55 protein-coding genes (2 of these 55 only partly in view) are annotated in these 55,294 nt (G+C 70.9%); 22 read left to right on the forward strand and 33 right to left on the reverse strand.

Going from position 1 to position 55,294, the window contains the following annotated elements; translation table 11 throughout:
• Positions 1-497 carry the 5' portion of an alpha/beta fold hydrolase gene (locus ACFY1E_RS41520; RefSeq protein WP_389086059.1) on the reverse strand. 370 nt of this gene lie to the left of the window's left edge, so 497 of the gene's 867 nt are visible here — the first part of the coding sequence; it begins with the start codon at positions 495-497; its stop codon lies beyond the left edge, outside the window.
• Positions 498-554: 57 nt separating this feature from the next.
• On the opposite strand from ACFY1E_RS41520, the gene ACFY1E_RS41525 reads away from it, so the two are divergent.
• On the forward strand, positions 555-1,028 hold the full coding sequence (locus ACFY1E_RS41525; RefSeq protein ID WP_389086061.1) for a MarR family winged helix-turn-helix transcriptional regulator: 474 nt from the start codon (positions 555-557) through the stop codon (positions 1,026-1,028).
• Between the two features lies 1 nt (position 1,029).
• On the opposite strand, the gene ACFY1E_RS41530 is transcribed toward ACFY1E_RS41525, so the two are convergent.
• Complete coding sequence (locus tag ACFY1E_RS41530; protein WP_389086063.1) at positions 1,030-2,184, reverse strand: CapA family protein; 1,155 nt, start codon at positions 2,182-2,184, stop codon at positions 1,030-1,032.
• A 212-nt stretch (positions 2,185-2,396) separates the two neighbouring features.
• Here ACFY1E_RS41530 and ACFY1E_RS41535 point away from each other — a divergent pair, with 212 nt between their 5' ends.
• From ACFY1E_RS41535 to ACFY1E_RS41550, 4 genes are all read left to right on the forward strand, one after another.
• Entirely contained in the window at positions 2,397-2,942 is a 546-nt protein-coding gene (locus tag ACFY1E_RS41535) for a sigma-70 family RNA polymerase sigma factor (protein WP_389086066.1), read from the forward strand.
• A 157-nt stretch (positions 2,943-3,099) separates the two neighbouring features.
• On the forward strand, positions 3,100-3,615 hold the full coding sequence (locus ACFY1E_RS41540) for a hypothetical protein (protein WP_389086068.1): 516 nt from the start codon (positions 3,100-3,102) through the stop codon (positions 3,613-3,615).
• Between the two features lie 151 nt (positions 3,616-3,766).
• Positions 3,767-4,423 carry a zf-HC2 domain-containing protein gene (locus ACFY1E_RS41545; RefSeq protein ID WP_389086070.1) on the forward strand — a complete coding sequence of 219 codons (657 nt, stop codon included), beginning with the start codon at positions 3,767-3,769 and terminating at the stop codon, positions 4,421-4,423.
• Positions 4,424-4,493: 70 nt separating this feature from the next.
• Positions 4,494-5,795, forward strand: a complete 1,302-nt coding sequence (locus ACFY1E_RS41550; RefSeq protein ID WP_389086073.1) for a protein kinase — start codon at positions 4,494-4,496, stop codon at positions 5,793-5,795.
• 9 nt (positions 5,796-5,804) lie between these two features.
• Here the strand turns inward: ACFY1E_RS41550 and ACFY1E_RS41555 are convergent, their stop codons facing one another.
• Together ACFY1E_RS41555 and ACFY1E_RS41560 are read right to left on the reverse strand one after the other, a co-directional pair.
• Positions 5,805-6,668: an Fpg/Nei family DNA glycosylase gene (locus tag ACFY1E_RS41555; protein ID WP_389086076.1), complete on the reverse strand. Its 864-nt coding sequence runs from the start codon at positions 6,666-6,668 to the stop codon at positions 5,805-5,807.
• A 56-nt stretch (positions 6,669-6,724) separates the two neighbouring features.
• A complete protein-coding gene (locus tag ACFY1E_RS41560) occupies positions 6,725-8,827 on the reverse strand; it encodes a SpoIIE family protein phosphatase (RefSeq protein ID WP_389086078.1) in 2,103 nt (700 codons plus the stop codon).
• Positions 8,828-9,055: 228 nt separating this feature from the next.
• Between ACFY1E_RS41560 and ACFY1E_RS41565 the strand changes: the two genes are divergently transcribed.
• Positions 9,056-10,480, forward strand: coding sequence for a lipase maturation factor family protein (locus tag ACFY1E_RS41565; RefSeq protein ID WP_389086080.1), 1,425 nt, complete (start codon positions 9,056-9,058; stop codon positions 10,478-10,480).
• Between the two features lie 125 nt (positions 10,481-10,605).
• Here the strand turns inward: ACFY1E_RS41565 and ACFY1E_RS41570 are convergent, their stop codons facing one another.
• Genes ACFY1E_RS41570 through ACFY1E_RS41605 form a run of 8 tightly spaced genes read right to left on the reverse strand, consistent with a single transcriptional unit; the run spans position 10,606 to position 18,468 of the window.
• Positions 10,606-11,439: an amidohydrolase family protein gene (locus ACFY1E_RS41570; RefSeq protein WP_389086083.1), complete on the reverse strand. Its 834-nt coding sequence runs from the start codon at positions 11,437-11,439 to the stop codon at positions 10,606-10,608.
• Positions 11,436-11,750 carry an L-rhamnose mutarotase gene (locus ACFY1E_RS41575; protein WP_389086085.1) on the reverse strand — a complete coding sequence of 105 codons (315 nt, stop codon included), beginning with the start codon at positions 11,748-11,750 and terminating at the stop codon, positions 11,436-11,438. The genes ACFY1E_RS41570 and ACFY1E_RS41575 overlap by 4 nt, the downstream gene beginning before the upstream one ends.
• Complete coding sequence (locus tag ACFY1E_RS41580; protein WP_389086088.1) at positions 11,747-12,733, reverse strand: aldo/keto reductase; 987 nt, start codon at positions 12,731-12,733, stop codon at positions 11,747-11,749. Before ACFY1E_RS41580 ends, ACFY1E_RS41575 begins: the two co-directional genes overlap by 4 nt.
• Positions 12,730-13,485, reverse strand: coding sequence for an SDR family NAD(P)-dependent oxidoreductase (locus ACFY1E_RS41585; protein ID WP_389086090.1), 756 nt, complete (start codon positions 13,483-13,485; stop codon positions 12,730-12,732). The genes ACFY1E_RS41580 and ACFY1E_RS41585 overlap by 4 nt, the downstream gene beginning before the upstream one ends.
• Entirely contained in the window at positions 13,482-14,834 is a 1,353-nt protein-coding gene (locus ACFY1E_RS41590; RefSeq protein WP_389086092.1) for an L-fuconate dehydratase, read from the reverse strand. The genes ACFY1E_RS41585 and ACFY1E_RS41590 overlap by 4 nt, the downstream gene beginning before the upstream one ends.
• A 34-nt stretch (positions 14,835-14,868) precedes the next feature.
• Complete coding sequence (locus ACFY1E_RS41595; protein WP_389086094.1) at positions 14,869-15,894, reverse strand: ABC transporter permease; 1,026 nt, start codon at positions 15,892-15,894, stop codon at positions 14,869-14,871.
• Complete coding sequence (locus ACFY1E_RS41600) at positions 15,887-17,398, reverse strand: sugar ABC transporter ATP-binding protein (RefSeq protein ID WP_389086096.1); 1,512 nt, start codon at positions 17,396-17,398, stop codon at positions 15,887-15,889. Before ACFY1E_RS41600 ends, ACFY1E_RS41595 begins: the two co-directional genes overlap by 8 nt.
• Positions 17,395-18,468: a sugar ABC transporter substrate-binding protein gene (locus ACFY1E_RS41605; RefSeq protein ID WP_389086099.1), complete on the reverse strand. Its 1,074-nt coding sequence runs from the start codon at positions 18,466-18,468 to the stop codon at positions 17,395-17,397. The genes ACFY1E_RS41600 and ACFY1E_RS41605 overlap by 4 nt, the downstream gene beginning before the upstream one ends.
• Positions 18,469-18,632: 164 nt before the next feature.
• On the opposite strand from ACFY1E_RS41605, the gene ACFY1E_RS41610 reads away from it, so the two are divergent.
• Both ACFY1E_RS41610 and ACFY1E_RS41615 read left to right on the forward strand, forming a co-directional pair.
• On the forward strand, positions 18,633-19,361 hold the full coding sequence (locus ACFY1E_RS41610) for a FadR/GntR family transcriptional regulator (RefSeq protein WP_389086101.1): 729 nt from the start codon (positions 18,633-18,635) through the stop codon (positions 19,359-19,361).
• A gap of 54 nt (positions 19,362-19,415) precedes the next feature.
• Positions 19,416-20,330: an LLM class flavin-dependent oxidoreductase gene (locus ACFY1E_RS41615; protein ID WP_389086103.1), complete on the forward strand. Its 915-nt coding sequence runs from the start codon at positions 19,416-19,418 to the stop codon at positions 20,328-20,330.
• 13 nt (positions 20,331-20,343) lie between these two features.
• Here ACFY1E_RS41615 and ACFY1E_RS41620 read toward each other — a convergent pair whose 3' ends face one another.
• Together ACFY1E_RS41620 and ACFY1E_RS41625 are read right to left on the reverse strand one after the other, a co-directional pair.
• Positions 20,344-20,811 carry a DUF4231 domain-containing protein gene (locus tag ACFY1E_RS41620; protein WP_389086105.1) on the reverse strand — a complete coding sequence of 156 codons (468 nt, stop codon included), beginning with the start codon at positions 20,809-20,811 and terminating at the stop codon, positions 20,344-20,346.
• 242 nt (positions 20,812-21,053) lie between these two features.
• Positions 21,054-21,521, reverse strand: a complete 468-nt coding sequence (locus ACFY1E_RS41625; RefSeq protein WP_389086107.1) for an SRPBCC family protein — start codon at positions 21,519-21,521, stop codon at positions 21,054-21,056.
• A 456-nt stretch (positions 21,522-21,977) separates the two neighbouring features.
• Between ACFY1E_RS41625 and ACFY1E_RS41630 the strand changes: the two genes are divergently transcribed.
• Complete coding sequence (locus ACFY1E_RS41630; RefSeq protein ID WP_389086110.1) at positions 21,978-23,087, forward strand: C1 family peptidase; 1,110 nt, start codon at positions 21,978-21,980, stop codon at positions 23,085-23,087.
• A 31-nt stretch (positions 23,088-23,118) separates the two neighbouring features.
• Positions 23,119-23,634: a hypothetical protein gene (locus tag ACFY1E_RS41635; RefSeq protein WP_389086112.1), complete on the forward strand. Its 516-nt coding sequence runs from the start codon at positions 23,119-23,121 to the stop codon at positions 23,632-23,634.
• A gap of 52 nt (positions 23,635-23,686) precedes the next feature.
• Here the strand turns inward: ACFY1E_RS41635 and ACFY1E_RS41640 are convergent, their stop codons facing one another.
• Complete coding sequence (locus ACFY1E_RS41640) at positions 23,687-23,995, reverse strand: protease inhibitor I42 family protein (RefSeq protein ID WP_389086113.1); 309 nt, start codon at positions 23,993-23,995, stop codon at positions 23,687-23,689.
• A 90-nt stretch (positions 23,996-24,085) separates the two neighbouring features.
• Positions 24,086-24,634, reverse strand: coding sequence for an ATP-binding protein (locus ACFY1E_RS41645; RefSeq protein WP_389086115.1), 549 nt, complete (start codon positions 24,632-24,634; stop codon positions 24,086-24,088).
• A 242-nt stretch (positions 24,635-24,876) separates the two neighbouring features.
• Here ACFY1E_RS41645 and ACFY1E_RS41650 point away from each other — a divergent pair, with 242 nt between their 5' ends.
• The 6 genes from ACFY1E_RS41650 (at position 24,877) to ACFY1E_RS41675 (ending at position 30,512) form a co-directional block, all read left to right on the forward strand.
• Positions 24,877-25,119, forward strand: coding sequence for a DUF397 domain-containing protein (locus tag ACFY1E_RS41650; protein WP_266951850.1), 243 nt, complete (start codon positions 24,877-24,879; stop codon positions 25,117-25,119).
• 156 nt (positions 25,120-25,275) lie between these two features.
• Complete coding sequence (locus ACFY1E_RS41655) at positions 25,276-26,181, forward strand: helix-turn-helix domain-containing protein (protein ID WP_389086118.1); 906 nt, start codon at positions 25,276-25,278, stop codon at positions 26,179-26,181.
• 202 nt (positions 26,182-26,383) lie between these two features.
• Entirely contained in the window at positions 26,384-26,992 is a 609-nt protein-coding gene (locus tag ACFY1E_RS41660) for a DedA family protein (RefSeq protein WP_389086120.1), read from the forward strand.
• A 93-nt stretch (positions 26,993-27,085) separates the two neighbouring features.
• Positions 27,086-27,724, forward strand: a complete 639-nt coding sequence (locus tag ACFY1E_RS41665) for a hypothetical protein (RefSeq protein WP_389086123.1) — start codon at positions 27,086-27,088, stop codon at positions 27,722-27,724.
• A 599-nt stretch (positions 27,725-28,323) separates the two neighbouring features.
• Positions 28,324-29,667: an amidase gene (locus ACFY1E_RS41670; RefSeq protein WP_389086126.1), complete on the forward strand. Its 1,344-nt coding sequence runs from the start codon at positions 28,324-28,326 to the stop codon at positions 29,665-29,667.
• Between the two features lie 203 nt (positions 29,668-29,870).
• The gene (locus ACFY1E_RS41675; protein ID WP_389086222.1) at positions 29,871-30,512 is read left to right on the forward strand and encodes a LysE family translocator; all 642 of its coding nucleotides are present in this window, start codon (positions 29,871-29,873) and stop codon (positions 30,510-30,512) included.
• 7 nt (positions 30,513-30,519) lie between these two features.
• On the opposite strand, the gene ACFY1E_RS41680 is transcribed toward ACFY1E_RS41675, so the two are convergent.
• Both ACFY1E_RS41680 and ACFY1E_RS41685 read right to left on the reverse strand, forming a co-directional pair.
• A complete protein-coding gene (locus ACFY1E_RS41680) occupies positions 30,520-31,002 on the reverse strand; it encodes a GNAT family N-acetyltransferase (protein WP_389086128.1) in 483 nt (160 codons plus the stop codon).
• A gap of 54 nt (positions 31,003-31,056) precedes the next feature.
• Entirely contained in the window at positions 31,057-31,230 is a 174-nt protein-coding gene (locus ACFY1E_RS41685; RefSeq protein WP_180292383.1) for a hypothetical protein, read from the reverse strand.
• Between the two features lie 377 nt (positions 31,231-31,607).
• Between ACFY1E_RS41685 and ACFY1E_RS41690 the strand changes: the two genes are divergently transcribed.
• The 3 genes from ACFY1E_RS41690 (at position 31,608) to ACFY1E_RS41700 (ending at position 34,161) form a co-directional block, all read left to right on the forward strand.
• Positions 31,608-32,753, forward strand: a complete 1,146-nt coding sequence (locus tag ACFY1E_RS41690) for an ABC transporter ATP-binding protein (protein WP_389086132.1) — start codon at positions 31,608-31,610, stop codon at positions 32,751-32,753.
• A 96-nt stretch (positions 32,754-32,849) separates the two neighbouring features.
• Positions 32,850-33,299 carry a hypothetical protein gene (locus tag ACFY1E_RS41695; RefSeq protein ID WP_389086134.1) on the forward strand — a complete coding sequence of 150 codons (450 nt, stop codon included), beginning with the start codon at positions 32,850-32,852 and terminating at the stop codon, positions 33,297-33,299.
• A 25-nt stretch (positions 33,300-33,324) separates the two neighbouring features.
• Complete coding sequence (locus tag ACFY1E_RS41700; RefSeq protein ID WP_389086136.1) at positions 33,325-34,161, forward strand: SDR family oxidoreductase; 837 nt, start codon at positions 33,325-33,327, stop codon at positions 34,159-34,161.
• Between the two features lie 23 nt (positions 34,162-34,184).
• On the opposite strand, the gene ACFY1E_RS41705 is transcribed toward ACFY1E_RS41700, so the two are convergent.
• The 5 genes from ACFY1E_RS41705 to ACFY1E_RS41725 form a co-directional block, all read right to left on the reverse strand.
• Positions 34,185-34,418 carry a hypothetical protein gene (locus tag ACFY1E_RS41705; protein ID WP_389086138.1) on the reverse strand — a complete coding sequence of 78 codons (234 nt, stop codon included), beginning with the start codon at positions 34,416-34,418 and terminating at the stop codon, positions 34,185-34,187.
• A 76-nt stretch (positions 34,419-34,494) separates the two neighbouring features.
• Positions 34,495-36,012 carry an SDR family NAD(P)-dependent oxidoreductase gene (locus tag ACFY1E_RS41710; RefSeq protein ID WP_389086140.1) on the reverse strand — a complete coding sequence of 506 codons (1,518 nt, stop codon included), beginning with the start codon at positions 36,010-36,012 and terminating at the stop codon, positions 34,495-34,497.
• A gap of 103 nt (positions 36,013-36,115) precedes the next feature.
• On the reverse strand, positions 36,116-37,450 hold the full coding sequence (locus tag ACFY1E_RS41715; protein ID WP_389086141.1) for a wax ester/triacylglycerol synthase family O-acyltransferase: 1,335 nt from the start codon (positions 37,448-37,450) through the stop codon (positions 36,116-36,118).
• A gap of 144 nt (positions 37,451-37,594) precedes the next feature.
• Positions 37,595-39,922 (reverse strand): GH92 family glycosyl hydrolase, encoded by a 2,328-nt coding sequence (locus ACFY1E_RS41720; protein ID WP_389086144.1) that lies wholly within the window; start codon positions 39,920-39,922, stop codon positions 37,595-37,597.
• An 18-nt stretch (positions 39,923-39,940) separates the two neighbouring features.
• Positions 39,941-42,550 carry a PA14 domain-containing protein gene (locus tag ACFY1E_RS41725; RefSeq protein WP_389086146.1) on the reverse strand — a complete coding sequence of 870 codons (2,610 nt, stop codon included), beginning with the start codon at positions 42,548-42,550 and terminating at the stop codon, positions 39,941-39,943.
• Positions 42,551-42,709: 159 nt separating this feature from the next.
• On the opposite strand from ACFY1E_RS41725, the gene ACFY1E_RS41730 reads away from it, so the two are divergent.
• A complete protein-coding gene (locus ACFY1E_RS41730) occupies positions 42,710-43,096 on the forward strand; it encodes a hypothetical protein (RefSeq protein WP_389086148.1) in 387 nt (128 codons plus the stop codon).
• Between the two features lie 12 nt (positions 43,097-43,108).
• Here the strand turns inward: ACFY1E_RS41730 and glgC are convergent, their stop codons facing one another.
• From glgC to ACFY1E_RS41745, 3 genes are all read right to left on the reverse strand, one after another.
• Positions 43,109-44,329, reverse strand: a complete 1,221-nt coding sequence (glgC, locus tag ACFY1E_RS41735) for a glucose-1-phosphate adenylyltransferase (RefSeq protein WP_389086149.1) — start codon at positions 44,327-44,329, stop codon at positions 43,109-43,111.
• Between the two features lie 79 nt (positions 44,330-44,408).
• Entirely contained in the window at positions 44,409-45,560 is a 1,152-nt protein-coding gene (gene glgA, locus ACFY1E_RS41740) for a glycogen synthase (protein ID WP_389086224.1), read from the reverse strand.
• A 38-nt stretch (positions 45,561-45,598) separates the two neighbouring features.
• On the reverse strand, positions 45,599-46,336 hold the full coding sequence (locus tag ACFY1E_RS41745) for a (2Fe-2S)-binding protein (RefSeq protein WP_389086152.1): 738 nt from the start codon (positions 46,334-46,336) through the stop codon (positions 45,599-45,601).
• 228 nt (positions 46,337-46,564) lie between these two features.
• Here ACFY1E_RS41745 and ACFY1E_RS41750 point away from each other — a divergent pair, with 228 nt between their 5' ends.
• Positions 46,565-47,686 carry a DMT family transporter gene (locus tag ACFY1E_RS41750; RefSeq protein ID WP_389086154.1) on the forward strand — a complete coding sequence of 374 codons (1,122 nt, stop codon included), beginning with the start codon at positions 46,565-46,567 and terminating at the stop codon, positions 47,684-47,686.
• On the opposite strand, the gene ACFY1E_RS41755 is transcribed toward ACFY1E_RS41750, so the two are convergent.
• Positions 47,676-48,821, reverse strand: coding sequence for a transglycosylase family protein (locus ACFY1E_RS41755; protein WP_389086157.1), 1,146 nt, complete (start codon positions 48,819-48,821; stop codon positions 47,676-47,678). The genes ACFY1E_RS41750 and ACFY1E_RS41755 overlap by 11 nt on opposite strands.
• A gap of 278 nt (positions 48,822-49,099) precedes the next feature.
• Here ACFY1E_RS41755 and gndA point away from each other — a divergent pair, with 278 nt between their 5' ends.
• Positions 49,100-50,539, forward strand: coding sequence for an NADP-dependent phosphogluconate dehydrogenase (gene gndA / locus ACFY1E_RS41760; RefSeq protein ID WP_099932995.1), 1,440 nt, complete (start codon positions 49,100-49,102; stop codon positions 50,537-50,539).
• Positions 50,540-51,038: 499 nt separating this feature from the next.
• Here the strand turns inward: gndA and ACFY1E_RS41765 are convergent, their stop codons facing one another.
• From ACFY1E_RS41765 to ACFY1E_RS41790, 6 genes are all read right to left on the reverse strand, one after another.
• Positions 51,039-51,671, reverse strand: a complete 633-nt coding sequence (locus ACFY1E_RS41765; protein WP_389086159.1) for an aspartate/glutamate racemase family protein — start codon at positions 51,669-51,671, stop codon at positions 51,039-51,041.
• 37 nt (positions 51,672-51,708) lie between these two features.
• Positions 51,709-52,062, reverse strand: coding sequence for a GNAT family N-acetyltransferase (locus ACFY1E_RS41770; protein WP_389086161.1), 354 nt, complete (start codon positions 52,060-52,062; stop codon positions 51,709-51,711).
• Positions 52,063-52,097: 35 nt separating this feature from the next.
• On the reverse strand, positions 52,098-52,517 hold the full coding sequence (panD, locus tag ACFY1E_RS41775; protein ID WP_099932992.1) for an aspartate 1-decarboxylase: 420 nt from the start codon (positions 52,515-52,517) through the stop codon (positions 52,098-52,100).
• A 258-nt stretch (positions 52,518-52,775) separates the two neighbouring features.
• A complete protein-coding gene (locus ACFY1E_RS41780) occupies positions 52,776-53,435 on the reverse strand; it encodes a nucleotidyl transferase AbiEii/AbiGii toxin family protein (protein WP_389086163.1) in 660 nt (219 codons plus the stop codon).
• Complete coding sequence (locus tag ACFY1E_RS41785) at positions 53,432-53,794, reverse strand: hypothetical protein (protein ID WP_389086166.1); 363 nt, start codon at positions 53,792-53,794, stop codon at positions 53,432-53,434. The genes ACFY1E_RS41780 and ACFY1E_RS41785 overlap by 4 nt, the downstream gene beginning before the upstream one ends.
• Before the next feature lie 1,275 nt (positions 53,795-55,069).
• Positions 55,070-55,294, reverse strand: the 3' portion of a protein-coding gene (locus tag ACFY1E_RS41790; protein ID WP_389086168.1) for an aldehyde dehydrogenase family protein. The gene runs 1,530 nt beyond the window's last position; the window shows 225 of its 1,755 coding nt (coding positions 1,531-1,755); the start codon falls outside the window, past its right edge; the stop codon is at positions 55,070-55,072.

Consider the following 55,294-nt stretch of genomic DNA (forward strand, 5'->3'; position numbering starts at 1 on the left):
CTGCGGTAGGGGCCTGGCACCACCCGTACGAACGCCTCGAGCCAGCCCTCGACGTCGCCGGCGCCCAGGGTGCGGGCGTACTCGGCCTGGATCTGACGGGTCCAGTCGTCCGTGTACTGGAAGTCGCCGGTCGCCGCGCCGCAGGTGACCACCGCGCGCACGAGCTCGGGGTACTCCAGCACGGTGTCGGTGGCGATCACACCGCCCATCGACAGGCCTACGAGGACCGCGGGGCCCGCGTCGAGGTGGCGGAGCAGGGCGGCGAGGTCGTCCGCCCAGCGGAACGGCTTCGTGGCGTTGGCGGAGGATCCGTGTCCGCGTACGTCCGGGGCGATCACCCGGTACTCGGCGGCGAGGGCCGGTATCTGGTCGTCCCAGACGCGGTGGTCGACATACCCCGCGTGAAGGAGGACGACGAGATCACCGGAGCCGGTGTCGAGGTAGGCGAGGTCACCGTCGGAGGACGGGAAGAGGCGAACGTCCGAAGCACCATTCATGACAACCAAGGTGTCATCTCCGGAGGGATTTGACAACCTGGATGTCATGATGGACGGGTGAACGACATCGACAAGCCCCTCACCCCCGACGAGCTGGGCCACCGTCTGACCGAGGTGTTCGACCTGGTCGGCCCGCTGTACCGGCGCGCCGTGCGCAAGGTCGAGCAGGGCGAGGCGGTCGAAGGCGTCTCCGTCGGCGTACGCGCCGTACTGGATCTGCTGCGGCAGAGCGACCCCATGACGGTGCCTCAGATGGGGCGGATCCTGGCCCTGAGCCGGCAGTTCGTGCAGCGCATGGTCAACGACGCGGCGGCGCAGGGATGGGTCGAGGCCATCCCCAACCCCGCGCACCAACGGTCGTCCCTGATCCGGATCACAGACGAGGGCCGGGCGACCATGACCGCGATCCTGGGCCGGGAGCACCATCTCAACCGGCAGGTCGGCGGCGATCTGACGGATGCCGAACTGCGGGCAACCGTGCGGGTCCTGAGGGAGATGCTGAAGGCCTTGGACCACGTGGACGTCGACTGACCTACTGCCCCATGGTCAGCCCGTCCTTCGCAGCGCCCCTGCTGAGCACCACGTTGCGGATCGCGTCACGCACGGCCTTCACCTCGGCGCCCTGGGCGATGGCCTGGTTGAGGTTCACCGACCGCCCCGCGTCGACGTCGAACATCAGCGGGACGAACTCCGCCTTGGTGACCTCCCAGCGGCCACCCGCCCGGGCGGTGAAGGTGAAGCGGCCCAGGGTGGACTCGTTGCCGCGCGGGTCCTGGGCGCCGGATCCGTTGGACATCTCGCCGGCGATCTGATCACCCAGGCCGTAGACGACCCAGGTGCCGTTGACCTTCTCGTACGCCTGCGGGACATGGGCGCGGGTGCCGAGGACGAGGTCGACGTCGGGGCGGTCGCCGGTGCGGGAGGCCGTGAGCTGCCGGGCCAGGGCGAGTTGCTGCCGGTCGGGCGTGTCCTGCCATTCGGTGCCCCAGTGCACGGAGACGACGACCACGTCGGCGCCCGCCCGCCGGGCCGCCCGGGCGTCCTCGATGATCGTGTTCCCGTTCAGGAGGCTGACGGCCCACGGCGCGCCCTGCGGCCGCGGGATGCCGTTGGTGTCGAAGGTGTAGGCGAGGTGGGCGACCTTGGCCGGGCCCGCCCGCAGGATCGTGACGGTGTGCGCCTCGGCCTCGGTACGGGCCGAACCGGCATGCCGTACGCCCGCGCCGTCCAGGGCGTCGAGGGTGCGGCGGACGCCGTCGGTGCCGTCGTCGAGGCTGTGGCCGGAGGCGGTGGAGCAGCCGTCGTAGCCGGTGGCGGCCAGGCCCTGGGCGATCTCGGGCGGGGACTTGAACGGGGAGCGGCCCGTGTAGTGGCCGTTCGCCCCGTAGACCGTGTCCATGTGACACAGCGCCAGATCGGCGCGGGAGACGACGGGTCTGATGCCGGAGAACATCGGCCGGAAGTCGTAGCCGGCGCCGCCTCCGTCGAAGCGGGCGCGGTCGATGATCGAGCCGTGCGGGATGATGTCGCCGGAGGCCACCAGCGTGAAGGTACGGGCCGCGGTCGCCGCCGGGGCCCCCGGGTCTCCGGCACGGGTGTACGCCTGCCGATGCTGGGCCTGGCAGGCCGCGCCCGCGGTCAGAACGGCCATCAGGGCCAGGGCAACCTGTCGTCTCCGTGCAATCATCAGCTCACCCCACTGTTGTCAGATTTACGCATAAATAGGTACGAACCTGAATGCGCGGCCAAACGACCGCCCCACCCCGATTAACCCGTCCGGTGCCCGCGAACGGGCGCGCGGGACCGTTCGTCGTACCGTTCGTCGACGCGATCGACCGTCCGCCGCAGATCCCGGCACGGCCCCTGTCCCGGGGCGGCACCCTGCGGTGCCATACGGCCATGACGGCCGGAACCACCCTCCCGAACGCGACGACCGCCGAGCACGAGCTCGCCGCGCTGCAGCGCGAGCACGGCCGCCCCCTCTTCGCGCTGCTGCTGCGACTCTGCGACGGCGACCGGCAGCGCGCCGAGGACCTGGTGCAGGAGACCCTGGTGCGCGCCTGGCAGCATCCAGAGGCGCTGCGCGCCGATGACTTCGACTCCGTACGGCCCTGGCTGATGACCGTGGGACGGCGGCTCGCCATCGATGCGCGACGGGCCCGGCAGGCGCGGCCGCCCGAGGTCGGGGACGCGGTCCTGGAGAACGCCCGGGTGATCGGCGACCACGCCGAGCGGGCCGCCGCCGCCCTCGATGTCCGCGAGGCTGTGAAGACACTCACTCCGGAGCACCGTGAAGTCCTGGTGCTCGTGTATTTCCAGGGGGCGAGTGTTGCGGAAGCCGCGCAGACCCTCGGAATTCCTCCCGGTACGGTGAAGTCCCGCGCGTACTACGCGCTGCGCGCCCTCCGCCGGGTGCTTCCCGGATATGCGGCCGACCTGCGGTGAAACCGACGGCTGAGTCAAACCTCCGTAAAGCGCCTTGCTGAGGACCCCGGTTGAGCAATCAGCTGTCCTCATCCGTGTTCCGGACTGGGGGCTCGGGGCCCCGCGACCGGGGCCCGGAGTCGGGCGACGCGCACGCACCGGAGGAAGGCAGGAAGGGATGCTGCACAGAGGTCAAGAGAGCACGGACGGCACCGGCGGCGGTGAGCTGGTCGTCCCGATGGCCTGGCTGTACGCCGAGTACATCGCCGACGAGCTGCTGCGGACGGGCGATCTGATGCCGCCGACGTCCTTCGAGTTCCGCGCCGGGCGCGACGCCCTGGCGCTGACCGTCTTCCTCTCGGACACGGACGGCGAACTCCCGGGGATCCGGGTGGTCTCCCAGCTGGAGACCTGGCTGTCGCTGACGGCGTACGACCAGCCGTGGCAGGACTGGGTGCGCGAGCGGATGGCGAAGCTGGTCGCCCAGGCGGGCGAATCCGGCGGCCCCGCACCCGACGTGGAACTGGCCCGGTCGGCCTGGCGCTGGCTGGAGGAGACCGAGCTGCTCGCGCCCGACCTGAACGCGGTGCCGGGCGGCGCGGCGGTGGTCGGCGAGGACGAGGGTCCGAAGGTGTGGACGAAGGCGTGGCAACTGGGCCTGCCGCTCGGCCACCTCGCCATCCACCTTTTTTAGCCTCGTTTTGATTTGGACCAATCCGCGGGCCGGACGGCTCCGAATCCCTTGGTTGCGATTCTCCACATGCCCTGAGTGATTCGACTGTCTGGTGCGTACCTGTGGGAGCAAGGAGTAACCCCACCCGCACCCAACGGCACGAGGATTCGGCATGAGGTCCCAGGAGAGGCATCGCGACGTCGCCGCGTACGCGCTCGGCGTGCTGGACGAGGCGGACGCCTTCCGCTTCGAGGACCACCTCATGGAGTGCGCGCGCTGCGCCGCTCACGTGACCGAATTCGGGCCCATCACCCGGCAGATGATGCTGTACCGCCGGGCGACGCCACGGTTCGTGAGCCCCATGACCAGGCCCGGCCCGCAGCTGCTCGACCGGCTGCTCGGCACGGTGGCCGCCCGGCACCGGGCGGGCCGACGGCGCTTCCTGTACGCCGTGGCAGCGTCCCTGGCGATCGGGGTGGCCGGGCCGGGCATCGCGATGACGATGGCCGGCGGCGGCACCACCGACACGGTGCGGATCGCGGCCACCGACGCGAAGTCGGGCGTATGGGCCCAGGTGACCACCGAGGACGCGTACTCGGGCAGCCAGATCAAGCTCGAGGTGAAGGACGGCGCGGGCCCGCGCCCCTGTCGTCTGGTCGCCATCGGCCGCGACGGCTCCGAGCAGATCCTGACCAGCTGGACCGTCCCCAACCACGACGCCCGCCCGATCACCATGCAGGGCAGCTCCTCCATGCACACCGGCGAGATCGCCCGCTACGAGCTGCGCACCGCGGACGGGGAGCATCTCGTCACACTCCAGTCCCACTAGCGCCACCGCAGCAAATGCCGCACCGCCCGGTGTGACACCCCCGTCCGGCGCTGCGCTGTAGCCAGTGGCTATGTCGGAATTCGGGATGGGTGTGCACGTGCTGCTGGCGAACCGCTATCAGCTGGAGGAACTGCTGGGCAGCGGTGCGATGGGCGAGGTGTGGCGCGCGGCCGACCGGGTCCTGGACCGTCCGGTGGCGATCAAGCTGCTGAAGGCGGCGGACACCACCGACATCGAGCGGTTCCGCCTGGAGGCGCAGACCACGGCCCGCTTCAACCATCCGCATGTGGTGGGCGTGTACGACTTCGGCTCCGATCACGGCCGGTTCCATCTGGTGATGGAACTCGTGGACGGCTGGACCCTCGCGCAGGAGAGGTCCCAGCGCGGCAGCCTGGCAGCGCGGGAAGCGGCCGCCGTCGCCGCGCAGGTGGCGCAGGGGCTGTCCGCCGCGCACCGCCAGGGAGTGATCCACCGGGACATCAAGCCCGCCAACGTCATGCTCACCGCCGACCGCACCGTGAAGATCACGGATTTCGGCATCGCCCGCTTCACCGACGACAGCGCCGGCACCGCGACCGCCACCGGAAAGATCCTCGGCACCGCCGACTACCTGGCCCCCGAGCGGGCCCTGGGGCGACCCGCGCAGCCCGCCTCCGACGTGTACTCGCTCGGCTGCGTGCTGTACGAGCTGCTCACCGGCCGCCCGCCGTTCAGCGGCACGACCTCGCTCGCCGTGGTGCAGCAGCACGTCGACACCGCCCCGCCGCCACCCCACCGGTTGAGCACCGCCGTACCCCGGCCGCTGTCTGACTATGTGCTGCGCCTGCTGGCCAAGGATCCCGCGCAGCGACCGAGCGCGGAGGAGGCCGCCGAGTGGCTGGGTGCGCAGGAGTGGGAAGCAGACCCGGCCGAATCGGCGGAACCGACGGAGCCGCTGGACCCTGTGGCCCCGGACAGGACCTCCAGCCCGTCGGCCGGCACGTCTCCACCACCGCCTCGAACCGGCGCCCCCGCAGCGCATTCCCGCCCCCGCAACCGCCGACGGCAGGCGTCCAAAGCCCTGCTGGGTGGCGCGGCGGTCGCTCTGTTCGCCGCGGCCACGGCCCTCGGGGCCGCGCTGAACTCCGACGGCGACAGCACCGCCCCGACCGTCTCGCCCAGGCCGGCGCCGACTCGGACACCTTCCTCGCACCCGACGGCCGTGACCTCACCGCCCGCGGGCGAGTCCGCCACCGCCCCCGCCGCCGCGCCACCGTCTGCCGCCCCGCCCACCAGGCCGACTCCGCCGAAGAACCACAAGGACGGGCAGCACGGCGGGAAGGACAAGCACGGCAAGGACAGGACGAAGGACCGCAAGGGGTCGGGCGGCTGACCCGCGCGGCTACTTCAGCAGCCGCGACATCCTCCGGTCCGCGAGCGGTTTGCCGCCGGTCTGGCAGGTCGGGCAGTACTGGAGCGAGGAGTCACTGAAGGAGACCTCACGGATGGTGTCGCCGCACACCGGGCAGGGCTCCCCGGTACGGCCGTGGACGCGCAGGCCGCTCTTCTTCTCCGCCTTCAGACGGCCCGCCGCCACGCCCCGGGAACGCTCGACCGCCTCGGCGAGCGTGCTGCGCAGGGCCTCGTAGAGGCGGGCGGTCTCCTCGGGAGTGAGGGTCGCGGCCAGTTTGAAGGGGGACATCTTCGCCGCGTGCAGGATCTCGTCGCTGTACGCGTTGCCCACGCCGGCGATCAGGCTCTGGTCGCGCAGGGCGCCCTTGAGCCGGCGGCGCTCAGGTCTGAGGAGTTCCGCGAGGCGGCTTTCGTCGAAGTCGTCGGCGAGCGGGTCGGGGCCCAGGCGCGCGACGCCCGGGATCTCCTGGGGGTCGTGGACGACGTAGACAGCGAGGCGTTTCTGGGTGCCGGCCTCGGTGAGGTCGAAACCCTCGCCGGTCTCCAGGGCCACACGCAGGGCCAGGGGGCCCTTGCCGGGGCGGGGCGGCCCGTCCGGGAGCCGGTCCTTCCAGTGCAGCCAGCCCGCGCGGGCCAGGTGCGTGACGAAGTGCGGGCCGCCGTCCGTCTCCAGGTCGAGGAACTTGCCGTGCCGGTGCACGGCGGTGACCTCGCGGCCCTCGACGGCGGTGAGAGGAGGGTCGTACGTCTTCAGGACACTGATCGCGACGGGCAGCACCCGCACGATCTCGTGACCGACCAGGTGCTCGGTGAGGAAGTCCTTGAGTGCTTCGACCTCGGGGAGTTCCGGCATACGTCCAGAGTGCCACCCGGCACCGACAGCGGCGGGCGGGAGCGGTCGTGGCCCGTTCAGTCCCCTTCGGCCCAGTCGCCTTCGGGGACCATGAACTCGCACCACACGCACTTGCCGCCGCCGCGCGCCTCCACCCCCCACACGTCCGTGAGCAGGTCGACCAGGAGCAGGCCGCGCCCGGACACCCCCGACTCCCCCGCCTCGCGGCGGCGCGGCAGGGCGCTGGAGGAGTCCTCGACCTCGACGCGCAGCCGCCGCTCACTGCCGCCGAGGACCCGGAGGGTGACGATCGCGGATCCTTCGGTGTGCATCAGCGCGTTGGTGATCATTTCGTCGGCGACCAGCTCGATCTCGTCGGCGCGTTCCTTGGCGCCCCAGGCGCGGACCGCGGCCCTGATCATGTGCCGGGCCTCGGTGAGGGCCTCGGGATCGCCGGGGGCCACGTGCTGCTGGAGCCGGCCGCCGGAGCGCTGGGCCTCCAGGCCGCGGCGGCGCAGCAGGAGCAGGGCCACGTCGTCGTCGCCGCCGCGTTCCTCGGCCACGGAGATGAGGCAGTCCGCGAGATCCCGGACGTCGTCCGGTCCGCTGGTGATGAGGGCGGTCAGGGTGCGCATGCCGTCGTCCAGGTCGGCTCCGGGCTGTTCGACCAGGCCGTCGGTGCACAGCAGGAGGGTGTGGCCCGGGTCGAGTTCGAGGGTGCCGACGGGGTACTCGAGGCGCCCGAACTCGGCGGACAGACCGAGCGGCAGTCCGCCCGGAACGGAGACGCGGCGGCAGCTGCCGTCGGCGTCACGGACCAGGGGGTCGATATGGCCGGCGCGGACCACCTGGACCACTCCGGTGGCCAGGTCGGCCTCCGCGTACAGGCAGGTCGCGAAGCGGTCGGTGTCGAGTTCGTGGAGGAAGACGGAGGCGCGGGCCATCACGGTGGCGGGCGTGTGGCCCTCGGCGGCGTAGGCGCGCAGCACGATGCGCAGCTGGCCCATGACGGCGGCCGCGTGCGTGTCATGGCCCTGGACGTCGCCGATGACGGCGCCGACCCGGCCGCCGGGCAGCGGGATCAGGTCGTACCAGTCGCCGCCGATGTCCCGGCCCAGGGAGCCCGCGGTGGAACCGGAGCGGTAGCGGACGGCGACGTCGGCGCCGCGGACGCTGGGGATGGTCCGCGGCAGCATCGCCTGCTGGAGGCCGGTGGCGAGGTCCTTCTCCTGCTCGTAGAACATGGCGCGCTGCATGCTCTGCGCGATGCTGCTGCCGAGGGCGAGCAGGACGTTGCGCTCCTCGGGCGAGAAGCCGCGCCGGTCGCTGTAGAGCAGGCCCATCGCACCGATCGGCCGGGCCTGGACGATCAGCGGCAGATAGGCGGCCGCCGTGATGTCCAGGCCCGTGAGGTGCGGCCACAGCAGGGGGTAGCGCTCGGCGAACTCCTGCGGCGACTCGATGAAGCGGGGCGTGAGGGTCCGTACGACCTCGCTCATCGGGTACGGCTCGTCGATGCGGGTGACGTCGGTGCCGGGGACGAAGCTGCCTGCGGGGCCCTCGGCTACCAGCCGGATGCGGCCGGCCTCGACCAGGCCCACGACCAGGCTGGTGGCGCCGAGGTGGGTGAGACCGTGGGTGTCCTTGAGGACGTCGATGACGTCCTGGACGGTGCGGGCGTGGGCGAGGGCGGCCGTGGTGAGCTGGACGACGTTGGTCTGCTCGCGCCGCGCCGCGTCCTCGGCGGCCTCCTCGCGGCGGTCCTGGCTCTCGCTCAGCTCCTGGGTCGCGTCCCGGACGATGCCGATGATCCGGCGCGGGCGGCCGGTTTCGTCGCGCCGTATGTAGCCCTGGGTGTGGGTCCAGCGCAGCGTGCCGTCGCGGCGGCGGATGCGGAAGTAGGCGCCGTAGTTCTCGCTGCCGTCCTTCAGTGCCTGGGCGACCAGGCCGTCGAGCCGGTAGGCCTCGGCCCTGGGGACCCGGATGGCGAGCGTTTCGGGGTGGTCGTCGTATTCGTCGGGGCGCACGTCGAAGACCTCGTGGGCCTGGGCGTCCATGTGGAACAGACCGGTGTCCAGGTCCCAGTCGAAGCTGCCCATGCGGTTGAGCGCCAGGACCTTGTCCGGGTGGGCGGGCCAGTCGTCCGGGAGAGACAGGGCGCTCACGCCCCGATCAACCATGGGCCCACCTTGCCAGGGTTCCTCCGATTCTTCGACCGGGAAGCAGCGACGAATTCCCGGCACTCCGGTAGCCATCGCTGCTCTGCCGTCGAATCCTTTCCTCCCGCCTCGCTTCACGCAACGCGTCACTGGTGTCTGCGTCACTCACTTGGGTTACGCAAGCGGAAGGTGGACACACGGAGGGTGACATAGGGTTCGGCGCGACAATGGAGTGAGGAGCGCACGGCCGTGGAGTGGTTCATCGCACCCGAGTACTGGTGGAGCCGGCTGGTCTTCCAGCGGGCTCTGGCCGGGCTGTACCTGGTGGCGTTCCTGACGGCGGCCCTGCAGTTCCGTGCGCTGATCGGCGAGCGGGGCATGCTGCCGGTCCCCCGCTTCGTGGGCCGGGTGCGCTTCCGGCAGGCCCCCAGTCTGTTCCAACTCCACTACTCGGACCGCTTCTTCGCCGCCTGCGCCTGGACGGGCTGTGCGGTCTCGGCGGCGCTGATCGCCGGACTGGACTCCCGACTCCCGCTCTGGGCGGCGATGTCGCTGTGGCTGGTTCCCTGGGTGCTGTACCTCTCGATCGTCAACGTCGGCCAGACCTGGTACGCCTTCGGCTGGGAGTCGCTGCTGCTGGAGGTCGGCTTCCTGGCGGTCTTCCTCGGCAACGACGAGGTGGCGCCGCCGGTCGTGGTCCTCTTCCTGCTGCGCTGGATCCTGTTCCGGGTGGAGTTCGGCGCGGGCCTGATCAAGATGCGCGGCGACGCGTGCTGGCGGAAGCTGACCTGCCTCTACTACCACCACGAGACCCAGCCGATGCCGGGTCCCCTGAGCTGGTTCTTCCACCACCTCCCCCGGCCCCTGCACCGCATCGAGGTGGCCGCCAACCACGTCACCCAACTCGTCGTCCCCGTGCTGCTGTTCACCCCTCAGCCGGTCGCCACGGCCGCCGCCTCGCTGATGATCGTCACCCAGCTGTGGCTGGTCCTGTCGGGCAACTTCGCCTGGCTGAACTGGATCACCATCGTCCTCGCCGTCTCCGCCCTGAAGCTCCCGGGCGGTCCGCCGTCCGCCGTGCCCGACGCCCCGCTCTGGTACGAGGTCGTGGTCCTGGCGGTCGCCGCGCTGCTCCTCGGGCTCAGCTACCACCCGGTCACGAACATGATCTCCCGCCGCCAGATCATGAACCGCTCCTTCGACCCCCTTCACCTGGTCAACACCTACGGCGCGTTCGGCAGCGTCAGCCGCATCCGCTACGAGGTGGTCGTCGAGGGCACGGACGATGCCGTACCGCACGAGGACTCGGACTGGCGGGAGTACGAGTTCAAGGGCAAGCCGGGCGATCCACGGCACTGGCCGCGCCAGTTCGCGCCCTACCATCTGCGCCTGGACTGGCTGATGTGGTTCGCCGCGCTGTCGCCCTCGTACGCCGGTGCATGGTTCGGCGCCCTGGTGGAACGCCTCCTGGAGAACGACCGCGACACGCTGCGCCTGCTGCGCCGCTCCCCGTTCCCGCCGGACGCCCCGCCCCGCTACATCCGGGCCCGCCTCTTCCGCTACGAGTACACGAGCTGGCGGGAGCTGCGGGAGACGGGGGCGTGCTGGGAGCGGACGTATGTGCGGGAGTATCTGCCGCCTACGCGGCTGGCGGGGGTCGCTCAGCGGAGCTGACCTCGCCGGCCCACACGCAGGACCCACGGACTCCGACGCCGCGCGGCGAGTTCCCCTGAACGCCGGTAACGCCGTGCAACCGGAAAAGCGTGGGTCTCCGTGCCGCGCTGCCGGGTCCAGGCAGGTCAAAGGCCGTAGACGCAGGTGGCCGTGCCGTGGAAGACATCCGCTTGCTCGGCTGCGTCGAGGACTGCGGTCAGCTCCTGCGCGGCGGACAGCACTTCGCCGTACGTCGCCCTTTCCGTGCACACCGGCCAGTCCGAGCCGAACATCAGGCGGGTGGGTCCGAAGGCCTCCAGGGCCGTGTCGGTGTACGGGCGGAGGTCGTCGACGGTCCAGGAGTCGGGGGCCGCCTCGGTGACCAGGCCGGAGAGTTTGGCGGTCGTGTTGGGCAGGGCGGCGAGGGCGTGGAGGTCGGTCGCCCAGGGTTTCAGGGCTCCGGAGGCGATGGGCGGCTTGCCCAAGTGGTCGAGGACGAAGGTGAGTTGAGGGAGGGCCTCGGCCGTCTTGGCGCAGGCCGGGAGTTGGTGCGGGAGGACGACGAGGTCGTAGACCAGGCCCGCTTCGGCCACGGCCGCCAGGCCTCTGCGTACGTCCGGGCGCAGCAGCCACTCGGGGTCGGGTTCGCCCTGGACCTGGTGGCGGATGCCCTTGAGGCAGTGGCCACCGGGGAGTTCGCGCAGGCGGGCGAGTTCGTCGGTGATGTCCGGGCGGGTGAGGTCGGTCCAGCCGACCACGCCCGCGACCAGGTCGTGGGCGGCGGCCAGGGCCAGGAACTCGGGGGTCTCCTCCGGCACCGTGATCGTCTGGACGAGGACCGTGCGGTCGACTCCGGCCGCGCGCGCCTCCGGAGCGAGGTCGTCGATCGTGAAGTTCCGGCGGAGCGGGCTGCGTTCGGGGATCCAGTCCTGGTCGCGGACGGCGAGGTCCCACACGTGGTGGTGGGCGTCCACCGTCATGGCAGCTCCCACACCACGGGCAGGCCCGCGGCCGCGCCCGCGTCGGAGTAGTCGTGCACGACGTCCAGCAGCTGCGCCATACGGGCCTGCCAGGCCATGTTGACCGGGAGTTTCTCCAGTTCAGCAAGGAGGCGGGCGTAGTCCTCGCACTCCAGGACATGGAAGAGGTCGGTACCGCTGCGCCAGATCGTCCAGGAGGTGGCTCCGGCCGCGCGGATCGCGTCCGTCAGTTCCTTCGGGACCTCGCGGTGGGCGGCCTCGTACTCGGCGATGCGGTCCGCGCGGACCTTGGTGTGCAGGGCGACTCTCATGAGGCTTCCTCGGCGGGTACGGGAGCTTCGGGCGGCAGGAGCCGTTCGGCGCGCAGCTGCTGCCAGAAGGCGGCGGGAGGGGGCGCCGCGAACTGCTCGGCGCAGTCGCGGACCTCCGCCGCCGAGCGGGCGCCCACGAGGACGCTCGCGACCGCCGGATGGGCGGCGCAGAAGGCGAGGGCGGCGGCGCGCAGCGTGGTGCCGTGCCGGTCAGCGACGGCCTTCAGGTGCAGGGCGCGATCCAGCAGCTCCGCCGGCGCGGCCGCGTAGTTGTACGTCGCTCCCGGCTTCGGGTCGGCGAGCAGACCGGAGTTGAAGGCGCCGCCGATGACCACGGACGTGCCGCGTTCCTGCGCCGCGGGCAGGAGTTCGGTGAGCGCCGGCTGCTCCAGGAGGGTGTAGCGGCCGGCGCACAGGACCACGTCGACGTCGGTGTCGCGGACGAAACGGGTGAGCATCCCGGCCTGGTTCATGCCCGCGCCGATGGCGCCCACGACGCCTTCCGAGCGCAGCTTCTCCAGCGCCGGGTAGCCCTCGTGGAAGGCCTGTTCGGCGTGGTCGTCGGGGTCGTGGAGGTAGACGACGTCGACGCGGTCGAGGCCGAGCCGTTCCAGGCTGGCCTCAAGGCTGCGGCGTACGCCGTCGGCGCTGAAGTCCCACACGCGCCGGTGGGTGGCGGGCACCGCGAAGCCGTTCGCGAGGTCGTCGCCGCCCTCGCCGGAGGGCTCCAGTCGGCGGCCGACTTTGGTGGAGATCGTGTAGGCGGTACGGGGGTGTGCGCGCAGGGCGGCGCCGAGGCGGCGTTCGGACAGGCCCAGGCCGTAGTGCGGGGCGGTGTCGAAGTAGCGGATGCCCTGCTGCCAGGCCGCGGCCACCGCCTCGCGGGCCTGTTCCTCGCTCACCTCGGTGTAGAGGTTGCCGATGACGGCACCGCCGAAGGCCAGGGCGCTGACCTCGACCTCGCTGCTGCCGAGCCGGTTCACTGACCCACCGGCCTCAGCCGCAGGCCCTGCATCCCGCCGTCCACCGCGAGCGAGGTGCCGGTGGTGGCGCCGGACAGCGGGCTCGCCAGGTAGGCGATGGCGCCCGCGACTTCGGCCGCGGAGACGAGGCGGCCGGTGGGCTGGCGGGCCTCCAGCGCGGCACGCTCGGCGACGGGGTCCTCGGCCGCGTCCAGCAGGCGGCCGACCCATGGGGTGTCGGCCGTGCCGGGGTTGACGCAGTTGACGCGAATGCCCTCGCGGACGTGGTCGGCGGCCATGGCGAGCGTCAGCGAGTACACCGCGCCCTTGCTGGCGCAGTACAGGGCGCGCTGCGGCAGGCCCGCGGTGGCACCGATGGAGCAGGTGTTGACGATCGCCGCGTGCTGCGAGCGGCGCAGGTGGGGCAGGGCGGCGCGGGAGACCCGGACCATGCCGACCACGTTGATGTCGAGGACGCGGTGCCATTCGGCGTCGTCGTTGTCCTCGACGGTGCCCAGCGCGCCCACGCCCGCATTGTTGATCACGATGTCGAGGCCGCCGAGCTCGGTGACTGCGGCGGCCACCGCCTCGCGTACGGACGCGTCGTCGCTGACGTCGGCGCGAAAGCCGAGCAGGGGCTTGTCGACCGACGTCGGGTCGAGGTCGAGTACGGCGACCTGGGCGCCGCGGGCGGCGAGGAGTTCCGCCGTCGCCCGGCCGATGCCCGAAGCCCCGCCCGTGACCAGGGCCTTCAGCCCCTCGAACTCGCTCATGCCGCCCGTCCTTCTTTCTTCTCGTCGAGGTCCGCGGCCCAGAAGGTACCGCCGGGAAAGGTGTACCGCGCGATGGACTCCGGGCGCATGGCCGCCGAGAAACCGGGCGCAGAAGGTGCCGTGTAGTGACCCTCGCGGATCACCACCGGATCGAGGAAGTGGTCGTGCAGATGGTCGACGTACTCGATGACCCGGTCCTCGGTGGTGCCGGAGACCGCCACGTAGTCGAACATCGACAGGTGCTGGACGAGTTCGCACAGGCCGACGCCGCCCGCGTGCGGGCAGACCGGCACCCCGAACTTGGCGGCGAGCAGCAGGATCGCGAGGTTCTCGTTGACGCCGCCGACCCGGGCCGCGTCGAGCTGGAGGACGTCGAGGGCGCCGGCCTGCAGCAGCTGTTTGAAGACGATCCGGTTCTGGACGTGCTCGCCGGTCGCCACCTTGACGGGCGCCACCGCGGTGCGGATGGCCGCGTGGCCGAGGACGTCGTCGGGGCTGGTGGGCTCCTCGATCCAGTACGGGTCGAACTCGGCGAGGGCCCGGGTCCAGCGGATCGCCTCGTCGACGCCCCAGCGCTGGTTGGCGTCGATGGCCATGCGGATACCGGGGCCGATCACCGAGCGGGCGACCCGGCAGCGGCGTACGTCGTCGTCGAGGTCCGCTCCCACCTTCAGCTTGATCTGGGTGAATCCGTCGGCGACCGCCTGGGCGGCGAGCCGGGTGAGCTTCTCGTCGCTGTAGCCGAGCCAGCCCGCGGAGGTGGTGTAGCCGGGGTAGCCGCGCTCCAGCAGCCGGGCCGTGCGCTCTTCGGAGCCCGCGCGGCCCCGACGCAGGATCTCCAGCGCCTCCTCGGGGGTGAGCGCGTCCGTGAGGTACCGGAAGTCGATCTGGGCGACCAGCCACTCGGGATCGGCCTCGGCGAGCAGCCGCCACAGCGGCTTGCGGGCACGCTTGGCCGCCAGGTCCCACACGGCGTTGACGACCGCGCCGATCGCCATGTGCATCACGCCCTTCTCGGGCCCCAGCCAGCGCAGCTGGCTGTCGCCGATCAGGTCGCGGTAGACGGCTCCCGGGTCGGCGCACACCTCGTCGACGGACCGTCCCACCACGTGGTGGCGCAGCGCGTGGATCGCGGCGACCTGGACATCGTTGCCACGCCCGATGGTGAAGGTGAAGCCGTGCCCCTCCGGCTCGTCCTCGCCGTCGGTGCGCAGCACGACGTACGCGGCCGAGTAGTCGGGGTCCGGGTTCATCGCGTCGGAGCCGTCGAGCTCGCGCGAGGTCGGGAACCTGATGTCGTAGGTGTCGACCGCGGTGATGCGGCAGGAGGGGCCGGGCGTCGGGGACACGGAGGGCCTTTCGGTCGGGGGCAGGCGGCGGGGGTCAGTCCTGGGCGCGGCCGGTGGTGAGGCGGGCGAGGATGAGCGCGAGCAGGATGATTCCGCCGTAGATGGCGTCGATCCAGAACGACGGCACCTGGGCCATGGTCAGCATCGTCTTGACCACGCCCAGCAGGAGTACGCCGGTCAGGGCGCCGAACATGGTGCCCTTGCCGCCGTCGAGACTGATCCCGCCGATCACGGCGGCGGCGAACACGGTGAAGATCATGTTCTGGCCCTGGTTGGCGCCGATGGCGCCCACGTAGCCGGTGTACATCAGACCGCCGACCGAGGCGAGGACACCGGCGACGACATAGACGCCGAGCCGGACGCGGTCGACGCGGATGCCGGCGGCGCGGGCCGCCTCCAGGTTGCCGCCGATCGCGTACAGCGAACGGCCCACCCGGTGGTATTTGAGCACCAGCCCGGCGATCGCGAAGGCAGCGGCGGCCACCCACACGGAGACCGGTATGCGCAGGAACGTGGTGGTGGCCAGCGAGAAGAACGCGTCGGGCATCCCGAACAGCGTCTTGCCCTTGGTGGCACCGACCAGCAGCCCGCGCAGGATGATCAGCATGGCGAGGGTGACGATGAACGCGTTGAGCTTCACCTTCACGACGAGGATGCCGTTGAAGGCACCGATGGCCCCGCCCACCAGGGGGATGGCCAGCAGGGCCAGTCCGGCGGGGAGTTCCGTGCCCCAGCCGGCCTGCGCGGCCGGCAGCACCAGCAGCGCCGCCACCGCGGGCGCGATGCCGACCACCGACTCCAGCGACAGGTCGAACTTGCCGGTGATGAGGACCAGCGACTCGGCCAGCACCACCATCGCCAGCGACGCCGACGAGGCCAGGATGGAGATCAGGGTCGCCTCGGTGAAGAAGGAGTCGTTCAGGACGGCACCGAGCAGGAGCAGCAGCAACAGCGCCGGTACCAGGGCGAGTTCGCGGGCGCGGCGCAGCAGGACCGCCCTCGCTGCCCGGGCGTCGGGCATGCTCACCGGCTTCACCGGCGGGGCCTTGGTGTCAGCCATGGTCCACTCCTTCGATGGAGGCGATCAGCTCATGGTCGCGCCAGCCCGCCGGATGCTCGGCGACGACGCGGCCGTGGAAGAGGACGAGGACGCGGTCGCAGCGCCGCAGGTCGTCGAGTTCGTCGGAGACGACCAGCACCGCGGTGCCGTCCTCACGGGCGCTGTCCACGCGGGCCAGCAGTGACTCCTTGGACTTCACGTCGACGCCCGCGGTCGGGTTGATCAGGACGAGCAGCCGCGGGTCGGAGGCGAGGGCGCGGGCCATGACGACCTTCTGTGCGTTGCCGCCGGACAGGTCGGAGACGGGCTGCTCGGGGCCCTCGGTGTGGATGTCGAGGCGGTCGATCAGCTCGGCGGCGAAGCCGCGTCGGCGGTCGGTGCCGATGAAGCCGAAACGCCCGAGCCGGTCCAGGACGCTCATGGTCGCGTTGTCGCCGATGGTCATGCCGGCGACCAGGCCCTGGTCGTGCCGGTCGCGCGGGACACAGCCGACGCCGGCCTTGAGGGCGGCCTGCACCGAGCCGAACTGCAGTCGCTCACCGTCCAGTTGGGCGCCTCCGCCGGTGGGTGTGCGCAGGCCCGCGATGGCCTCCGCCAGCTCGATCTTTCCGCTGGCGCTGGATCCGGCGAGCCCGACGACCTCGCCGCGCCGCACGGTCAGGTCGACGTCCTCGTACGCGTCCGAGGTGAGCCCGCGGGCCTCCAGCAGAACGGGCGCCTGATCGTCTACGAGCCTTTCCTGTACGGCCTGTTCGGCGATCACCTCGATGGACTCCCCCGCCATGGCCTCGATCAGCGCCGCCCTCGGCAGGTCGGCGACGGGGGCCGTGGTGATCCAGCGGGCGTCGCGCAGCACGGTGACGGTCTGGCAGACCTCGTACACCTCCTGGAGGTGGTGCGAGATGAACAGGAAGGTGACTCCGGAGTCCTGGAGCGCGCGCATGCGGCTGAAGAGCCGCTCGATCTCACGCTTGTCCAGCTGGGCGGTCGGCTCGTCGAGGACGATGAAGCGGGCGCCGAAGCTGAGCGCCCGGGCGATCTCCACCATCTGGCGGTCCTCGACCTTGAGGTCGGCCGTGCGGGCGTCCGGGTCGACGTGCACGTCCCAGGTGTCGAGGAGGGCGGCCGCCTCGCTCTTCAGCCGACGCCAGCTGATGAAGCCGCGGTGCACTGGCTGGCGATTGATGAAGAGGTTCTCGGCGACCGTCAACTCCGGTACGACCGTGGGGTGTTGATAGACGCAGGCCACCTTGCGGCGCCAGGCGTCCCGGTCGGCGAGCGGGGGTGCGGGTTCGCCGTCGAAGCGGACCGTGCCCTCGTCGGGCGCCTGGAGTCCGGTGAGGACGTTGACCAGGGTCGACTTTCCGGCGCCGTTGCGGCCGACGAGGGCATGGGACTCGCCGGACAGCACGGTGAGCCGGCCGTCCGCGAGGGCGGTGGTGGGGCCGTAGCGCTTGACGATGCCCGAGGCCTCCACCAAGGGCGTGATCACGGCCGTGCTCATTTGACCGTGTTCCCCCAGAGCTTGGGGTCGTCGACGTTGTCCTTGGTGACCAGCGGCGCGGGCAGCTGGTCCTCGAGGATGCCGCTGGGCAGCTTGACGATGGTCGAGTCGTGGTCGGTGGGGCCGGGCTTGAAGGTCTTCCCCTCCATCGCCGCCTTGATGTAGTACATGCCGTACTTGGCGTAGGCGTCGGCGGGCTGGGAGACGGTCGCGTCGATCTCGCCCTTGCGGATGGCGTCGAACTCCTGCGGGATGCCGTCGTTGGAGACGATGGTGATGTGGCCCGCGGTGCCGGCCTTCTTCAGCAGGCCCTTGGACTTCAGGGTCTGCAGGGTGGGCGCCAGGTAGACGCCTCCCGCCTGCATGTAGATGCCCTTGATGTCGGGGTTGGCGTTCAGGAGGGTGTCGAGTTTGGAAGCCGCGGCGTCGGACTCCCACTTGGCGGGGATCTCCAGCACCTTGAGCTTGGGGTACTTCTTCTTCACGCAGTCGCGGAAGGCCTCGGAGCGGTCACGTCCGTTGACCGAGGCGAGGTCGCCCATGATCTGCACGACCTTGCCGCTGGTGATGTGCTGCCCCAGGTAGTCGCAGGCCTTGGTGCCGTAGGCGACGTTGTCGGCGCGTACGACCATGGCGACCTTGCCCTTGTCGGGCGCGACGTCGACCGCGACGACCGGCACGCCCTTGCGGTCGGCCTGGTCGAGACCCGCCTCGATGGCGGCGCTGTCCAGCGGAGCGACGACCAGGCCCTTCACGCCCTGGTTGAGCTGGTTGTTGATGTCGGTGATCTGCTGCGAGGGGTCGCTGTTGGAGTTGACCGTCTTGAGCGCGTCGACGCCTTCGGACTTCGCCATCTTCGGCACGTAGTCGTTGTACGACTGCCAGAACGGCGAGGTCAGCAGGGGCAGGATCACCCCGACCTTGCCGGTGCCGCCGCCTCCGGCGCTGCCGGAGCCCCCGGTGTCCTTGGTGCTGCCGCACGCGGCGAGCGCGAGCGAGGCGCCCGCGGCCACGGCCATCACACCGACCATTCGAATCCTGTTCCGCTTCCCCACTGTCCTGCCGGGCATCTGGCGGCTCCTCGTTGAGCGTGTTCGAGCAGATGCCCGCATATTTATCAGACCACTTCCCGGAAACAACACCCTCGGACGCCAGATTTTCGCGAGTTCTGGCGCTATTGGTCGGACCACCTTCGCGGTTAGACTGCGGCGCACCGGGTGACAGGAGGAACGGCGTGGACGAGACCGCCCCGCAGAAGGGCACGGTGACGCAGCGCGCCATCGAGCGGATCAAGGCGATGATCGGCGAGGGCCGTCTGGAGCCCGGCCAGCGGCTGCCCACCGAACGTGATCTCGCCGCCCAGCTGGGCATCTCCCGCAGCTCGATGCGTGAGGCGATCCGTGCGCTCACGGTGCTCGGCGTGCTGGAGGCCCGGCACGGCTCCGGTATCTACGTCACCCAGCTGGAGGCCGGCGACCTGCTGGAGACGTTCGGGGTGGTCGCCGACCTGTCCCGGGGCCCGCGCCTGGTGGAGCTCCTGGAGGTGCGCCGCATCCTGGAGTCGACGGCGACCGCGCTGGCAGCCGCCCGCATCACGCCCGACCAGCTGGCCGAGGTGGAGAAGCACCTGACGGCGATGAACGCCACCGACGACCCGGAGGTGATCCTCGCCCACGACCTCGCCTTCCACCGCGAGATCGCGGCCGCCGCGGGCAACGACACCATGGCGGCCATCCTGGAGGGCCTGTCCTCGCGCACCTTCCGCGCCCGTGTGTGGCGCGGCTACCAGGAGGAAGGCGCCTTCGCCCGCACCCGCCGTGAGCACGCGGCGATCCACCGCGCCCTGGTGGCCCGTGATCCGGAGGCGGCACGGGCGGCGGCGGCCGCGCACGTGGGCGAGGTGGAGGAGTGGCTGCGGGCGCAGTTGCGAGGTCCGTCGCAACCCCCGGCCTCGCCGCCGTGACGCCGTACTGCCGGACGGGCCGCCCTCGGCTCCGGCCGTCGATACGTTGTAGTCATGCGATTTGCCATCTCCATCCCTCAGTTCTATCGAGACGGCCAGTTCGATCCGGGAGCCTTCCGCGAGTACTTCGCGAAGGCCGAGGACCTCGGATACCACAGTGCGTGGGCGCAGGACTCGCCGTTGGGGGCCGGGGCGGTGCTGTCGCCCATGGAGGCCATGACGTACGCCGCCGCGTGCACCACCCGGCTGCGGCTGGGCACCACCGTGTTCGTCAGCACACTGCACCAGCCCGTGCACTTCGCCAAGGCGCTGGCGACCATCGACCAGATGAGCGGCGGCCGACTGGAAGTGGGGGTCGGCTCCGGCGGCCCCGACCGGCCGTTCGCCGCGTTCGGCATGGACAAGGCCCGGTACTTGGCCCGGTTCACCGAGGGCATCGCCCTCACCAAGGCCCTGTGGACGCAGCCGAGCGTCACCTTCGACGGCGAGTTCTGGCAGCTCGAGAACGCCGTGTTGGAGCCGAAGCCGCTTCAGAAGCCGCATCCTCCGCTGTGGTTCGGCGGATCAAGCGAGTCGGCGCTTCGGCGTGCGGTGCGGCTGGGCAACGGGTTCTTCGGCGCGGGTGCCTCGACCACGGCCGCGTTCAGGGAGCAGGTCGCGTTCGTCACCGAGGCGGCGGCCAAGGCGGGCAGGACGGACTTCCCGATCGCGAAACGTGTCTACATCGACATCGATGCGGACGCCGGGCTCGCGCGCGAGCGGGTCAACGCCGGTCTGGCCCGCATCTACGGCCGGCGCATTCCCGGCATCGAGGCCGCCGCGATCGCCGGCACGCCGGACGAGTGCGTGACCGCCGTCAGCGAGGTGATCGACGCCGGCGCGGGCCTCGTCCTGTTCACACCGATCGGCGACCCCACCGCCCTCGCGGAGCGCATTGCCACCGAGGTGATCCCGGCACTGTCGGTCTGACCTCGTACAGGCATCAGTTGCTCGCCGCGGGCAGCGAGGCGTTGGCGCGCTGCCGCTGCGTATCGGCCCACTCCCGCAGCTCGTTGTTGCCCACCTCCTCGATCACTGTCTGCAGCGTGGCCCGCGCCGCCGCATCGCGTTCCGCGGGCGGCAGCAGCAGATAGCGGTCGACGGCTCGTCGCAGGGTCTCGTGGGACTGACCGCCGGCGATCCAGCGTGCGCCGGGGTTGAACAGCTGCCGTACGCCGGTGAAGAAGACGGCGCCGCCCGCGATCAGCGCGGTCAGCCAGGCCGGGGCGTGCAGTCCTGCCGCCACGACCGTCGCCGACGTGGAGGCGAGGGCGCCCAGTTCCGTGGCGTGGTGCACCCGCCTGGCCCGATCGCGGGTGCGCTCGTAGAACGCCAGGTCCAGCCGCGCGAGCGCGAGTACCGGGTCCGGCTCCGCGGACCAGTCCGTGACGGTGACCGTGCTTCGTCTCATCGGCACATCATCGGTGGCGCACACGCGTTGAGGAAAGGCCGGCCGGGCGGCAAACCGGCCGGCAGCACGCCGATCCCGCCGCCGGGCACCGTGCGTTCCAGCAGTGGGCCTCGTGGAAGCGGACCACGACATCGCCGCTGCGCCCCGAAGCACACGCAGCCTGAACAGCCTCACCAGTTGTGTCGCCCTCGGCAACTGCTCAGCCGTGATCTGGCGGGATGCGCGTGCTGACGCCGCCCGAGTCAGTCCGCCGCTTCGACGTACGACGCCAGGTTGTGCAGCGAGGAGGCGATCCCAGCCTCGTGGACCGCTTGGTCGATGCCGGGCGGCACGTCCGTGGCGGTAACGGTCACCTCGGTCCCCTCACCGGTGGCAGCGAGATGCCACGTCATCGTCATGGTGCCCGCGTACGACGGATCGTCAGCCTCGAACAAGGCCCGCTGCACCACGCGCTCCGGTGGCACCAGGGCGGCGAAGCTGACGTCGACGACATCCGTCGCAGCTGACGTCTTGCCGGGGCTGTCGGCAGGGTCGAGGTAGGTGAGGACCATCCGGAACCCGCCACCGGGCCGGGGATCCCACCGCTCGACCCGCCCCCGCATGCCCTCCGGCGGCAGCCAGACCTCGAGGGACTCCCGGTCGAGGAGGGCGCCGTAGACGGTCTCCGGTGGTGCCGCGATCATCCGGCTGGCGCGGTCGGTCCTTCCCATGACCAGATTCTAGGACCGAGGTCCGCCCCGTCCCGCGCGGACGGCACCGGTGCCGGTGCCCCGGCCGCACCCGTGCCGCAAGAGGAGCGGTGTCTCTCCCTTGCGGTACCCGCATTCCGGCGTATTCCCGACCCCCCGGTTCTCTGCTTAGCTGCCTCTCGACAGCGCGGAGCACCGGGGATTGCCGCTGTCGCTCAACTACGGGGGTACGGCTGTGAAAGCCTCTCAGAGAATGTGATCTCTCCCAGGCGGGAGTCGGCAAGCAGCGCCGTCCGCCCCGCCGTTGCGTAGTTGCCACCGTTTCCAGCGTTTCCCGCCGTGCGGCGACGTGTGCCCGCACGGCGTGACGGACGCGCCCCGCCCCGTCCGGGCCCGGTCGCGCTCCGCCCTGCCCTGCCCGCCGTGCGGCGGCCGGCAGGGGCCCCGACACGCCCCGAGCACGAAGGAGTGTTCCTCATGCCTGTCAACGACCCGTTGGACCTCGACCACCTCAGGTCGGTACTCGACCAGGCCGGCAATCCGTGGCACATGACCACGACCAGCATGACGGCGCTCACCGAGGAGCAGCGCGTGGTGCGCCTCGGTGTCCCTGTCGATTCCGGCGACCGCTCCGCGATCGAGAGCGCCAAGCAGAGCAACATCGCGGCGGCCGTGTCAGCCACCGCCGACTCGGTGGGCGCACCCGCCGCGTTCGACCTGCGCAACATCGGCGGCGTCAACTACACGACGCCCGTCAAGAACCAGGGCTCCTGCGGTTCGTGCGTGGCCTTCGGCACCGTGGGCATGATGGAGCACGTCACGCGCTTCAGCTACGGCGCGCCCTATCTGCCGGTCGACCTGTCCGAGGCGCAGGCGTTCTACTACTACGGCCGCCAGGCCGGCCGTACCTGTTCCACCGGCTGGTTCCCGGAGCCGCTGGCCGACCAGGCGCGCGACAACGGCATCACCATCGAGGAGTACTTCCCGTACACGGCGGGCGACCAGGACGCCTCCAAGCTCAACGCGGACTGGCCCAACCGCCTGGTGAAGATCCGCTCCTGGCAGTCCGTCACCAACAACCCGGCGGCGATGAAGGAGAACATCGCCCGCTACGGCTCCATCACCGCCTGCTTCCTGGTCTACCAGGACTTCTTCAGCTACTCGAGCGGCGTCTACCGGCACCGCACCGGTGACCTCGCGGGCGGGCACTGCGTCACGCTCGTCGGCTACGACGACGCTCAGCAGTGCTGGATCGGCAAGAACAGCTGGGGTCCGGGCTGGGGCGAGCAGGGCTTCTTCCGCATCGGTTACGGCGAGTGCGGCATCGAGACCTGGCACAACCTGGCGGCCCTCGGCACGCTCATCCACAACTGGCTGCCCGACCAGCGCATCCTCGCGCTGTGGAGCAACGAGACCGACGCCAATGTGTGGGCGTACGGCGAGCTGCGCGGCTGGCTGAACCTCAACGGCTCCGTCGGCGCGACCGACGCGGCGATGCTCGCCGAACTCGCCGCGTCCAAGGCGAACGGCGCCAAGGTCGGCCTGTACGAGGACAACGGCAGCGTCCAGCAGATCTACGCCTGGTGAGACCGGGGAACCAGGGAGAGGAGAGCACGACATGAGCCCGCAGAACAGCGGCCCCAAGCAGCCGAAGCAACAGCCGCCCACGACGCAGGCGGTCCGCTCCGCGGCCGAGCAGGACGAGGCCGGGCGGCCCGTACTGCTGCCGCCGGGCGTGGACATCGGCCTGAACGGCAGCGCGCTCACCGCGCCGGGCAAGCCGGCCAGTGATGTGATGGTCGCACGCTTCGAGCAGACGGCGTCCGGCGAGGGCCGGCCGACGATCACACCCGAACTCCGTGGCGACCTCCAGGCGTTCGCGGCGGCGCAGGCCGCCACCGCGATCACGGGCACGTGGACGCAGAACGCGATCGTCGACGCGATGTGGTCCATCAACCAGACCCGCAACGCCTTCCTGCACGTCAAGGGCGGCGCCTGGAAGAAGATCTTCAACGGCAGCGACTGGGCGTTCACCGCGCTGACGACGCTGGCCTCCCAGGCGCGCCAGACGGGCCGGCCGATCTCCTTCCGTGAGGAGGCCGACGGCCTGGTCCACGAGATCTACCTGCTGTAGCCCTGCCCGCCGAGGGACCGCGTCGAGCGTGCCGGGCGCGGTCCCTCGCGCATCACTCGACGGTGACGCGCAGCGCGTACCGGTCGGCCACGTCGTCGCCCCACGGCTGCCTGAGCACGAGTTCCAGCCGCCCCTCACCGGCCTTGGTCGGCCGCAGCCGCAGCACCCGGGTGCCGCCGGCGCCCGGGACCAGCTCTCCCGGCGGCGCATAGTCGCTGGCCGCCACCTCAAGGCCGCCCTCGATGCCCTCGACGTGCCACCGGTAGCCGGTCGTGGCGTTCTCGGCCAGCCGCACCACGAGGTCGTCGCCGAGGCCGACCCGCACCTCGCCGTCCTGCGCCGTCACCTGCACCTCACCCACGGGACCGCACCTCCTCGGCTCTGGTCCTATCGGTGTACCCCGCCTTCCCGTGCGTGGCCAGCCGGTGCACGGGCCGAACCGGCCGCGGTGTCAGAGCCGGAACAGGGCCCAGACGAGCTTTCCGCCGCCGTCCCGCGGGTTCCATCCCCATGCGTCACTCAGCACCGAGACGACCTGCAGTCCCCGTCCCGACTCCGCGAGTTCGTCGGCCTGCACGGCGACGGGGACCAGGTCGCTCTCGTCGGTGACCGCGCACACGGCGCAGGACCAGCGGTCCCAGTACGCAAGCCACAGGGCCGGCTGCAACTCCGTCTCACCGTCCGCTGCCCGGCCGTAGCGCAGGGCGTTGCTCAGCAGTTCCGACACGGTGACCGCCACGTCCTCGACGCGTTCCTCCGTGGCCCGGTCGAGCAGCGTCGTCCGCGTGAAGTCGCGGGCGATGTGGGCGGATTGGGCGATCGGCGGGACGGCGAGGACCGAGCAGTGGGCGGGGCCGGGGCCGTCCGCGGAGCTCGGGGCGAGGGGGAAGCTCAGCCCGGGCCCGGGCCGGCCGATGTGGTCCACTGCCTGGCACAGCCACTGCCAAGTCGCCTCGATACGCAGGGGGTTGACCGGTTCTGCGACTTGCTCTGCGGACATCGCGACCCCTGGTACCCCTGCGGAGAGAACAACCGAGCGCTACACCTGTGCGAAGTATCGTGCTACGTCCGGCAGTCCGCACGCAAGTGCATCGGCAATTACCGCTGCAATTGCAGATGATCTTGCGAGCAGTGGGCGCCGAGCGCTATCGTCCCGCACACCACCCGTGGATGCAATTGAGGATGCAATTGCAGCGCCGACCACGAGTCCACTCAACGCGACTACATCTCAAAGAGGTTCAGATGCAGCACGTGAGCAACGGCATGCCTGCCACCGAGCTGGCGGGGGCGGTCTGGCGCAAGAGCCATCACAGCAACCCGGAGGGCAACTGCGTCGAGCTCGCCGCCCTCCCGGACGGCAGCGTCGCCGTCCGCAACTCCCGCCACCCCCAGGGTCCGGCGCTCGTCTACACCGGCGCCGAGATCTCCGCCTTCGTCCGCGGTGTGAAGGACGGCGACTTCGACGGCCTACTCCCCGCCGGCTGAGGTCGGGCACACCCGCGGACCGCCGGAAGGCGCAGGCCACCGGTCGGCGCCTTCCGGCCACTTCACGCACCGCAGCCGTACGACGCCTCGGTGCTACCCTCCTTGGTTGAGTCCCGAACACATGCAGCAGCCGGTGCGGCGGCGAGGGGATGACCCATGACGGCAGTTCAGCGAGAACCCGCTTCCTCCGAGGTCGACGTACTGAGCCTGCGGCGCGGCGGGCCGACCGTGCAGCGCATCATGCTGGGCACCCGCCTGCGCCGCCTGCGCGAATCCCTCGACATCAGCCGGGACACGGCAGCCGCGGCCATCCGCGCCTCGGACGCCAAGCTGTGCCGCATGGAGCTCGGCCGCGTCGGCTTCAAACAGCGCGACATCGCCGACCTGCTCACCCTGTACGGCGTCCAGGACCCCGCCGAACGCCAGGAGTTCCTGGACTCGGTGCGGCGGGCCAACGAACCCGGCTGGTGGCGGGCCTACGGAGACGCCTTCCCCAGCTGGTTCGAGCAGCACCTGGGCCTGGAGGAGGCCGCCTCCCTCATCCGGACCTACGAAGTCCAGTTCATCCCGGGCCTGTTGCAGACCCCCGAGTACGCCGAGGCCGTCATCCGGCTCGGCCACCCCATCACCTCGCCGGACGCGATCGCCCGCCGGGTCGAGCTGCGCATGACCCGGCAGGAGCTGCTCTCCAGGCCGGACGCGCCGAAGCTGTGGGTCGTGGTGGACGAGGCCGCGCTGCGCCGCCCGCTCGGCGGGGCCGAGGTGATGCGCGCCCAGCTCCAGCACCTGATCGAGGCGGCCGCCTGGCCGAACGTGACGCTCCAAGTGCTGCCCTTCCACGTCGGCGGTCACGCGGCGGCCGGCGGACCGATCACCGTGCTGCGCTTCCCCGTGCCGGACCTTCCGGACGTGGTCTACCTGGAGCAACTCTCCAGCGCCCTGTACCTGGACAAGCCCGAGGAGGTCGACCACTACCTCGCGGTCATGGACCGCCTCAGCCTGGTGGCCTCGCCGGCCGTGGACTCGGTGCCCTTCCTGGAACAGGTCCTCAAGGAGCTCTGAGCCGGCCGCACCGCAAGATCACCTCACTGCCCCCACCAGGGTCTGATCGCCGACGGCCGGCACACCTGCGCCGTCGCGATGCGGCTGTACGCCGCGCGCCGGTCCCGACCATGACCGCCGTGAACTTTCTGCTGCGTCGGACGGCCGCGGGCTGGGCCGCCGCTGCCGGGTACTCGTACCCGGCAGAGAAAGGGGTCGGCAGATGCACGCTCTGGTCGACTGGCTCGCCGATCTGTCCGGGCCCGTGGTCTACGTCGTGGTCGCGGCCCTGGTGTTCGCCGAGGACGCGCTGTTCTTCGGGTTCGTCCTGCCGGGCGAGACCGCGGTGATCGTCGGCGGTGTGCTCGCGAGGCGGGGCAACGTGGAGCTCGTCTGGCTGACGCTCGTGGTCGTCCTCGCAGCGATCGCCGGGGACAGCGTCGGATACGAGATCGGCCGGCGCGCCGGACCGCCGCTGCTCTCCCGCGGCCCCCTGCGGCGGCGGGCCGAGCGGGTGGAGAAGGCGCGCGACCTGATCCGCCGGCGTGGTCCGGCGGCGGTCCTCGTCGGCCGCTTCGTCGCCTTCGCACGGTCCTTCGTTCCGGCGATGGCGGGCGCGTCGCGCATGCCGTACCGCCGCTTCCTTCTCTACAACGCCGTGGGCGGCGCGGTCTGGGGTGTCGGCAACGTCCTGCTCGGCTATGCCGTGGGAGCCGCCTACGAACGCGTCGAGGGCCTGGTGGGCCGAACCGTCGCCCTGGCCTCCGCCGCAATCGTCCTCGTGGCCCTTGTGGTCTGGCGAATCCGCCGGCACCGCCGCTCGCACTCCTGAAACGCACCGGCGAATAACCGTCGGGTTGCCGGGCTCCGAGTTGCGTGAAAGCCTGAAAAGAGGTATTCGCACGCCCGGATCGGAGGGTTTCCGATGCGCCTCGGGCCATTTACCGGCATTGTTGCCGTCATTCTGATTGTGGTCGCTTTCTCCGTAGGCGGGTCGACACCGGACATCGGAGATCCCGGCCCACAGATCAAGCTCTTCTACCACCAGCACGACACACGGCAGGCTGTCGCCCTGTATCTGTTGATCCTGGCCGCGGTGTTCCTGGTGTTCTTCGCCGGGAACCTGCGCCACCACCTGTCCGAGGCCGACCGGCACGGCTGGCTGCCGCAAGTCGCCTTCGCCGGCGGCATTCTGTCGGCGGTGGGCTTCTGGACCGCGGCGAGCATCACGCTCGCCATGGTCGATGCCAGTGACAAACGGCGCATCGGCGGCCAGGCATTTCAGTCGATGAATGCCATCAGCACCGACTTCTTCATTCCCTTTGTCGCCGGAATCGGCATCATGATGCTCGCGGCCGGTCTTGACACGGCACGCAGCGGCACGCCTTTGCCGCGCTGGCTCGGCTGGGCCGGAATCATTCTCGGCGTGGCCACCTTCATTCCATGGGCGGGATTCTTCGCTTTCCTCGCGGGTGGTCTGTGGATCATCGCGGCGAGTGTGTTCCTCGCCCGCCCGCCGAAGGTCAAGGCGCCTGCCGAGCCTCCCGTCGCGGCGCCCGCCTGATGACGACCCGGCAGCGGGCAGGCCACCAGAGCAGACACCCCGATGACCGCCCCGCCGCCGGCGCCGGCGGCCGGCAGCAGGGAGTGAGTGGAGTGGGCGTCGCGCAGGGCCAAGTCCCTTCCCCGGGCGGCGGGTTGGAGGGAGAGCGCGAAGACGTGCAGGGCGGCCTTGTTCGCCTCGGCCGGGTGAATGACCGGCAGGGTGACGGCGACGGCCTCGCGCTGCGGGTCGATCCACACCTCCGAGGTGCCGATGCCGACGCTGTGCTCGTCCTTGGTGCCGTCCGGCTTGTAGCGGTAGGGCAGGGTGCCGGTCGAGCCGTCCGCCAGTGGAGGGTGGCCTTGCCGGAGGCGTCGCCGTACCTGCGAGCGGTGAGGTAGACGGCCGACAGATAGCGGCCCTTGGGCAGGTCGATGCGCTGCCCTATTGATCGGATGACCTGCGGCGGAGGTGTCATCGCTGACCGGCGCCCCGCGAAAAGTCCAGGAACGGCCGCCCGAATGTCCAAGAGCGAGTGCTCTCGACGCGAGGGCCGCGGCGGGGCAGAGTGCTCTGCGTACTCATGAGTAGTTGCCTGCACCGCACCCCGAGGAGCGCCCGTGACCAGCTGGGTCGGCCGGACCGCCGCCGAGATCGCCGCCGCCGTACGCGAGAAGCGGGCCACGCCCCGTGAGGTGGTGGCCGAGCACCTGGAGCGGATCGAGCGCCTGGACGGCCGGGTCGGGGCCTTCCGGGTGGTGCGGGCTGAGGCGGCGCTCGCCGAGGCCGACGAGCTGGCCTCCCGCGACGATCTGGCCGAACTGCCGCTGGCCGGTGTGCCGGTGGCGGTCAAGGACAACCTGGCGGTGCGCGGCGAGTCCAACCGTGTGGGCTCCGCCGCGACGCCGGACACGCCCGCCTCCGACGATCACGTCACGGTCGCCCGGCTGCGGGCGGCCGGCGCGGTGGTCGTCGGGCTGACGAACGTGCCCGAGCTGTGCATCTTCGGCACCACCGAGGGCGTCCACGGCACCGCCCGCAACCCGTGGGACTTGACCCGCACGGCGGGCGGTTCCTCGGGCGGCAGCGGGGCCGCGGTCGCCGCCGGACTGGTGCCGATCGCTCTCGGCAACGACGGCATGGGCTCGCTGCGCATCCCGGCCGCCAACTGCGGCCTGGTCACCATCAAGCCGGGGCACGGGGTCGTCCCGGCGGGCATCAGCGACGGCGACTGGTTCGGCATGTCCGAGAACGGTCCGCTCGCCACGACGGTCGAGGACGCGCGTCTGATGCTGGCGGTGCTGGCGGACACCGGGACGGCGCCGCCGTCCGAACCCGCCATGCGCAAGATCGCCGTCTCGCTGCGCAGCCCCCTGGCCGGCGTCACCATCAGCACGCCGTACACGACCGCGGCCCGCGACGCGGCCGGCGTCCTGATCAAGGCCGGCCACCAGGTCCGCCGCGCCGACCCGCCCTACCCGCTCTCCCTGAGCACGATGTCCCTCGCCCACTGGACGGCGGGCACGGCGGTGGACGCCCAGGGCCTGGACCCGCGCCTGCTCAACCGGCGCACCCGCGTGCACGCCACCATCGGCCGCCGCTTCCTGAACAGCGTCCGGGGCGGCGACAGCCGTGAGCGGCTGCGCCGCCGGATGGAGCCGTTCTTCGCCGAGTACGACGTCCTGCTCACCCCCGCGCTGGCCCGCCGCTCCCCCCGGTCGGTGGCCTGGCACGAGCGGGGCTGGCTGGCCAACGTCCTCGTCAACACCAACTACTCGCCCCTGACCCCGCCGTGGAACCTGACCGGCTGGCCCGCCATGTCCGTCCCCTTCGGAACCCTGCCCTCCGGCGCCCCCTGCGCGATCCAGCTGGTGGGCCGCCCCGGCTCGGAGGCGATGCTCCTGGAGGTGGCGCAGCAGCTGGAGAAGCTGCATCCGTGGCAGCGGACGGCGCCCCTGGACTGACGAGCTCGTGCACGGTCCAGGGTTTTCGTGCGGGCGGCAGCCGCCACTGTCCTTTGACTGCGCCGAACCTGAGCGTCTCGCTCGCTTCTGGTGCGAGATGCTGGACATCGAGGGCAACGCGTTCCGCATCGACTGAGCGGAGGCCCGCGGCCTCGGGAAAATAGGGCTGAAGAGCGGCCCCTGCCCGTGCTTGCATGGATCGCATGATGTCCACCGACCGTCTGCTCGCCTTCGCGGCGCTGTCCTTCCTGCTGATCGTGATACCGGGGCCCAGTGTGCTGTTCGTGATCGGGCGGGCGCTCGCGCAGGGGCGCAGGGCCGCGCTGACCACCGTGGTGGGCAACACGCTCGGCGCCTATCTGCTGGTGGTGGCGGTGGCGTTCGGCATCGGGTCCGTCGTGGAACGCTCGGTGCTGCTCTTCACCGTCCTCAAGCTGGCCGGTGCGCTCTACCTGGTGTACCTCGGGGTGAAGGCGTGGCGTGAACGGGGGTCGCTGCGGGCCGCGTTCACGGGCGGTCAGGTGCCCGCGCACAGCGGGCTGCGCACCTTCTGGGAAGGGTTCGCGGTCGGTGTCACCAACCCGAAGACCATCGTGTTCTTCGCGGCCGTGCTGCCGCAGTTCGTGAACCGCGACAGCGGACATGTCACGGTGCAGATGCTGCTGCTCGGCCTGGTCTTCAACGTGATCGCGCTGGCCTCCGACAGCGTGTGGGGCCTGATCGCGTCCACCGCCCGCGGCTGGTTCGCCCGCTCCCCGCGGCGGCTCTCCATGGTCGGCGGCGTCGGCGGCCTCACCATGATCGGCCTCGGGGTGACGGTGGCCGTGACGGGACGCAAGGACTAGCCGGGTCCTACAGCGCCCTGTACATCACATGCAGTCCCACCCGGCCGTGACGCGGATGCTCGTACGCCTCCGGGACCGTGCCCAGGATCTCGAAGCCCAGGGACGTCCACAGTTGCACGGCCGGGTTCGTCTCGACGACGGCGTTGAAGACCATCGCACGGAAGCCCTCGGACCTGGCGGCGGCCAGGACGTGTTCGGCGAGGGCGCGGCCGATGCCGCGGCCCGCCCGGTCGGGGTCGACCATGAAACCGGCGTTGGCGATGTGCGACGCGGGGCCGCCGTAGTTGGGGGTGACGAAGGCCGAGCCGACGACGGTGCCGTCCTCGTCCTCGACGACGTAGACCCGTTTGGCCGGGTTCATCCAAAGGGCCCGGGCCGCCTCCTCGGAGGTGTCCGGGTCCCAGGTGTAGGTCTCTCCTGCGGCGACGATGCGGTGCCAGAAAGGCCAGATCCGCGGCCAGTCCTCGGCCGCGGCTTCTCTGATCTGCATGGGCGTGAGTCTCGCACGCCCATGCAGCCGGCGATCGCGAAGGTCCTGCCGGGGTCAGTCCACGCTGGGCAGGATGTGGGGCTCGGCGAGGTCGTCCTCGTAGCCTGCCAGGCGAATGGGGGCCGCGTGGGCCCAGACTTCCAGGCTGCCGAGTTCGTCCGACCGTCGGCCGGGGCGCTCCGTACGTTCCTTGGGGCGCTGTTCGCGATTCGTCTTCTCCGGTGTCACCGCGCACTCCTTATGTGTCGGGTCACCCTCGGGGCGTGCCGGCCACTTTGCGGTCCGGCGCCTGACGCCCGCTCGGGTGTGAGTCGAAAGCAGTTCGGACGCGGTGGCGCCGGCAACTCATGTGAGAACAGGCCGTTGTCTGCCGGCTTGCCCCGGGACGGACGTGGGTGTGGGTTGGACCCGTTGGTGCTGTCCGTCCGCTCCAGATTAACCAAATGAGCGGGCGTCCGCTCTATGGGGCTGAAAACTTGGGGTTACTGTCATAAGTCGTCCGGTTTCAGACGCCTCTCATGTCACTCGTTCGGTCTACAGGCGTGCCGAAGGGGCAACACCCGTTCCATGCTGGGTGCGAGGGACCCGTACGGGAGGGGGATGTCATGGCGTCCGTCACCTTCGACCGGGCCACCCGGTGCTTCCCGTCGATGGACCGGCCGGCCGTGGACTCGCTCGACCTGGAGATCGGGGACGGTGAGTTCATGGTCCTGCTCGGCCCTTCCGGTTGTGGAAAGTCGACCTGCCTGCGCATGCTCGCCGGACTTGAGGACGTCGACTCGGGTTCGATCCTCATCGGCGTCCGGGACGTGACCCATCTTCCGCCCAGGGACCGCGACATCGCGATGGTGTTCCAGGACTACGCCCTGTACCCGCATTTGTCGGCTGCCGACAACATCGGCTTGGCCCTGAGGATCGCCCGCATGTCCCGGTTGCGCGCCCGGCAGCGCGTCGAGCACGCCGCTTCCATGCTCGATCTGGAGCAGTTCCTGGGCCGTCTGCCCAGGTCGCTGGCGGGCGGCGAGCGGCAGCGGGTTGCGACGGGTCGGCTGCTCGTGCGGGATCCGCGGGTCTATCTGATGGACGAACCCTTGTCCAATCTCGACGCCCGGCTGCGGGCGCAGACCCGTTCGCAGATCGTGCGGCTGCAGCACCATCTCGGCATCACCACGGTGTACGTCACCCACGACCAGACCGAGGCGATGGCCGTGGGTGATCGCCTCGCCGTGCTCAAGGACGGTGTGCTGCAGCAGGTGGGCACGCCGAAGGAGGTCTACGCGCATCCGGCCAACACGTTCGTGGCCGGTTTCGTCGGCTCGCCCGCGATGAACCTCTTCCGGCTTCCGCTGTCCTCGGCCGGGGCCCGGTTCGGCGCCCTCGACGTGCCACTGCCCCGCGGCACCTTGCGCGCGGCCTCGGCCGGGGGCGCCGACGAGATCGTGCTCGGCGTCCGGCCCGAGCAGTTCGAGGTTCTGTCGCCCGAGGACCGGGAGACCCCGGGACTGGATCTTGTCGTGGAGAGGGTCGAGGACACCGGCGCCGTCGTCCACCTCCATACGACGGCGTGGTCCGGCGAGGGGCTCGCCCGGCTCGTCGTCCGGCTCCCGGGACGCTCCACGTACGGCGCCGGGGCCACTTTGCGGGTGGCGGTCCGCGGGGACAGCGTGCACTGCTTCTCGGCCCTGACCGGACAGCGGCTTCCCGAGGACCCGGATGCCCCACCGGCGAGGTGCGGTCACGGAGCGCGGTGAACCGGCCACGCAGTTCAAGTCCCGTTGGCCGAATCGCAAGGCGGCCATGATCTGCTGACGGGACGGCAACGGCTTGTCCGGCGGAAGGACTGGCGCATGGAGCTGCGCAGTGTCGAGGAGCTGATGGATCTGCTGTACGCCTGCCGGGGCTCGTGGGACGCCCCTGGCCTGCGAAGTCGCCGGGTCGATCTGCACCAGCATGCGCTGCAGACCGCCGCGCTGCTGCGGCGCCGCCGGCCCGCCGACAAGGAGCTCCAGGTCGCGGGCCTGGTCCACGCGATCGGCCCGCTGCTGCGGCCGGGCGACGAGAGCGCCCACCCGGAGTGCGCGGCCGAGGCGGTGCGGGGCCTGCTCGGCGAGCGGGTCGCCCGGCTGGTGCGCGAGCAGCATCACGGCGAGCTGCCCGCCGACGACGATCTGCAGTGCCTGCGCCAGGCGGACGAGGAGGGCCGCAGCGCGGGCTTCGACGCGGGGGTGCTGGAGGACTGGCGCACGGTGCTGGAGCTGGTCGCCGCACGCAACTCCCGCCTCGGGGCTGTCGACTGACGGCCCGTCATGAGACGGTACGGCGATGACGTCGTCGTACGCACGCAAGGGGCACGCATTCGACGGGTACGGGCTCGAGGGCAGGGCCGCCGTCGTCACCGGGGCGACCCGCGGGATCGGACGGGCGGTCGCCGGGCGGCTGGCCGCGGCGGGGGCTCTGGTGTGCGTGACCGCGCGGGACGCGGACGAGGTGCGCGCCACGGCCGAGGAGCTGGGCGGCATCGGGGTGAGCGGCAGCGTCGCGGACCCGGATCATCTGCGGGAGGTCACGGAGCGGGCCCTGCGCGCGTTCGGCCGGATCGACGTCGTGGTCAACAACGCAGCGACGAACCAGCCGTACGGACCGCTCATGGACGTCGATCCCGGTGCCTGGCGGGAGGCGTTCGCCGTGAACGTCGAGGCGCCGCTCAGGCTGGTGCAGTGCGCGTGGCGGGCCTGGATGCGCGAGCACGGCGGCTCGGTCGTCAACGTCTGCACGGAGGGAGCCGGACATGTCGGGCCCAACGTCGGCGCGTACGGCACCAGCAAGGCGGCCTTGCTGCATCTGACGCAGCAGCTCGCCGGGGAGCTCGCGCCGAAGGTGCGGGTCAACTCGGTCTCCCCCGGCCTCGTGCGCACCGAGATGGCCCGGTTCGTGTGGGAGCCGGGCGAGAAGGAGCTTGCCGCCGGGCTGCCGCTGGGGCGCATCGGTGAGCCGGAGGACGTCGCGCGGGCCGTGGTGTGGCTGGCCTCGGACGCCGCGCAGTGGATCACCGGCGCGGATCTGCTGGTGGACGGCGGCACACGCGTCAGGACGGCGCACTCCGCCCAGGAGTACGCCGTCCACGACCGTCTTCGCTCATACGCACCACCTCGCTCGTGACGGTGGCTACCACTGTGGCTCCCTCACGGGAACAGTGCGATCCCCAGGAGGATCAGCAGGATGATGCCGGCGACGAGCGCGACCGTGGCCCACGTGCCGCGATGCTTGACCGGGCTCGTGCCCCCGCCGCCGCGCGGCCGGTCCTCCGGCAGTTCGGCATGGTCGGGGCGGTCGCTGCCGTAGAACTGTTCGTCGGTCGGATAGCGGTTGCGCGGGTCGTTCTGCGCTCGCGGATCAATGCTGTGTGGACTGCTCATGGTCACTCCCTGGCACGGTAGATCACCAGGGTCCGGGTTCCCTATGGGCGCCGGGCCACACGTCGGGGCCGGTGGTTCACCACTTGCCGGGCGCGTAGTCCTTCAGGAAGACGCCGTACAGGTCCTCGCCCTGCTCGCCGCGCACAATCGGATCGTAGACCCGTGCGGCCCCGTCGACCAGGTCCAGCGGGGCGTGGAAGCCCTCCTCGGCCAGGCGCAGCTTGTCGTAGTGGGGGCGCTCGTCGGTGATCCAGCCGGTGTCCACCGAGGTCATCAGGATGCCGTCGGTCTGGAACATCTCCTGGCCGCTGGTCCGGGTGACCATGTTCATGGCGGCCTTGGCGGCGTTGGTGTTGGGGTGGCCCGCGCCCTTGTAGCCGCGGCCGAAGACGCCCTCCATAGCGGAGACGTTCACGACGTACGCGCGCTTGCTGGCCGCCTTCCTCGCGGCGTCCGCCATGACCGGGCGCAGCTTGCTGATCAGGATGAACGGCGCCGTGTAGTTGCACAGCTGGGTCTCGAGGAGCTCGACCGGGGAGATCTGCTCGATGGTCTGCACCCAGGTGTTGGTGTCGACGACGTCGGGGACCAGGCCGCCGGCGTCGATGGCGGTGCCGTCGAGGTGCCGGGCGACGCTGGCGTTGCCCGCGACCAGGGCGAGGTCGGCGACCTGCTGGGCGTCCAGGCCGCTGGTGCCGAGGGGCAGTGCGGCGAGGCCGTCGACCGCGCCGGAGTTGAAGGCGCCGATGACGTGGTGGGCCGGCAGTTCCCCGGCGGGCAGCGGGGCGTTCTCGCCGTCGACCAGGGCAGCGTAGGCGGAGGGCAGGCGGCGCACGGTCTGCGTGGCGTTGTTGACGAGGATGTCGAGCGGTCCCGCCTCGGCGACCTGGTCGGCGAGGGCCACGGCCTGGGCCGGGTCGCGCAGGTCGATGCCGACGACCTCCAGTCGGTGCATCCAGTCGCCGGAGTCGTCCATGGCCTTGAATCGGCGGATGGCGTCCTTGGGGAAGCGGGTGGTGATGGTGGTGTGCGCGCCGTCGCGCAGCAGCCTGAGCGCGATGTACATGCCGATCTTGGCGCGGCCGCCGGTGAGCAGGGCGCGCTTGCCGGTGAGGTCGGCGCGGGCGTCGCGCTTGCCGCGGTTGAGGCGGGCGCAGTCGGGACAGAGCTGGTGGTAGAAGTAGTCGACTTCCACGTACCGGGTCTTGCAGGTGTAGCAGGAGCGGGGGCGCTGGAGTATCCCCGCGATCCTGCCCTCCTCCGTCGCGGACGACGGCAGCAGGCCCTCGGTCTCGTCGTCGATGCGCTGGGCGGAGCCGGTCGCCGTGGCCTCCGTGACCGCCTTGTCGTGCGCGGTCTTGGCGGCCCTGCGCTCCTGGCGTCGGCGCTGCTTCACCGTGCGGTAGACGCCCGCGGTGGCCCGGCGCACGGCGATCGCGTCGGGGTGGTCGACCTCGAGCTTGTCGAGTTCCTCCAGGACGCTGAGGCAGACGGCGAGCCGCTCGGGGTCGATGCCGGGGCCGTAGACGACCTCGTCACCGGGCTCGTACACGACCTCGTCCGTGATCGCCGAGCCTTCGTCTGTCACCGTCATCGCGCTGCCGTTTCCCTGATCACCCGCGCGGCGCTCCGACCGCGTCCGCTTTCGAACGGGGAATTCTACGGAGCGCCGGGCCAGTCCTCCAAAATCCGGGAGGCTAGGAACCGCAGGCGGTGATGAGCGTGTCGACCTCCTCGGTGAGCGCGGCGGCCAGCCGGTCCAGGTCCGGTACGGCCCGGGCGTCGGCGACGAGGCCGTAGTGGACGTGTCCGCGGTACGTGGAGACGGCCACCGCCAGGGACTGGCCGCGGGCCAGCGGCGCGAACGGGAAGACCTGCGTGACCGGGTTGCCGCCGAGCTTCAGGCCGAGGCTTGGCAGCGGCACGCTGGTGACCAGGATGTCGAACCAGAGCCGGGCGGCCTGGCTGACCAGCGGTCCGCCGAGCCGGTGGCCGAGCGCGGGCACATGGTCGGCGAGCAGGGCGACGGCGCCCGCGCCCCGGTTGGGGCCGGCGTCCTTGTTGCGGTCCATGGCGGAGCGGACCGTGTCGAGGCGGCCGAGCGGGTCGGGGTCGTCGACGGGGAGCCGTATCACATAGCCGGAGAGCCGGTTGCCCTGTGGGCTGGCGGTGCGCGGGCGGCGCTTGGAGACGGGGATCAGGGCGCGTGGCCGGACCCCGTCGCTGCCGTCGCCGCGCTCGTCGAGCCAGCGGCGCAGGGCGCCCGCGACCAGCGCGATCAGGACGTCGTTGACGGTGCCGCCCTGGGCCTTGCGGATGCGGTGCACATCGTCGAGGTCGAGGACCACGCCTGCGGTGCGGCGGGTGCCGGTGGCCTCGGCGGTGAACGCGGGCGAGGAGCGCACCCCCAGGCTGGACACCGCCAGCGAGGCGCCGATGTCGAGGGCGCGTCCCACGTCGGAGAGGGTGCCCCGGACCAGCCCGGGCAGCTTGCGCACGTCGGGCAGCAGGCCGGGCCTTGGCTCCTCGGGGCGGGGCTTGCGCTCCGGCATGTCCATCGGGTCCAGGATGGCGGCGGCGAGGGTCAGCGCGCGCAGACCGTCGGCCAGGGCGTGGTGGAACTTGAACAGCACCGCGAAGGACACCCCGTCCTCCCCCGGCAGCACATGCGCCTCCCACGGCGGCCGGCCGCGCTCCAGTGAGCGCTCCATGAGCCGGCCGGCCTCGGCGTGGAAGTCCGCGGTCGGGGCGTGCAGCCGCACATGGTGGAGCGGATCGAAGCCGGGGTCGGGCTCACGGGTGGCGCTGCCGAAGGACAGCGGCCGCAGCGGGGACGGCTGCCATATGTCCCGGATCCGCATGCGCAGCCCGGGTACGGCCGCGGCCCGCGCGGCGAGCAGGTCGGCGGCGTGGGCGCCCGCGGTGGGCGAGTGCGCCGAGAAGATCCCCAGCGCACCCAGGTGCATGGGGTGTTCGGCGGACTCGATGTTCCAGAACGCCAGGTCGAGAGGAGCGAGCAGGTCAGAAGTCAATGGCTTGCCTCGCGTCGACGAAGGGTGAGCCAGCAGTCAACCTCCCCCAGGCGATTACGGTCAAGTACGATCAAGCTACGCACAGTTAACAGCAGATTAAGTCCCACCCCTCCCTGAGAGGCGGGACTCAAGAGACACCTGAGGTCACTTCAGCGCAGGCGGTGCCGCCTGCGCCGAAGTTCCCCACTCAGACGGGCGCGAGCCGACCGTGAAGTCGAGCGCGCGCAGGGAGCGCAGCGAACCGGTCGTGAGGTAGGTACGGTCGTAGGCCCTCCCGTCCGCTCGGGCCGACTGGATGTACCGGTCGGCGGCGGAGGTGCCGGGTGCGGTGACCGTCAGGGCGCCGCGCGGGAAGTAGCGGCGGTCCAGCTTCAGGTCGACCCGGTCGAAGACGGGGGTGGACAGCCCCCAGGTGTCGTAGCCGGGCTGCACGGGGAAGATCCCGATCGACGACAGCACGTTCCAGGCGGACATCGTGCCCAGGTCGTCGTTGCCGGTCATGCCGGTCGGACCGTCCGTGAACAGGGTCAGGGCCGCGTGTACGACGTCGGTCGTCTTCCACGGTTCACCGGTCGAGAGGTAGGTGTAGGGGGCGATGAGGTCGGGCTCGTTCTGCGGGTTGTACTTGTCGGCGTTGTAGTAGTCGTACGGGCCGTTGACCCACACCTCACGGGCCGTCTTCGCCGGGTCGGCCAGCAGCCGGTCGTAGGCGAAGAACGAGTCGAGCCGGTCGTTCGCGGCCTGCTCGCCGCCGATCAGGGAGACCATGCCCGGCAGGTCCTGCGGCACCAGCCACTGGTACTGCCAGGACGTGCCCTCGTGGAAGCCCTCGCTCTGCGCCGGGTCGGACGGGCCGGTGAAGGCACCGGAGGCGTCACGGGCCCGGAAGAAGCCGGTCGAGGGGTCGAAGAGATGCCGGTAGCTCTGCGCCCGGGCGGCATACCGGTCGGCGTCCACCGTATGCCCGAGGTCGCGGGCCATCTGCGCGAGCATCGCGTCCGACAGGGCGTACTCCAGGGTCGCCGAGGCGCCGTGGTCGTAGTCCGAGTCGCCCGGCTTCACATGCGGGCGGCCCTTGATGTACGGCGCGAAACCCTGGGCGATGTACTCCTTGTTCGCCTCCCGGCCCACCGCGGGCGAGTCGGCGGGCGGCACGCCGTCGGCGTTCTGCCTCAGCGCCCGGTACGCCCGCTCTGCGTATCCTCCGGTCCCCTTGAGCAGGCCCTGCTGGTAGGCGTTGGTGAGGAACGGGGTGACCGGGTCGCCGGTCATGATGTTCGTCTCGACGGTGCCGTAGCCCCACTTGGGCAGCCAGCCGCTCTCCTCGGAGATCCTGATCACCGAGATCGCCATGTCGCGGGCCTCACGGGGCGCGAGCAGGGACAGGAGCTGGGACTGGGTGCGGTAGGTGTCCCACAGGGACCAGTTCTGGTAGTAGGTGAAGCCGTCGGTGCGGTGGATCCGCTGGTCCCAGCCGGTGTAGCGGCCGTCGGCGTCGCTGCCGATGTTCGGGGCCAGGAACGAGCGGTACAGCGCCGAGTAGAAGGTCCGGCGCAGGCTGTCCGCGCCGCCCTTCACCCGTACGTCGTCGAGGCGGTCCTCCCACGCCTGCTGCGCCGTGTGGCGTACGGCGTCGAAGGAACGGCCGCCCTCCGCGCGGAGGTTGACTGCGGCGCCGTCCGCGTCGACGTAGGAGAGGGCGGTGGTCGCCTCGACCGTGCGGTCCTTGGTCGTGTCGAAGCGGACGTAGGCACCGCCACGGCCGGTCTTCGACCCCGCCGTCACGGTCGAGCCGTCCCAGGTGCCGTACGCGGTGAAGGGCCGGTCGAAGCGGGTGACCGTGTACACGGTGTACGGCTCGGTGTCCTGGCAGAAGCCGCGGCCGGTGATGGCGGTGCGCACGGTGCGGCTGTCCAGGATCTCGACCTTGGTGGAGACCGTGGTGTGCAGCGACTGGGCCGCGTTGAGCAGGACGTTGGCCTTGTCGGTGGCCGGGAAGGTGTAGCGCTGCACGCCGGTGCGCGCGGTGGCGGAGAGTTCGGCCTCGATGCCGGTCTTCAGGCCGACCCGGTAGTAGCCGGGGCTCGCTTCCTCGTCGTCGTGGCTGAACTCGGCGGCGTACTTGGCGTAGTCCGTCTGTGTGACGTCGCCGGTGGTCGGCAGCACGGGCAGATCCCCGCCGAGCCCGCAGCCGACGCCCGACAGATGGACCAGGGAGAAGCCGCGGATGTGGTTCTGGGAGTAGTCGTAGCCGGTGTTGTGGCCGGTGTCCGGCGAGAGCTGCACCATGCCGAAGGGCACGGCGGCGCCGGGATAGGTGTTGCCCTCGTTCTCGGTGCCGATGAACGGGTTGACCAGATCGGTGAGTTGCCGGTCGGTCGGCTCGGCGGCCCGGGCGGCGGGAGCGGTCAGCAGCGCGGAGGCCACCACCATCCCCGCAGTGCACAGGCGCAGGCGCCGGGTCCATCTCATGTCGGAAGCCTCCGGGGTTCAGGGGGTCGGGCAGCCTGCGGGAGTCGCCTGGGAAGCGTCGCGGATCAGGGCCTGCTGGGCCGTGCGCACACGCTGGACATCCGGCTTGAGCACCTTGCGGTCGTACGTCAGCAGGCCGTTGAGCTCGCCCTCGACGTCGGAGATCTGGGTGTAGACCGCGCCGTTGCTCCCCTTGCAGGCCAGGGCGTGCACCTCGGCGAGTCTGGCCAGGTAGCCGTCGGTGTAGGCGGTCGGGTCGACGTCGACGTACGACTGCTGCACGGACCAGGCGTGTCCCGGCACCGCGAGGCCGAGGCCGCCGTACTCGCCGCTGACCAGGGCGCGTCGGCCGTCGGGGTGCGGGGGCAGGGCGGGGCTGGGGTAGCCGTGCTCGTCCATGACGTCGCCGGTGCCGCCGTCGGCCCCTAGGTTGAGCCCGGACATGGAGTTGACCAGCCGGGTCGGGTCCCAGGCCTTCGCCTGGTCGGCGATGCGGGCCTCGTCGTACTGCCCCCAGCCCTCGTTGAAGGTGACCCACATGACGACCGAGGGGCTGCTGATGTGCTCGTCGATCAGCTGCTTCATCTCCCGCTCGAACTCGGCGCGGGCGGCCGGGCTCGGGTCCGCCCCCGCGGTCATCGCGGGCATGTCCTGCCACACCATGAGGCCCAGCCGGTCGGCCCAGTAGAACCAGCGGTCGGGCTCGACCTTGATGTGCTTGCGCACGGCGTTGAAGCCGAGCTGCTTGTGGACCTTCAGGTCGTGGGCGAGGGCCTCGTCGGTGGGTGCGGTGTACAGACCGTCGGGCCAGAACCCCTGGTCGAGGGTGGCCATCATGAAGACCGGTCTGCCGTTGAGGAGGGTGCGAGGGACGCCGTTCACCTTCTCGACGGCGATCGAGCGCATCCCGAAGTAGCTGCCGACGCGGTCGGCGCCGACGGTGACCTTCAGGTCGTAGAGGAACGGGTCGTCGGGCGACCACAGGTGCGGGTCGTGGAGGGTGAGCGTGAGCGGGGCTCCGGTGCGGCCGCGGGCCGTGGCGACCTTGCGCTTTCCGTCGTACGCGGTCGCCGTGATCGGGACGCCGTCGCGAACTCCCTCTGCCTCGACGGTGAGTCGGCTCTTGGTGACGTCAGGGATCAGCTTGAGGGAGTCGACGTGCTCGGTCGCCACCGGCTCCATCCACACCGTCTGCCAGATGCCCGAGGTGGGCGTGTACCAGATGCCGCTGGGGTCCAGGCGCTGCTTGCCGAGCGGCGGGTTCTCGCCGGTGGCCGCGTCGGTGGGGTCGTACACGCCGACGATCAGTTCCTGGGTGCGGCCCGGCCGGAGGGCATCGGTGATGTCGGCGCTGAACTTGTCGTATCCGCCCTGGTGTTGGGCCACCTTGGTGCCGTTGACGTACACCTCGGCCCGCCAGTCGACGGCCCCGAAGTTGAGCCGCAGCCGCTTGCCGGAGCCGATGTGCCAGTCGGCCGGGACGGTGAAGGCGCGGCGGTACCACATGCGGTCCTCGTGCCGTTCGAGTCCGGAGAGCTGGGACTCCACGGGGTAGGGGACGAGGATGCGCTCGGCGAGGGTCCTGCCGACGGGCGGACGTTCCCCGGCCGTGGCGGCGGCGAACTGCCAGCGGCCGTTGAGATTGCGCCAGGCGGGGCGGGTCAGCTGTGGGCGCGGGTATTCGGGCAGGGCGTTGCCGGGGCCCACCTGGTCGGCCCATCGCGTGCGCAGTTCGTACGTGGAGTGGTTGGGGCCGCTGCTCCAGAACTCCTTGACAACGTTGCCGTCGGCCGTGGTGAGGCCGCCGTCTCCGTCGTAGCGGACGTCGGCGGTGCCGCGTGCGGTCCCGGTCCTGTTGCCGACGACGGGTTCCTTCAGGGCGACGAGCAGCGCACTCGGGTCGGCGGGGTCCAGCCGGGCGGTTGTCAGGGGCCACTTGGCGCCGCCGATCACCGCTTCGAGGTGGTCGGTCAGGCCGGCCGCGGGTGCGGCGAGGCGCTGGGGGAAGTCGAGCTTGAGGGTGCGCCCTGTGCCGGTGACCGTGGCGGCGGTGGCGCCGTCGTATGCCCATCCGTCGGGGAGGCGGAAGGCCGACTGCGGGACGGGCTCCTTGCTGCCGCCGGGCCGGGTCCAGCGCAGGTGGAGGTTGGAGCCGCCGTAGTGCTCGAAGTACTCGACCTTGATGTCGTAGGCCTTGCCCGCGGTCAACTCGACGGGTGCACCGGTCTGTTCGCGGTCCCAGTCGTCCACCCAGTGGTCGATGACGAGCTTCCCGTCGATCCACAGCCGGAAGCCGTTGTCGCCGGTGATCGAGAAGGTGTGGGGGCCGGTCTTCTCCGGCACGATCTTTCCGGTCCAGCGGACGCTGACGTCGTCCGACTGGCCGGTGGTGAAGGCGAGGCGCGGTTCGAGGTTGTCGAAGTCGAGGTTCGGGTCGAATCCCGTGGCCTTGAGGCGGTCGAAGTCGAAGGCGCCGGGAGCGGACTGGGTGTAGTACTCGCCCTTGAGGCCGTGGATCTCGACGGAGTCGTCGGCCGCGGCGGTCGCGGTGGTGGCGGCGAGTCCGGCGGCGCCGAGCAGCGTGGCGAGCAGTAAGGCGAGTCTGTCTCTGAGGCGTCGGAAGTGCACGGAACCTCCCATAACAACGTTGTCATGGACAGCAGTTGGCATGACAACACGGATTCCGGTGCGCGTCCAGGGACATGACAAGTCCCACCGGATGCCGTTCGTCCGGCGGGCGCGGAGGATGGGCAGGAGAGCCCACTCGGCGGAGAGAAGGCGACGAAGATGTCGAAGGTATCCAGGGAGACGGCCAGCCAGGGCGGTGACTTCGGAATCGTTCTCGACCGGTCCGAGGAGTTGGACGACTACACGGTGGACTTCGTCACGTTCCGTGAGAACGTCGATCACACACCGCTGCTCAAGGGACTGCCCGATGACCGGTGCCAGTGCCCCCACTGGGGCTATGTCTTCAAGGGCCAGCTGACCTTCCACTTCGCGGACCACGACGAGGTCTACGAGGAGGGCGACGCCTACTACACGCCGCCCGGACACGTCCCCGTGCGCACCGCGCCGGGCACCGAGGCCCTGCAGTTCAGCCCGACCCGTGAGGTGCGCCCCACCAGCGAGGCCATCATGAAGAACTTCCGGGCGATGCAGGAGGCCTCCGGCTGACCGGCCCGCCGGCTACGAGACGATCTGTCCCTTCCCGAGCGCGATCACTCCGCCCTTGGAAACGGTGTACAGTTCCGCGTCCCGCTCCGGATTGACGCCGATCGTCGCGCCCGGCGGCACCTCGACGTTCTTGTCCAGCACCGCCCCGCGCACAACCGCTCCCCGCCCGATGTGGACGTTGTCGTGGAGCACCGAGCCCTGGACGACGGCGCCCGGATCGACCCTGACGCCGGGCGACAGGATGGAGCGGGTGACCTGGCCGCGGATGAGGCAGCCCGCGCTGATGATGGACTCGCTGGCCATGCCGCCCGCGTTGAAACGAGCCGGCGAGAGCTGGTTGGAGTGGGTGTAGATCGGCCACTGCCGGTTGTACAGGTTGAAGGCGGGCCGCTCGGCGATCAGGTCCATGTGGGCGTCGTAGTACGCGTCCAGCGTGCCGACGTCGCGCCAGTAGCCGCGGTCGCGGTTGGTCTCGCCGGGTACATGGTTGGCACTGAAGTCGTACAGCTGGGCCTCGCCGCGCTCGGTGAGCGCGGGCAGGATCGAGCCGCCCATGTCGTGCACGGAGTTCTCGTCGTCGGCGTCCCGCTGCAGCGCCTCGATCAGCGCCTTGGTGGTGAAGATGTAGTTGCCCATGGAGGCGAAGATCGTCTCCGGGTCGTCCGCGAGACCGGGAGGGTCGGCGGGCTTCTCCAGGAAGCGCTCGACCGTCAGGCCGTCCGAGCCCGGGGTGATCACACCGAACTGCGAGGACTCGGCGCGCGGCACCCGGATGCCCGCGACCGTGACGCCCGCGCCGCTCTCGATGTGCTGGGCGAGCATCTGCCGCGGGTCCATGCGGTAGACGTGGTCGGCGCCGAAGACCACGACGTACTCGGGCCCTTCGTCGTGCACCAGGTTCAGCGACTGCAGCAGCGCGTCGGCACTGCCCAGGTACCAGCGCGGGCCGAGCCGCTGCTGGGCCGGGACCGGGGTGACGTAGTTGCCGAGCAGGCTCGACATCCGCCAGGTGGTGGTGATGTGCCGGTCCAGCGAGTGCGACTTGTACTGCGTCAGCACGCAGATGCGCAGGATGTCGCCGTTGACGAGGTTGGACAGGACGAAGTCGACGAGACGGTACGTCCCGCCGAAGGTGACCGCTGGTTTCGCGCGGTCGGCTGTCAGGGGCATCAGGCGTTTGCCTTCTCCGCCCGCAAGGACGATCCCGAGCACCGAAGGTCCGCCACGACGCATGGCCGCTCCCCTCACCGTGGTTGATCCATGCCTGCCCCTGAGCAGCACCCAGTAAGCCTGTTCGAGGAACCCGGCCGTTCTATTCCTGTTTGAGGATCTCCTCGTAAAGACGGACCGTACGGCGGGCGACGGCGTCCCAGCCGAACTCTCCCACCGCGCGCTCCCGGCCGGCCTCGCCCATCCGCCCGGCGGCCTCCGGGTCTCCGATCACCTGGTCCAGCGCCCGCGCGAGGCCCGCCTCGAAGTCGTCGTCCACGTCGACGAGCAGGCCGGTCTTGCCGTCGTCCACCACCTCGGGGATGCCGCCGACCCGGGAGGCCACCACGGGTGTCCCGCAGGCCATCGCCTCCAGGTTGACGATCCCGAGCGGTTCGTACACCGAAGGGCAGACGAAGGCGGCGGCGTGGGTGAGAAGCTGGATCACCTCGGGGCGCGGCAGCATCTGCGGGATCCAGTGCACGTGCTCGCGGACGCGACTGAGCTCCTGGTAGAGGTCGCGGAACTCCCGGTCGATCTCCGGAGTGTCGGGCGCCCCGGCGCACAGCACGACCTGCACGCCCGGGTCGATGCCCCGCACCGCGCGCAGCAGATGGGGAACACCCTTCTGGCGGGTGATGCGGCCGACGAACAGGATGTACGGGCGGTCGGTGTCCAGGCCGATGCGGTGGAGCACGTCGGTGCCGTGGTCGGGCCGGTACAGCGTGGTGTCGATGCCGTTGTGCACGACCTGGACCTTGGCCGCGTCCAGCGCCGGATAGCAGGTGAGGATGTCCTCGCGCATGGCCCCGGAGACGGCGATCACGGCGTCGGCGCTCTCGATCGCGGTGCGCTCGGCCCAGCTGGAGAGGGCGTACCCGCCGCCGAGTTGCTCGGCCTTCCAGGGACGCAGCGGCTCCAGCGAGTGCGCGGTCATCACATGCGGCATGCCGTACAGCATCTTGGCGAGGTGGCCGGCGAGGTTGGCGTACCAGGTGTGGGAGTGCACCAGCTCACGGCCCTCGAGGCCGGCGGCCATCGCGAGGTCCACGGAGAAGGTGCGCAGCGCGTCGTTGGCAGTGTCCAGGGCGGCCCAGGGGCGGTGGCGTACGACGCCCACTCCGCGGCCCTCGCCCCAGCAGTGCACCTCGAGGTCGACCAGGGAGTTCAACTCCCGGGCGAGGAACTCGACATGGACGCCGGCGCCGCCGTACACATCCGGCGGGTACTCCCGGGTCAGCAGTCCGACTCGCACCCGCAACCCCCAGCTCTCGGCGACCGGTTCCCTCATGGTCACCCAGATGCGCCGTGCGCGGAAGAGCGCGGCGGTCGTGTGAAGCAACAGTCACCGCACACGCCCCCGCCGGGCACACGGTAGTAGAGGCAGCAGCTGCGGCGCCGGAAGGAGGTGCCGGTGAGAGTGCCGGTGTCCGTCAGGAGCGGGTGGGCGAGGAGTTCCGCGGCGAGGGTACGGGTGCGGGCGGCGGCCTCGGTACGGCCGTGCCGGCCCGCCCACTGCTCCAGCTGCCGGGCGGCTCCCGCCAGCGCGGAGGCGGCGTTGCCCCACAGCAGGCCGGGGGCGATCCGGTGGTGCACCCGCAGGGCCGTCGCCAGCGGGGCGAGGTGGCGGTGCAGGACGACGTCCGCGAGGGTCGCGGGCTCCGCGGGCCGCGGGCTGACCCGGGTGAGCCACAGGTCGTCGGGTGCGGAGGCGTCGGGGTCCCAGTGCAGCAGCCCCGGATCCAGGTCGGGCAGGCGGCCGTACAGCGCCGCACAGCCGAGCGTCACCGACCACAGCCGGGCCGCCAGCCCCTGCTGGGCCACCGAGGCGGCGATCCGCAACTCGGGCGCGCGAAGAAGATGCGCGACCTTTTCGACCCGGAAAGTAATAGCATTTCCGTACACATCGGAAGACCGGTTCTCGTACGCGTCGGCGAGCGTCGGCAGTGGCGTGTCTGGCGCTTCGCCCGTGCGCAGTGCGAAAAAGCCGCCGAGCGGTCCGAGGGCGGCAAGATCCTGATCGAGGTCCACGAAGAGCAGTAGTACCAAGCCCCCCAGGGGTTCCCACTGGGGGGTGTCCACCCCGTGTCGCCCACCCTGGGGAGGACGGCGCCCGATTCGTACTCCACCGGCAGTAGGACCCATTGCCTGCTCTGGGACGACGACGGGAACAGATCGACAAGGCATCGTGTTCGCTATGAAGGCCGACCGTTCGCCGCGCAGGGCTCCGCGCCCCCGCCACACGCAGAGGAGCAACTCATGAGTGCCCTCGCGTTGTCCGTCCTCCTCTCGCTGGTCTCCGCCGTCGCCTACGCCGGCGGGGCGATCGTGCAGGAGTACGTGGCGGTGTCCTCGCCCGTTCAGGAGTACGCGCCGCTGCGCCGGCCGACCTGGTGGGCCGCGGTGGCGCTCAACGGCCTCGGCGGACTGCTGCACGTGGTGGCGCTGGCCTACGGCCCGCTGAGCCTGGTACAGCCGCTGGGCGCACTGACCATAGTGTTCGCGCTGCCGATGGCGGCCCTGTTCGTGGGCCGCAGGGCCGGGGCGACCGCCTGGCGGGGCGCGATCATGGCGACGGTGGGCCTCGCCGGTCTGCTGGCCCTGGTCGGCTCCTCCGCCGCGCAGTCCCTGGACACGGCTCAGCGGATCGCCGTCGCCGTGGTCTCCGGCAGCGTCGTCGTGGCCCTGATGATCGCGGGCCGGGCCGCCCACCGGCACCCGGCGGTGCGCAGCATGCTGCTCGCGACCGCGTCCGGCATCGCCTTCGGCATGTCCTCGGTGTTCACGAAGACCGTCGCGGTCGACTGGACCGCCGGCGTCTCCGCGGCCGACATCCCCGCCCTGGCCGTGATCGGCGTCTTCGCCACGGCCGGCATGCTGCTCTCCCAGGCCTCCTACCGCGGCGCCGGACTCGCAGCCCCGCTGGCCACGCTGACCGTCGTGAACCCGGTGGTGGCGGCCGCGGTCGGCATCACGATGTTCGGCGAAACCTTCCGCTACGGCAGCACGGGTACCGCGCTCGCCCTGAGCTGCGGCGTGGTCGCGGCCGGCGGCCTGATCCTGCTGACCACGGAGCGCATCGCCCGCACCACCGCCGGGACCGCACCGGAGCCGGCCACCGAGCCGGTCCCCGTCACGGAACCCGTCGAGGAGTCCGTCGAGGACCTGCTCGCCGCGATCCCCGAGCAGCCGGTGGCCGCACTCCGCGAGGAGATCCTCGTCCCCGCCCAGGTCGGCCCCACCGTCCTCGCGGTGGCCTACGACGAGGACGACGAACGGCCCCCGGACCCCGCCCGCTACCGCTTCTACGGCCCCTTCTACGGCGGCTCGTACGTCCCGTCGCCGGACGTCGACCGGCACCGGGAACGCGTCAGATCCTGACGCCACCGGCCCTGAGATACGCGAGAGGGTCGATGTCGGTACCGAAACCGGGCCCCGTCCGCACCTCGAAGTGCAGATGCGGGCCCGTTGCGTTGCCCGTCGAACCGGAGCGCCCGATGCGCTGCCCGCCACCCACGCTCTGTCCCGCCCTGACGGAGATCGCCGAGAGATGGCCGTACTGGCTGTAGCGGCCGTCGGCGTGCCGGATCACCACCTGGTAGCCGTAGGAGCCGCCCCAGCCGGCGGAGACGACCCGGCCCGCGGCGACCGCCTTCACCGTCGTGCCGGTCGGCACGGGGAAGTCGACTCCGGTGTGGTAGCCCTTCGACCAGGAGGACCCCGCCACGTGGTACGGGGTGCCGATCGGGCCGCTCACCGGAGCGATGAGGGAATGGTGGGTGGTGGCCTTCTCCTCGGTGGCCTCTTTGGTGGCCGAGGAGGCCTTCTCCGCCGAGGCCTTGGAGCCGGCGTGATGCGTGACGGGGGCCTTCGCCCGCAGGTTCAGCCGCTGGCCCGGAAGGATCAGGTCGGGGTCGGCACCGATGGTCCTCCGGTTCGCGGCGTACAGCCGCTGCCAGCCGCCATGGAGGTGCTCGGTCTCGGCGATCCGGGAGAGGGAGTCACCGCGGACCACGGTGTACATCTCGGCCGTACCGGCCCGGGACTGGGGCGTGGACTGCGGCTTCACGTCCTCGACGGAGGTCTTCGCGTGGGTCTTCTTTGCGGCGGAGGCCGGGTGGACGTCCGGGCTGCCGGCGCCCCGCGTCAGCCCCGCCTGCTGCGAACACACCGGCCAGGCACGCGGCCCCTGCCCCTCCAGGACCTTCTCCGCCACGGCTATCTGCTGGTCCTTGGTGGCCAGGTCGGCGCGCCTCGCGTACTTCCCGCCGCCGTAGGACTCCCAGGTGGACTGGGTGAACTGCAGCCCGCCGTAGAAGCCGTTGCCGGTGTTGATGCTCCAGTTGTTCGTCGACTCGCAGGCGGCGACCTTGTTCCAGGTGGACACGTCGGCCGCGTGGGCGGTGCCGGTGCCGATCAGCGGGATCGCCATGCCGGCGCCGCCGACCGTGACGGTGAGTGAGGCGCGGTTGATCCTGTTCGGCTGATACCGGCGGTGCCGGCCGCGTACGGCCATGGAGATCCCCCTCGACATATGCCAGAAGGGCCAAAAGTAAGCGCCCCGAACAGGCCATGACAAGACGGCAATCGGCCGCCCTGTCCCTCGAACAACCAGTGATGGACGCCAGTTGCAGAACGGGTGAGGCGGCTGGGGCCCGTCGTGCGTATCTGCCTGCGAAAAGCCGTCGACCCCGGACATGCGCTCGGCGTACCGGCACGTCAGGATGGTCGGCGGGGCGATACTGGCGTGCACGACCGGCACCACCGATACCGGATCCTTTAGGAGCCAACCGAATGAGCAACTCAGCCCAGATCGGCGTCACGGGACTCGCGGTCATGGGCCGCAATCTCGCCCGTAACTTCGCGCGCAACGGCTACACGGTCGCCTTGCACAACCGCACAGTGGCGCGTACGAACGCCCTGGTCGAGGAGTTCGGGCACGAGGGCGACTTCATCGCGGCGGAGACCGCCAAGGAGTTCGTGGCGGCGCTGGAGCGGCCGCGGCGCCTGGTCATCATGGTCAAGGCGGGCGATCCGACCGACGCGGTGATCCAGGAGTTCGCCCCGCTCCTCGAGCCCGGTGACATGATCATCGACGGTGGCAACGCGCACTTCGCGGACACCCGCCGCCGGGAGCGCGAACTGCGCGAGCAGGGCATCCACTTCGTCGGCATGGGCGTCTCCGGCGGCGAGGAGGGCGCGCTCAACGGGCCGAGCATCATGCCGGGCGGCCCGAAGGAGTCGTACGACTCGCTCGGCCCGATGCTGGAGAAGATCTCCGCGAAGGCGAAGGACGGCGCGCCCTGCGTGACCCACGTCGGTCCCGACGGCGCCGGGCACTTCGTGAAGATGGTCCACAACGGCATCGAGTACGCCGACATGCAGCTGATCGGCGAGGCGTACCAGCTGCTGCGCGATGTGGCCGGATACTCCCCCGCGCAGATCGCGGAGATCTTCCGCACCTGGAACACGGGCCGTCTGGACTCCTACCTGATCGAGATCACCGCCGAGGTGCTGTCCCACGTGGACGCGGCGACCGGCAAGCCGTTCGTGGACGTGGTGGTGGACCAGGCGGAGCAGAAGGGCACCGGCCGCTGGACCGTACAGATCGCCCTCGACCTGGGTGTTCCGGTGTCGGGCATCGCGGAGGCGGTCTTCGCCCGCTCGCTGTCGGGCCACGCGGCGCTGCGCGAGGCCTCGCGCGGGCTGGCAGGTCCGAAGGCCTCCCCGCTGTCCGAGTCGGAGGCGGGGGCGTTCGCGGACCGCGTGGAGCAGGCCCTCTACGCCTCGAAGATCGTGTCGTACACGCAGGGCTTCCACGAGATCGCGGCGGCCCGTGAGGAGTACGACTGGGACATCGACCTGGGCGCGGTCTCCGCGATCTGGCGCGGCGGCTGCATCATCCGCGCGGCCTTCCTGGACCGCATCCGCTCCGCGTACGACACCCGGGCCGACCTGCCGAGCCTGCTCTCCGACGAGACGTTCGCCCAGGAGATCGCGGACGCCCAGGACGACTGGCGCGAGGTCATCGTGGCCGCCACCCGCCAGGGCGTCCCGACCCCCGGCTTCGCCGCGGCGCTCGCCTACTACGACGCCCTGCGCGCGGAGCGGCTGCCGGCCGCGCTGACGCAGGGCCAGCGTGACTTCTTCGGCGCGCACACCTACCGGCGCACGGACCGGGACGGCTCGTTCCACACGCTGTGGGGCGGGGACCGGTCGGAGGTCGACGCGTAGCGGTCAGCTGTACGAGGCGGCGGGCGGCCCGAGCGGCCGCCCGCCGTCTTTTTCTGCCCTCCTGCCCTCGCGGCTCCACGGCGGTGGCGGTGATGCCGGTTCTGCCGTACGTCCGTCGAGTGGCTCAGGTCAGCGGTGGCCCCGGCTCCGGGTTCGGCACCGGTTCCGGTCCCGGGGGAATCGGCGACGGGTCCGGTGGCGCGGGGGGTGTGGGCTCCGGGCCCGGAGGCGCGGGCGGGGTGGGTTCCGGGCCCGGAGGCGCAGGCGGGGTGGGCTCCGGGCCCGGCGGTGGCTGGGGGTTGGGGACCGGCGACGGGTACGGGTCCGGCGGCTGCGGGCCCGGACCAGGCGTGGGACCCGGTGGTACGGGGTCGGGGTGCGGATCGGTCATGGTGTCCTCCGGCCAGTCGGTCGAGGTGGCTCTGGACTACTGCCCCGCGTACCCGACGGCCGCCTTCGCACTCACCCGCCCGCGGGACGGCACGCCGTCCAGGTGGTCCTACCGGGCGCGCACCGCCCGGGCGCCCGCAGCGAGGCCGGGACGCGGGCTGGACAGCACCGGGACCGCCGTGGTCGTCAGCTGCTGGGCCGGGGCCATGGAGCCCTGGGCGAGGACGATCGCGTCGGCGCCGGTGACCGCGTCGGCCGCGGCCGCCACGAGACGGGCGCAGCCCTCGCCGTCACCCACCGCGAAGCGGTCCCAGGCACCCTCTACGAGCCGCGTCCGCACCTCCACTGGACGCCCAACGCGACGGGCCTCCTCCTCGATCAGGGCCACCGTCGGCCCGAAGGTGCTCTCCACGCTGGCGAGCACGACGATCCGCGAACCGGCGGCCACCGCGGCGGCCGCCATCGGACGGTCGCTGCGCAGCACCGGCACGCCGGGGGTGGCCGCCTCCGCGACGCCGCCGATGGTCGAGCAGGTGCACAGAACGGCCCGCGCACCCTCGCCGACCGCCTCGTCCAGCGCGGCCCGCACCTCGTCCGCCACCGCCTCGGGCCCCTCGCGGCGGGCCCGGGCCAGCAACTCCTCATTGACGAAGTGCCGCAGTTCCAGACCTTCGTGGTCCTCGTCGCGCAGGGCCTCGAAGACGGGGATGTGCGCGGGCGAGGTGTGCAGGAGGGCGAGCATGCGGCGGCAGGCCTTTGTGAGGGGGGATACGGCGGGCTCAGAAGCGACCGGGGTGCGCCACCAGCCACTCCTTCGCCGCCCGCAGCAGCGCCCGGTCGGCGGCCGGGGCCTCGTCGGGGTGGCGTTCGGCCCACTTGGTCACGTACGGGCACAGCGGGGCGACGACGACGCCCTCGCGCCCGGCGATGGCGTACAACTCGCGCGCCAGCGAACCGGCGATGCCCTTCCCCTCGTGGGCCGGTTCCACGATCGTGTGGACGGGGACCAGGGCGCGCTCGGGCGATTCGAGGACGAAGTACTCGATGTGGCCGACGACTTCGCCGTCCGTACCGTCACCGATGGCCTCCAGGCGGCCCGCCGCCCGGTCGTCGCGGATCTCGATGTCGCTCATGGGCACGCTCCTGGTTCCAGGGGTCCGAGTGTGGATCAGGCCGGTACGGCCTGCGGGCTGCGCTCCTGGTCCGAGCCCGGTACCGGCTCGGACGGGTCCGCACCCAGGGCCACGATGCGGTTGTCGCGGTCCACGTGCACGACGCGGGGTTCCAGCGCCCGCGCTTCGGCGTCGGTCACCTGAGCGTAGCTGATGATGATCACCAGATCGCCGGGGTGGACGAGATGGGCGGCGGCCCCGTTGATCCCGATCACACCGGAGCCGCGCTCGCCCTCGATGACGTACGTCTCCAGGCGGGCGCCGTTGGTGATGTCGACGATGTGCACGAGCTCGCCGGGCAGCAGGTCGGCGGCGTCGAGGAGATCGGCGTCGATGGTCACCGATCCCACGTAGTGCAGGTCGGCCTGGGTGACGGTGGCGCGGTGGATCTTGGACTTGAACAGAGTACGCAGCACTTTGGACTCCTGTTTGACGGCTCCCTGCCTGCTTTGTGCAGGTCAAGGGCGGAGTCGACTGTACACCGGGACACGCCGGTCGAGAATTGTGAGGAACATCGCTCCGCTCGGGCGAGACGGCTTCACGCCTGGGCTTTCGCGCCGCACCGGCGTTTGTTCAGGCAATCCTCCAGGAAAGCCCGGCGACTCATGCTGACCGGATGCTGACCTACCTGATGAGCCATCAAAGATGCGGAGACCGCTCCTGCTGACCGCCTCTCAGGCGTTCTCGTCATGGATCCGCGCACCCAGATCCTCTGCCCACTCCAGCGCCCACGCCTTGAGTTCTTCGATCTGCCGGGAGGTAAGCCCGTACGCGGTGTAGTCCTCGTCCTCGTACCAGTCCGCGCCGATGAGCCGGTCCCGGAGGTCTTCGAGGCTGAACTCGTCGTGAGCGCGACGGCGGCCCAGGGATTCTAGGTCGGCGGTGGAGCGGTGGCGGGAGGCGGCCTGGACGTCGATGAGGTCACGGACGGTGCCGCGGTCGGCAAGGGCACGGACCTTGGTGCCGATCACGTCATCGAGGGAAAGAACGGGGCCGTAGGGGGTCTGAGCGGGCGGAGCCCAGAACGCCTCCTTGAGGACGTCGACCTCGCACTCCTCGTCGGTGTCCGGATCGGTAACGAGGAAACGGCCGCTGAGCGGATCAGTCTGGACGTGGGTGGTCCGCCATCCGCGCGCGCCGAGACCCGCTGTGAGGGAGGCGACGATCTCCTGCATCGGAGCGGGGTTCTCGGTGGCGACGTCGAGGTCGCGGCTGAAGCGTTCGACCAGGCCGTGGGCCTGCACGGCGTATCCGCCGGTGAGGACCAGGGGGTAGGGGGAGCCCAGGTCGAGGATGTCGGCGAGGAGACGTTCGTGGAGCGGAGTGAGCTTCACGCGGCGGTCGTGCCGGCCGGAGCGGTGCGGAGCAGCTCGGGGAAGGCGTCCTCCCAGACCTCGCGGATGTAGGGACTGATCAAGCGCCGCAGCACGGGCCACTGCTCGGTGAGCAGCCGGTGGTGCAGGAGGGCCACCAGGTCCTCGCGCAGTCCTTCGGCGAGGACGGTCCGGTAAAGCGTCATGCGGGACTTCGGACGGTCCAGGCTGTAGCTCGTCCGCCCGGACCACACGATGTGGAGCGGCAGGTCGACGTTGCCCTCGACGGGGCCGGCCAGCTCCTGCAAGCGCTCGGGCAGTCGACTGCGGTAGCGGTCCCGCAGCACCTCGGCGCGGGGAGCGGTGATCGTCGGGTCCATGCATCCAGTATCGCTGCCGGGAGGCGGCGGTATGGCAGATACAGGGCTCTTCCGTCGTACGTACGGGTCGGGCGCCGCCCGTCCCTCCCTCGGACGCTCATCATGGCCTACCCCGTATAGCCCCCCCTGTCGGCGTAGCAACCGGCTGCCCGGCCGACCTGGGACCAGCCCCGCTCGCGGGCGCGGGTGATCGTGGCACACAGGTCAAGTGGAGGACCGCCGCGATGGAGTCGGCTGCGGCTTCCGTCTCGGCATCGGGAATGACGACGGTCCCGAACCCGAGGCCCATGGCGCTGGCGCAGTGGACGAGAAGGGCACCCGGCGGGCGATGATCAGGGTGCATCCTTGAGCCCTTCGAACGAGGCTTGAGGGCTTTCTACCCAAGGGGTGCTACAGGATCGGCGCGCACGGGCCCGCCGTTGGACCCCTACCATCGCCGAAGGCCGCGTTCGCACATCAGGCGCACCCCCAAAGCGTCAGAGGACCCCGGACCGCATGAGGCGTCGACCGCCTCACCAGGCCAGCGCAGCCCCTCTCTGAGCGTCCCGGACCCGAATCGTGTACGGGTGCGGGCATCGGGTCGGCCTGGAACAACCGCGCACCTTGAAGAACGCCCCCATCCCAGGGGCCAGCTGTCGAGCCACGCATCAAGCCTTCCGAGCAGGGCGGACGGCGCAGCACGGCCTGCCGCGGGGGCCGCCAGCAAGCCGGACATCATCCGGTCCGATGCTGACCTTTTGCTGACCCTGAGGCGGCAATCAGGGCCCTGAACTGCGGAAACACCCAAACGCTAGATCTTGGACTTGAACATGGTGCGCAGCAATTCGTAACTCCCTGAACTCGGCTCCCTGCCCGCTTCTCGCAGGTCAAGGGCTGTTCTTCAGCCTACAGCGGCTCTCCCTCGGGTCAGCCGCGACGGCGAGCGTGACCAGCGTAGGGACAGGGGCGTCGGCGTGCAGCGAGATCCCGGTCACGTCGGATAGCGCCCCCCGGGGGACGTCCTCAGCCTCGGAGAGGACGGCGGGAGATCACCTGGGGAAGTCTGCCCGCCTTCCAGTAGCCGTCGAGGAGCTCGAGCAGGCGCTCGGGATCGCGGAAGGCGAACGTTCCCAAGTGGAGCCGTGCACCTGTGTCCAGGCCCCGCGTCACGTCGGCCACCTGGTCAGCAAGCTGGGACGCTTCCTCGCCCGATGCTGACCGTTTGCTGACCCGCGCGGGGCTGTAAAGTGCCGCCGACAGGACGCGGGTGTGGTCGGACCGTGGGCGTCACCCCCGTCATCGCACGGGCACCGCGAGGTACTGGTACTCCAGGAACTCCTCGATCCCGACCCGGCCGCCCTCCCGGCCCAGCCCGGACTGCTTGACGCCGCCGAACGGGGCCGCCGGGTTGGACACCAGGCCGGTGTTCAGGCCGACCATGCCCACCTCCAGGCGTTCGCTGACCCGAAGCGCCCGGTCCAGGGCCTCGGTGAACAGGTAGCCGACCAGGCCCCAGGGGGT

The organism is Streptomyces sp. NPDC001604, assembly GCF_042893475.1.
Lineage (GTDB): Bacteria > Actinomycetota > Actinomycetes > Streptomycetales > Streptomycetaceae > Streptomyces.

Bases quoted from the DNA above. Each gene is read 5' to 3' on its own strand.
- ACFY1E_RS41530 (WP_389086063.1), bottom strand. From the start codon at position 2,184: ATGATTGCACGGAGACGACAGGTTGCCCTGGCCCTGATGGCCGTTCTG.
- ACFY1E_RS41535 (WP_389086066.1), top strand. From the start codon at position 2,397: ATGACGGCCGGAACCACCCTCCCGAACGCGACGACCGCCGAGCACGAG.
- ACFY1E_RS41540 (WP_389086068.1), top strand. From the start codon at position 3,100: ATGCTGCACAGAGGTCAAGAGAGCACGGACGGCACCGGCGGCGGTGAG.
- ACFY1E_RS41545 (WP_389086070.1), top strand. From the start codon at position 3,767: ATGAGGTCCCAGGAGAGGCATCGCGACGTCGCCGCGTACGCGCTCGGC.
- ACFY1E_RS41550 (WP_389086073.1), top strand. From the start codon at position 4,494: ATGTCGGAATTCGGGATGGGTGTGCACGTGCTGCTGGCGAACCGCTAT.
- ACFY1E_RS41555 (WP_389086076.1), bottom strand. From the start codon at position 6,668: ATGCCGGAACTCCCCGAGGTCGAAGCACTCAAGGACTTCCTCACCGAG.
- ACFY1E_RS41560 (WP_389086078.1), bottom strand. From the start codon at position 8,827: ATGGTTGATCGGGGCGTGAGCGCCCTGTCTCTCCCGGACGACTGGCCC.
- ACFY1E_RS41570 (WP_389086083.1), bottom strand. From the start codon at position 11,439: ATGACGGTGGACGCCCACCACCACGTGTGGGACCTCGCCGTCCGCGAC.
- ACFY1E_RS41575 (WP_389086085.1), bottom strand. From the start codon at position 11,750: ATGAGAGTCGCCCTGCACACCAAGGTCCGCGCGGACCGCATCGCCGAG.
- ACFY1E_RS41585 (WP_389086090.1), bottom strand. From the start codon at position 13,485: ATGAGCGAGTTCGAGGGGCTGAAGGCCCTGGTCACGGGCGGGGCTTCG.
- ACFY1E_RS41595 (WP_389086094.1), bottom strand. From the start codon at position 15,894: ATGGCTGACACCAAGGCCCCGCCGGTGAAGCCGGTGAGCATGCCCGAC.
- ACFY1E_RS41600 (WP_389086096.1), bottom strand. From the start codon at position 17,398: ATGAGCACGGCCGTGATCACGCCCTTGGTGGAGGCCTCGGGCATCGTC.
- ACFY1E_RS41605 (WP_389086099.1), bottom strand. From the start codon at position 18,468: ATGCCCGGCAGGACAGTGGGGAAGCGGAACAGGATTCGAATGGTCGGT.
- ACFY1E_RS41615 (WP_389086103.1), top strand. From the start codon at position 19,416: ATGCGATTTGCCATCTCCATCCCTCAGTTCTATCGAGACGGCCAGTTC.
- ACFY1E_RS41620 (WP_389086105.1), bottom strand. From the start codon at position 20,811: ATGAGACGAAGCACGGTCACCGTCACGGACTGGTCCGCGGAGCCGGAC.
- ACFY1E_RS41625 (WP_389086107.1), bottom strand. From the start codon at position 21,521: ATGGGAAGGACCGACCGCGCCAGCCGGATGATCGCGGCACCACCGGAG.
- ACFY1E_RS41630 (WP_389086110.1), top strand. From the start codon at position 21,978: ATGCCTGTCAACGACCCGTTGGACCTCGACCACCTCAGGTCGGTACTC.
- ACFY1E_RS41635 (WP_389086112.1), top strand. From the start codon at position 23,119: ATGAGCCCGCAGAACAGCGGCCCCAAGCAGCCGAAGCAACAGCCGCCC.
- ACFY1E_RS41645 (WP_389086115.1), bottom strand. From the start codon at position 24,634: ATGTCCGCAGAGCAAGTCGCAGAACCGGTCAACCCCCTGCGTATCGAG.
- ACFY1E_RS41650 (WP_266951850.1), top strand. From the start codon at position 24,877: ATGCAGCACGTGAGCAACGGCATGCCTGCCACCGAGCTGGCGGGGGCG.
- ACFY1E_RS41655 (WP_389086118.1), top strand. From the start codon at position 25,276: ATGACGGCAGTTCAGCGAGAACCCGCTTCCTCCGAGGTCGACGTACTG.
- ACFY1E_RS41660 (WP_389086120.1), top strand. From the start codon at position 26,384: ATGCACGCTCTGGTCGACTGGCTCGCCGATCTGTCCGGGCCCGTGGTC.
- ACFY1E_RS41665 (WP_389086123.1), top strand. From the start codon at position 27,086: ATGCGCCTCGGGCCATTTACCGGCATTGTTGCCGTCATTCTGATTGTG.
- ACFY1E_RS41675 (WP_389086222.1), top strand. From the start codon at position 29,871: ATGATGTCCACCGACCGTCTGCTCGCCTTCGCGGCGCTGTCCTTCCTG.
- ACFY1E_RS41680 (WP_389086128.1), bottom strand. From the start codon at position 31,002: ATGCAGATCAGAGAAGCCGCGGCCGAGGACTGGCCGCGGATCTGGCCT.
- ACFY1E_RS41690 (WP_389086132.1), top strand. From the start codon at position 31,608: ATGGCGTCCGTCACCTTCGACCGGGCCACCCGGTGCTTCCCGTCGATG.
- ACFY1E_RS41695 (WP_389086134.1), top strand. From the start codon at position 32,850: ATGGAGCTGCGCAGTGTCGAGGAGCTGATGGATCTGCTGTACGCCTGC.
- ACFY1E_RS41700 (WP_389086136.1), top strand. From the start codon at position 33,325: ATGACGTCGTCGTACGCACGCAAGGGGCACGCATTCGACGGGTACGGG.
- ACFY1E_RS41705 (WP_389086138.1), bottom strand. From the start codon at position 34,418: ATGAGCAGTCCACACAGCATTGATCCGCGAGCGCAGAACGACCCGCGC.
- ACFY1E_RS41710 (WP_389086140.1), bottom strand. From the start codon at position 36,012: ATGACGGTGACAGACGAAGGCTCGGCGATCACGGACGAGGTCGTGTAC.
- ACFY1E_RS41720 (WP_389086144.1), bottom strand. From the start codon at position 39,922: ATGAGATGGACCCGGCGCCTGCGCCTGTGCACTGCGGGGATGGTGGTG.
- ACFY1E_RS41730 (WP_389086148.1), top strand. From the start codon at position 42,710: ATGTCGAAGGTATCCAGGGAGACGGCCAGCCAGGGCGGTGACTTCGGA.
- glgC (WP_389086149.1), bottom strand. From the start codon at position 44,329: ATGCGTCGTGGCGGACCTTCGGTGCTCGGGATCGTCCTTGCGGGCGGA.
- ACFY1E_RS41750 (WP_389086154.1), top strand. From the start codon at position 46,565: ATGAGTGCCCTCGCGTTGTCCGTCCTCCTCTCGCTGGTCTCCGCCGTC.
- ACFY1E_RS41755 (WP_389086157.1), bottom strand. From the start codon at position 48,821: ATGGCCGTACGCGGCCGGCACCGCCGGTATCAGCCGAACAGGATCAAC.
- gndA (WP_099932995.1), top strand. From the start codon at position 49,100: ATGAGCAACTCAGCCCAGATCGGCGTCACGGGACTCGCGGTCATGGGC.
- ACFY1E_RS41765 (WP_389086159.1), bottom strand. From the start codon at position 51,671: ATGCTCGCCCTCCTGCACACCTCGCCCGCGCACATCCCCGTCTTCGAG.
- ACFY1E_RS41770 (WP_389086161.1), bottom strand. From the start codon at position 52,062: ATGAGCGACATCGAGATCCGCGACGACCGGGCGGCGGGCCGCCTGGAG.
- ACFY1E_RS41785 (WP_389086166.1), bottom strand. From the start codon at position 53,794: ATGGACCCGACGATCACCGCTCCCCGCGCCGAGGTGCTGCGGGACCGC.